The 44124-nt window shown below is 51.9% G+C and carries 56 protein-coding genes (1 of these 56 running past the window's edge); 18 read left to right on the forward strand and 38 right to left on the reverse strand.

Translation table 11 applies throughout. The features are described from left to right. The 10 genes from BM025_RS09730 to rplO form a co-directional block, all read right to left on the reverse strand. Nucleotides 1-884: the 5' portion of a replication-associated recombination protein A gene (locus BM025_RS09730; RefSeq protein WP_085848259.1), read on the reverse strand. The gene continues 430 nt to the left of window position 1, outside the view; 884 of the gene's 1314 nt are visible here — the first part of the coding sequence; the start codon lies at nucleotides 882-884; its stop codon lies off the left edge, out of view. 85 nt (nucleotides 885-969) lie between these two features. Then, nucleotides 970-1557 carry an acyl-homoserine-lactone synthase gene (locus tag BM025_RS09735; protein ID WP_085848258.1) on the reverse strand — a complete coding sequence of 196 codons (588 nt, stop codon included), beginning with the start codon at nucleotides 1555-1557 and terminating at the stop codon, nucleotides 970-972. Nucleotides 1558-1610: 53 nt separating this feature from the next. Then, on the reverse strand, nucleotides 1611-2222 hold the full coding sequence (locus BM025_RS09740) for an autoinducer binding domain-containing protein (RefSeq protein WP_085848257.1): 612 nt from the start codon (nucleotides 2220-2222) through the stop codon (nucleotides 1611-1613). Nucleotides 2223-2556: 334 nt separating this feature from the next. Beyond that, nucleotides 2557-2982 carry a 50S ribosomal protein L17 gene (rplQ, locus tag BM025_RS09745; protein ID WP_085848256.1) on the reverse strand — a complete coding sequence of 142 codons (426 nt, stop codon included), beginning with the start codon at nucleotides 2980-2982 and terminating at the stop codon, nucleotides 2557-2559. A gap of 153 nt (nucleotides 2983-3135) precedes the next feature. Beyond that, nucleotides 3136-4152, reverse strand: a complete 1017-nt coding sequence (locus BM025_RS09750) for a DNA-directed RNA polymerase subunit alpha (protein ID WP_085848255.1) — start codon at nucleotides 4150-4152, stop codon at nucleotides 3136-3138. A gap of 120 nt (nucleotides 4153-4272) precedes the next feature. Continuing rightward, on the reverse strand, nucleotides 4273-4662 hold the full coding sequence (gene rpsK / locus BM025_RS09755; protein ID WP_085848254.1) for a 30S ribosomal protein S11: 390 nt from the start codon (nucleotides 4660-4662) through the stop codon (nucleotides 4273-4275). Nucleotides 4663-4677: 15 nt separating this feature from the next. Continuing rightward, the gene (gene rpsM, locus BM025_RS09760; RefSeq protein WP_085848253.1) at nucleotides 4678-5046 is read right to left on the reverse strand and encodes a 30S ribosomal protein S13; all 369 of its coding nucleotides are present in this window, start codon (nucleotides 5044-5046) and stop codon (nucleotides 4678-4680) included. Nucleotides 5047-5392: 346 nt separating this feature from the next. Then, nucleotides 5393-6034: an adenylate kinase gene (locus BM025_RS09765; RefSeq protein WP_085848252.1), complete on the reverse strand. Its 642-nt coding sequence runs from the start codon at nucleotides 6032-6034 to the stop codon at nucleotides 5393-5395. Beyond that, complete coding sequence (secY, locus tag BM025_RS09770; protein ID WP_085848251.1) at nucleotides 6031-7389, reverse strand: preprotein translocase subunit SecY; 1359 nt, start codon at nucleotides 7387-7389, stop codon at nucleotides 6031-6033. The genes BM025_RS09765 and secY overlap by 4 nt, the downstream gene beginning before the upstream one ends. A 102-nt stretch (nucleotides 7390-7491) precedes the next feature. Continuing rightward, complete coding sequence (gene rplO / locus BM025_RS09775) at nucleotides 7492-7962, reverse strand: 50S ribosomal protein L15 (RefSeq protein ID WP_085848250.1); 471 nt, start codon at nucleotides 7960-7962, stop codon at nucleotides 7492-7494. A 333-nt stretch (nucleotides 7963-8295) separates the two neighbouring features. Here rplO and BM025_RS09780 point away from each other — a divergent pair, with 333 nt between their 5' ends. Beyond that, nucleotides 8296-9189, forward strand: a complete 894-nt coding sequence (locus BM025_RS09780) for a helix-turn-helix domain-containing protein (RefSeq protein ID WP_090875333.1) — start codon at nucleotides 8296-8298, stop codon at nucleotides 9187-9189. A 30-nt stretch (nucleotides 9190-9219) separates the two neighbouring features. Here the strand turns inward: BM025_RS09780 and BM025_RS09785 are convergent, their stop codons facing one another. Beyond that, nucleotides 9220-11331, reverse strand: a complete 2112-nt coding sequence (locus BM025_RS09785) for a TonB-dependent siderophore receptor (protein WP_244515586.1) — start codon at nucleotides 11329-11331, stop codon at nucleotides 9220-9222. Between the two features lie 303 nt (nucleotides 11332-11634). On the opposite strand from BM025_RS09785, the gene BM025_RS09790 reads away from it, so the two are divergent. The 14 genes from BM025_RS09790 to BM025_RS09855 all read left to right on the forward strand — a co-directional run bounded on the left by BM025_RS09790 (nucleotide 11635) and on the right by BM025_RS09855 (nucleotide 24450). After that, a complete protein-coding gene (locus tag BM025_RS09790; RefSeq protein ID WP_085848248.1) occupies nucleotides 11635-12645 on the forward strand; it encodes an ABC transporter substrate-binding protein in 1011 nt (336 codons plus the stop codon). Beyond that, entirely contained in the window at nucleotides 12645-13676 is a 1032-nt protein-coding gene (locus BM025_RS09795) for a FecCD family ABC transporter permease (RefSeq protein ID WP_085848247.1), read from the forward strand. Before BM025_RS09790 ends, BM025_RS09795 begins: the two co-directional genes overlap by 1 nt. Next, the gene (locus BM025_RS09800; RefSeq protein WP_085848246.1) at nucleotides 13673-14716 is read left to right on the forward strand and encodes a FecCD family ABC transporter permease; all 1044 of its coding nucleotides are present in this window, start codon (nucleotides 13673-13675) and stop codon (nucleotides 14714-14716) included. Before BM025_RS09795 ends, BM025_RS09800 begins: the two co-directional genes overlap by 4 nt. Beyond that, nucleotides 14713-15552: an ABC transporter ATP-binding protein gene (locus BM025_RS09805; protein ID WP_085848245.1), complete on the forward strand. Its 840-nt coding sequence runs from the start codon at nucleotides 14713-14715 to the stop codon at nucleotides 15550-15552. The genes BM025_RS09800 and BM025_RS09805 overlap by 4 nt, the downstream gene beginning before the upstream one ends. Next, nucleotides 15549-16613, forward strand: coding sequence for an SIP domain-containing protein (locus BM025_RS09810; RefSeq protein ID WP_085848244.1), 1065 nt, complete (start codon nucleotides 15549-15551; stop codon nucleotides 16611-16613). Before BM025_RS09805 ends, BM025_RS09810 begins: the two co-directional genes overlap by 4 nt. A gap of 355 nt (nucleotides 16614-16968) precedes the next feature. Further along, nucleotides 16969-17988, forward strand: coding sequence for a MotA/TolQ/ExbB proton channel family protein (locus BM025_RS09815; RefSeq protein WP_085848243.1), 1020 nt, complete (start codon nucleotides 16969-16971; stop codon nucleotides 17986-17988). Then, nucleotides 17985-18365, forward strand: coding sequence for an ExbD/TolR family protein (locus BM025_RS09820; protein WP_085848242.1), 381 nt, complete (start codon nucleotides 17985-17987; stop codon nucleotides 18363-18365). The genes BM025_RS09815 and BM025_RS09820 overlap by 4 nt, the downstream gene beginning before the upstream one ends. Before the next feature lie 2 nt (nucleotides 18366-18367). Beyond that, entirely contained in the window at nucleotides 18368-18760 is a 393-nt protein-coding gene (locus BM025_RS09825; RefSeq protein ID WP_085848241.1) for an ExbD/TolR family protein, read from the forward strand. Further along, nucleotides 18757-19587: an energy transducer TonB gene (locus tag BM025_RS09830; protein ID WP_085848240.1), complete on the forward strand. Its 831-nt coding sequence runs from the start codon at nucleotides 18757-18759 to the stop codon at nucleotides 19585-19587. The genes BM025_RS09825 and BM025_RS09830 overlap by 4 nt, the downstream gene beginning before the upstream one ends. Nucleotides 19588-19728: 141 nt before the next feature. After that, entirely contained in the window at nucleotides 19729-20637 is a 909-nt protein-coding gene (locus BM025_RS09835; protein WP_085848239.1) for a siderophore ABC transporter substrate-binding protein, read from the forward strand. A gap of 4 nt (nucleotides 20638-20641) precedes the next feature. Further along, nucleotides 20642-21610, forward strand: coding sequence for an ABC transporter permease (locus BM025_RS09840; protein WP_085848238.1), 969 nt, complete (start codon nucleotides 20642-20644; stop codon nucleotides 21608-21610). Next, the gene (locus BM025_RS09845; protein WP_085848237.1) at nucleotides 21600-22613 is read left to right on the forward strand and encodes an iron chelate uptake ABC transporter family permease subunit; all 1014 of its coding nucleotides are present in this window, start codon (nucleotides 21600-21602) and stop codon (nucleotides 22611-22613) included. Before BM025_RS09840 ends, BM025_RS09845 begins: the two co-directional genes overlap by 11 nt. Next, nucleotides 22610-23407 carry an iron ABC transporter ATP-binding protein gene (locus BM025_RS09850; protein ID WP_085848236.1) on the forward strand — a complete coding sequence of 266 codons (798 nt, stop codon included), beginning with the start codon at nucleotides 22610-22612 and terminating at the stop codon, nucleotides 23405-23407. The genes BM025_RS09845 and BM025_RS09850 overlap by 4 nt, the downstream gene beginning before the upstream one ends. Continuing rightward, nucleotides 23404-24450 (forward strand): siderophore-interacting protein, encoded by a 1047-nt coding sequence (locus BM025_RS09855; protein WP_085848235.1) that lies wholly within the window; start codon nucleotides 23404-23406, stop codon nucleotides 24448-24450. Before BM025_RS09850 ends, BM025_RS09855 begins: the two co-directional genes overlap by 4 nt. A gap of 92 nt (nucleotides 24451-24542) precedes the next feature. Here the strand turns inward: BM025_RS09855 and BM025_RS09860 are convergent, their stop codons facing one another. Both BM025_RS09860 and BM025_RS09865 read right to left on the reverse strand, forming a co-directional pair. Then, on the reverse strand, nucleotides 24543-26036 hold the full coding sequence (locus tag BM025_RS09860; protein ID WP_170842167.1) for an alpha/beta hydrolase: 1494 nt from the start codon (nucleotides 26034-26036) through the stop codon (nucleotides 24543-24545). Between the two features lie 125 nt (nucleotides 26037-26161). After that, nucleotides 26162-28303 (reverse strand): TonB-dependent siderophore receptor, encoded by a 2142-nt coding sequence (locus BM025_RS09865; RefSeq protein WP_170842168.1) that lies wholly within the window; start codon nucleotides 28301-28303, stop codon nucleotides 26162-26164. 170 nt (nucleotides 28304-28473) lie between these two features. Here BM025_RS09865 and BM025_RS09870 point away from each other — a divergent pair, with 170 nt between their 5' ends. Continuing rightward, nucleotides 28474-29322 carry a helix-turn-helix domain-containing protein gene (locus BM025_RS09870; RefSeq protein ID WP_085848232.1) on the forward strand — a complete coding sequence of 283 codons (849 nt, stop codon included), beginning with the start codon at nucleotides 28474-28476 and terminating at the stop codon, nucleotides 29320-29322. Nucleotides 29323-29458: 136 nt separating this feature from the next. Here BM025_RS09870 and BM025_RS09875 read toward each other — a convergent pair whose 3' ends face one another. The 13 genes from BM025_RS09875 to rpmC form a co-directional block, all read right to left on the reverse strand. Further along, the gene (locus BM025_RS09875; RefSeq protein ID WP_085848231.1) at nucleotides 29459-29671 is read right to left on the reverse strand and encodes a DUF1127 domain-containing protein; all 213 of its coding nucleotides are present in this window, start codon (nucleotides 29669-29671) and stop codon (nucleotides 29459-29461) included. Nucleotides 29672-29902: 231 nt separating this feature from the next. Next, nucleotides 29903-30667, reverse strand: coding sequence for an MBL fold metallo-hydrolase (locus BM025_RS09880; protein WP_085848230.1), 765 nt, complete (start codon nucleotides 30665-30667; stop codon nucleotides 29903-29905). 140 nt (nucleotides 30668-30807) lie between these two features. Next, nucleotides 30808-30999, reverse strand: a complete 192-nt coding sequence (gene rpmD, locus BM025_RS09885; protein WP_085848229.1) for a 50S ribosomal protein L30 — start codon at nucleotides 30997-30999, stop codon at nucleotides 30808-30810. A gap of 12 nt (nucleotides 31000-31011) precedes the next feature. Continuing rightward, nucleotides 31012-31584 (reverse strand): 30S ribosomal protein S5, encoded by a 573-nt coding sequence (rpsE, locus tag BM025_RS09890; protein ID WP_085848228.1) that lies wholly within the window; start codon nucleotides 31582-31584, stop codon nucleotides 31012-31014. Between the two features lie 133 nt (nucleotides 31585-31717). After that, nucleotides 31718-32077: a 50S ribosomal protein L18 gene (gene rplR / locus BM025_RS09895; protein WP_085848227.1), complete on the reverse strand. Its 360-nt coding sequence runs from the start codon at nucleotides 32075-32077 to the stop codon at nucleotides 31718-31720. 11 nt (nucleotides 32078-32088) lie between these two features. Then, on the reverse strand, nucleotides 32089-32622 hold the full coding sequence (rplF, locus tag BM025_RS09900; protein WP_085848226.1) for a 50S ribosomal protein L6: 534 nt from the start codon (nucleotides 32620-32622) through the stop codon (nucleotides 32089-32091). A 10-nt stretch (nucleotides 32623-32632) separates the two neighbouring features. Then, nucleotides 32633-33025 carry a 30S ribosomal protein S8 gene (gene rpsH / locus BM025_RS09905; RefSeq protein ID WP_085848225.1) on the reverse strand — a complete coding sequence of 131 codons (393 nt, stop codon included), beginning with the start codon at nucleotides 33023-33025 and terminating at the stop codon, nucleotides 32633-32635. A gap of 12 nt (nucleotides 33026-33037) precedes the next feature. Beyond that, nucleotides 33038-33343: a 30S ribosomal protein S14 gene (rpsN, locus tag BM025_RS09910; RefSeq protein WP_085848224.1), complete on the reverse strand. Its 306-nt coding sequence runs from the start codon at nucleotides 33341-33343 to the stop codon at nucleotides 33038-33040. Between the two features lie 19 nt (nucleotides 33344-33362). Then, nucleotides 33363-33926, reverse strand: coding sequence for a 50S ribosomal protein L5 (gene rplE / locus BM025_RS09915; protein ID WP_085848223.1), 564 nt, complete (start codon nucleotides 33924-33926; stop codon nucleotides 33363-33365). Then, nucleotides 33926-34231 (reverse strand): 50S ribosomal protein L24, encoded by a 306-nt coding sequence (gene rplX / locus BM025_RS09920; protein ID WP_085848222.1) that lies wholly within the window; start codon nucleotides 34229-34231, stop codon nucleotides 33926-33928. Before rplX ends, rplE begins: the two co-directional genes overlap by 1 nt. Beyond that, nucleotides 34231-34599: a 50S ribosomal protein L14 gene (gene rplN, locus BM025_RS09925; RefSeq protein ID WP_085848221.1), complete on the reverse strand. Its 369-nt coding sequence runs from the start codon at nucleotides 34597-34599 to the stop codon at nucleotides 34231-34233. Before rplN ends, rplX begins: the two co-directional genes overlap by 1 nt. A gap of 112 nt (nucleotides 34600-34711) precedes the next feature. Beyond that, nucleotides 34712-34939: a 30S ribosomal protein S17 gene (gene rpsQ / locus BM025_RS09930; protein WP_085848220.1), complete on the reverse strand. Its 228-nt coding sequence runs from the start codon at nucleotides 34937-34939 to the stop codon at nucleotides 34712-34714. Nucleotides 34940-34953: 14 nt separating this feature from the next. Then, nucleotides 34954-35154 carry a 50S ribosomal protein L29 gene (gene rpmC, locus BM025_RS09935; RefSeq protein ID WP_085848431.1) on the reverse strand — a complete coding sequence of 67 codons (201 nt, stop codon included), beginning with the start codon at nucleotides 35152-35154 and terminating at the stop codon, nucleotides 34954-34956. A gap of 226 nt (nucleotides 35155-35380) precedes the next feature. Between rpmC and BM025_RS09940 the strand changes: the two genes are divergently transcribed. Continuing rightward, nucleotides 35381-36001 carry a 2OG-Fe(II) oxygenase family protein gene (locus BM025_RS09940; protein WP_085848219.1) on the forward strand — a complete coding sequence of 207 codons (621 nt, stop codon included), beginning with the start codon at nucleotides 35381-35383 and terminating at the stop codon, nucleotides 35999-36001. A gap of 73 nt (nucleotides 36002-36074) precedes the next feature. Then, complete coding sequence (locus BM025_RS09945; protein ID WP_085848218.1) at nucleotides 36075-36587, forward strand: hypothetical protein; 513 nt, start codon at nucleotides 36075-36077, stop codon at nucleotides 36585-36587. Between the two features lie 39 nt (nucleotides 36588-36626). Here BM025_RS09945 and BM025_RS09950 read toward each other — a convergent pair whose 3' ends face one another. The 12 genes from BM025_RS09950 to rpsJ form a co-directional block, all read right to left on the reverse strand. Continuing rightward, nucleotides 36627-37388, reverse strand: coding sequence for an ion transporter (locus tag BM025_RS09950; RefSeq protein WP_085848217.1), 762 nt, complete (start codon nucleotides 37386-37388; stop codon nucleotides 36627-36629). Nucleotides 37389-37682: 294 nt separating this feature from the next. Then, a complete protein-coding gene (gene rplP, locus BM025_RS09955; protein WP_085848216.1) occupies nucleotides 37683-38096 on the reverse strand; it encodes a 50S ribosomal protein L16 in 414 nt (137 codons plus the stop codon). A gap of 13 nt (nucleotides 38097-38109) precedes the next feature. Next, nucleotides 38110-38817: a 30S ribosomal protein S3 gene (gene rpsC / locus BM025_RS09960; protein WP_085848215.1), complete on the reverse strand. Its 708-nt coding sequence runs from the start codon at nucleotides 38815-38817 to the stop codon at nucleotides 38110-38112. Next, on the reverse strand, nucleotides 38817-39197 hold the full coding sequence (gene rplV, locus BM025_RS09965) for a 50S ribosomal protein L22 (protein ID WP_085848214.1): 381 nt from the start codon (nucleotides 39195-39197) through the stop codon (nucleotides 38817-38819). Before rplV ends, rpsC begins: the two co-directional genes overlap by 1 nt. A gap of 3 nt (nucleotides 39198-39200) precedes the next feature. Next, nucleotides 39201-39479 carry a 30S ribosomal protein S19 gene (rpsS, locus tag BM025_RS09970; RefSeq protein ID WP_085848213.1) on the reverse strand — a complete coding sequence of 93 codons (279 nt, stop codon included), beginning with the start codon at nucleotides 39477-39479 and terminating at the stop codon, nucleotides 39201-39203. A 3-nt stretch (nucleotides 39480-39482) separates the two neighbouring features. Continuing rightward, on the reverse strand, nucleotides 39483-40322 hold the full coding sequence (gene rplB, locus BM025_RS09975) for a 50S ribosomal protein L2 (protein WP_085848212.1): 840 nt from the start codon (nucleotides 40320-40322) through the stop codon (nucleotides 39483-39485). 258 nt (nucleotides 40323-40580) lie between these two features. After that, the gene (locus BM025_RS09980) at nucleotides 40581-41294 is read right to left on the reverse strand and encodes a deiodinase-like protein (protein WP_085848211.1); all 714 of its coding nucleotides are present in this window, start codon (nucleotides 41292-41294) and stop codon (nucleotides 40581-40583) included. Next, nucleotides 41291-41755, reverse strand: coding sequence for a MarR family winged helix-turn-helix transcriptional regulator (locus tag BM025_RS09985; RefSeq protein WP_085848210.1), 465 nt, complete (start codon nucleotides 41753-41755; stop codon nucleotides 41291-41293). The genes BM025_RS09980 and BM025_RS09985 overlap by 4 nt, the downstream gene beginning before the upstream one ends. 137 nt (nucleotides 41756-41892) lie before the next feature. Further along, on the reverse strand, nucleotides 41893-42189 hold the full coding sequence (locus BM025_RS09990; protein ID WP_085848209.1) for a 50S ribosomal protein L23: 297 nt from the start codon (nucleotides 42187-42189) through the stop codon (nucleotides 41893-41895). Continuing rightward, nucleotides 42186-42806, reverse strand: a complete 621-nt coding sequence (gene rplD / locus BM025_RS09995) for a 50S ribosomal protein L4 (RefSeq protein WP_085848208.1) — start codon at nucleotides 42804-42806, stop codon at nucleotides 42186-42188. Before rplD ends, BM025_RS09990 begins: the two co-directional genes overlap by 4 nt. Beyond that, nucleotides 42803-43528: a 50S ribosomal protein L3 gene (rplC, locus tag BM025_RS10000; RefSeq protein WP_085848207.1), complete on the reverse strand. Its 726-nt coding sequence runs from the start codon at nucleotides 43526-43528 to the stop codon at nucleotides 42803-42805. Before rplC ends, rplD begins: the two co-directional genes overlap by 4 nt. 14 nt (nucleotides 43529-43542) lie before the next feature. Further along, the gene (gene rpsJ, locus BM025_RS10005; protein WP_085848206.1) at nucleotides 43543-43851 is read right to left on the reverse strand and encodes a 30S ribosomal protein S10; all 309 of its coding nucleotides are present in this window, start codon (nucleotides 43849-43851) and stop codon (nucleotides 43543-43545) included. Between the last annotated feature and the right edge of the window lie 273 nt (nucleotides 43852-44124).

A 44124-nucleotide genomic window follows, 5' to 3' on the forward strand; every position in this document is an offset into this window, starting at 1 on the left:
TCAACCGCCATGCGCAACAAACGCCGCGCAAGATAACGTGGGTCTTCGCCCCCTTCCAACATGCGCGCAAACCAATACAACGCCGCATCGGGATCGGACCCGCGCACCGATTTGTGCAATGCGGAAATCAGATTGTAATGCTCTTCGCCAGATTTGTCGTATTTCGCAGCACGCCGCATCAACCGCTTGCCAAGCTGGTCGGAATCCAGCGGGTCTTTGACCTTCCACGCCATAACCTGTTCAATCAGATTCAGCAGTGTGCGCCCGTCACCATCCGCCATCTCAAACAGAGTACTGCGGGCGCGAGCATCGAGCGGCATGGTGCGATCAAGGTCTTCTTCGGCGCGCGCCGCCATCTTTGACAGATCAGCAAGTGACAGCCGCTCCAAAATCATCACCTGACTGCGCGACATCACAGCAGCATTCAATTCAAAACTTGGATTCTCAGTCGTGGCCCCAACAAGCAAGATGGTGCCGTCTTCCATATGGGGTAAAAAGCTATCTTGCTGCGCTTTGTTAAAGCGGTGAATTTCATCCACAAACAGCAGGGTACCCTTGCCGTTCTGACGTCGTAATTTGGCAGAATCAAAGACCTTTCGCAGATCAGGGACACCCGTAAAGATCGCAGATATTTGTACAAAATGCAGATCCGTCTCATCAGCCAACAGACGTGCAATTGTGGTCTTACCAACCCCCGGTGGACCCCAAAAAATGATTGATGACAATGATCCAGACGCCAGCATGACACCTAGCGGTGCCTCGGGGCCGAGAACCTGAGATTGACCAATCACCTCTGACAAAGATTGCGGTCGCAACCTGTCTGCAAGCGGACGTGGGGCCAACGCTGTTTGAGGGGCTTCATCTGTATTAAAAAGATCTGACATACGCAGACATTACGCCGCAAAGCGTCGCCATAAAAGAGAAAACGGGGCCGATATGGCGCGTCTCGGCCCCGATCATAAATGCATACTAGTGCAATTTATTAGACAGATTTATTCGGATACAAGCGTTGTTGGTTCCGCCAATGTCCATAACGCGGCCAATCACATCTATATCCAAACCAACGCGACGCCCCCAACGCGGGCCTTTCTCGGGAATCAAACCGATCACAGAAGTTGCACCAAGTTCACGCGCAGACAATGTCATCTCGTTAATAAGATTCATCTGCACACGCATGCGGCTTTTCGCAGGCACACGATGGGATACAAAAATGCGACTCGATTCCCAGATATGCTGCGCCACCGGCGCTTCACTAAACAACAGGTCAGGCGGAATACTGTCCAAAAGACCCCGCTGTGCGTCGCGGATCATATAAGAATAGATGCCACAATTTGTTGTAGTTGGCGTCAACCTAATGCCGGCTAGAACCTCGCCGAAATCATGTACCGCAATCCAACGGGATGCAGGTGTGTCGTATTGATCGTATTCCATTCCATCTGCTTGCGGCAAATCCCATTTGGCTTGCTGAATAAAAGTTTCATGTCTAGCGCGAAGCATGTTCGCAAAAAGATCGCCATGGTTGTGCAGATTGGCAAAAGAAAGAGTGGTCGTTTGCATGATAGACTCCGGTGTTGGTTGATATTTTCAACGCAACGCAAGAGCGCTCACCATCACAACAGCTTGATCTCCTTGGCTTTTTGAATTGCCTCTGAAGTGGTCCGCGCCATTAGACGCTCTCGGGCCGAAACCAAACGCGCCTTAAGCGCGCTTTCGGATATCCCGAGTCTGGCCGCGGCAGCTGCGTGACGATCACCGCCCGCGATGCACCTGAGGGCCTGAAGTTGAGCCTGTGTCAAATCTGTTTGGGGTTCAGAAACTTCATGCAATGTCCGTACAATGGTGGCGATTTTTGCAATTTCAGCATCTGTAAACTCGCGGTCAGAGCGGGAACACCCGACAATTGATCGCGATTGAACCGGCCCACAGGACACAGCCATACCGTAGTTCAGGCCGAATTCTGCGGCCTGCCTCCAAATTTTAAATGGATCGGGGAGTTCTATTTCGCTCCACCTTGTTTGCCCTTCAGTGCTCAGGCCCCAAGCAATCATCGGATCGCGGAGCGCATATGCATTTAATGTGTAATGTTCCAACCACTTCGGATCATACGTCGATTGATAGACCAAGGGCGTCGCAAAACGAATATGCAAGCCGGCGGTGTAACCGACCGGCGCCGCGGCGCGGAGTTGGGCAAATAGACGATTAAGTTCGGAGGTACTGGACATCAAAATACATTCACTATCAAAGGGAACGACAACAACCCTAAGGCGATCATCTAATTTGACGCTAAACCAAAGGTTATAGTTTGAAAAGACTGGATTGGGCAAATTTGGAAGGTGAACCAAAGTGACCTAGCGGAACTTTTTCATCCGCGCTGATCGTAACGCTGATCGCTAAGGCGGCAACGTTCGAACCCGTCGCAACCATAACGCGAAAATTTGGAATCACACATTCATTTATTTGATGTTTTGAAGGAGTCGTATGAAAAAGCACTCAACTAAAATAAAGAGGCCCCGCTCAAAAGAGCGAGGCCTAAAAAAACCATCAGTTCACGACGACTTATGCGTCTGCGACTGTTCCGTCTTCCTCTGCAAGGCGCGCTTTGTCAGCAGCACCTTTAGCAGCGGCATCGCGCTCAACGAATTCGATGATCGCCATTGGCGCGTTGTCACCGTAACGGAAGCCAGCGCGTACGATACGCACGTAGCCACCTTGACGCTCAGCGTAGCGTGGGCCGAGGATGTCGAAAAGTTTCTGAGTGAATTGCTCTTGCTTCAACTGGGAAGCGGCTTGACGACGAGCGTGCAAGTCGCCGCGTTTGCCCAATGTGATCAATTTCTCGATGATTGGACGCAATTCTTTTGCTTTTGGCAAAGTCGTTTTGATTTGCTCATGTTCGATGAGCGAGCCGGCCATGTTCGCGAACATCGCTTTGCGGTGCTCGTGTGTACGGTTCAGGCGGCGGTAACCTCTAGCGTGACGCATTATATATCTCCTATAGCGTGTTTTATACTTTGTCTGGCAGCCGATGCGTGTCAGCTACTCTCCTTGGGGTCCGGTTTTAAAAATCGATACCCAGATAGTCCCCGCACCAAGCGGGCATTTATGGAGGGACACTCGCGCGTCCCTCCAAATTCTTTAGAACTGATCTTCGAATTTCTTAGCAAGATCTTCGATGTTCTCTGGTGGCCATTCTTCAACATCCATACCGAGGTGCAGCCCCATACCGGACAACACTTCTTTGATTTCGTTCAAAGACTTGCGGCCAAAGTTTGGTGTGCGGAGCATCTCAGCTTCGGTTTTCTGAATAAGGTCACCGATATATACGATGTTATCGTTCTTGAGGCAGTTCGCAGAACGCACTGACAATTCAAGCTCATCCACTTTCTTAAGCAGAAGTGGGTTGAACTCGAGACCATCGTCTTCTTCCTGACGGCTGGCAGACTCCGGCTCGTCGAAGTTGACGAAGATGCCCAACTGGTCTTGCAGAATGCGTGCAGCATAAGCCACAGCGTCTTCTGGTGTGACAGAACCATCAGTTTCGATTTTCAATGTGAGTTTGTCATAGTCGAGAACCTGACCTTCGCGGGTCGGTTGCACGTCATAAGACACTTTTTTCACAGGTGAATAGATCGCGTCGATGGCGATAAGGCCGATCGGTGCGTCTTCTGGTTTGTTTTTCTCAGCAGACACATAGCCTTTGCCAGTGTTTACTGTGAGTTCCATGAACAAATCAGCACCGTCATCGAGGTGACAGATCACGTGATCTTTGTTCAAAACTTCAATGCCAGCGGACTCAGAGATGTCACCAGCAGTGACAACCATCGGACCTTTTGCAGAGATGGAAAGGCGCTTAGGGCCCTCTACTTCCATGCGCAAAGCCACGCCTTTGAGGTTCAAGATGACGTCAGTGACATCTTCGCGAACACCAGCGACTGACGAAAATTCGTGCAATACGTTGTCGATCTGAACGGATGTGATCGCGGCACCTTGCAGTGACGACATCAAAATACGGCGCAGAGCGTTGCCGAGCGTAAGGCCAAAGCCACGCTCAAGTGGTTCAGCAATAATAGTCGCTTGACGTGCTGGCTCGTTGCCAGGCTTCACCTCAAGTTGCTGTGGTTTGATGAGCTCGGCCCAATTCTTGTGGATCATGCTGTAGCCTCCATTCTTGTCCCGAACCCATGTCCTAAAGTAGGGGACGCCCGAGGGGTCTTAAAAACGCAAAAACGGACCGCGAGCAAAATCGCCCGCGGCCCATAAATCGGTACGAAATTATACGCGGCGACGCTTTGGTGGGCGACAGCCGTTGTGTGCCATTGGCGTCACGTCACGGATAGATGTGATGTTCAGACCGATAGCGGCCAGAGCGCGCAAAGCGGACTCACGACCAGAACCTGGACCTTGAACTTCAACTTCCAAAGTTTTAACGCCATGCTCTTGTGCTTTTTTAGCAGCGTCTTCTGCGGCCATTTGAGCAGCATAAGGAGTCGATTTGCGCGATCCTTTAAAGCCCATTGTGCCAGCTGAAGACCAAGAGATTGCATTGCCCTGAACGTCAGAGATCAAAATCTTAGTGTTGTTGAACGTAGAGTTTACGTGAGCAACGCCTGTGGCGATGTTCTTGGAAACTTTTTTCTTAGTGCGACGGGTTTCACGTGCCATATCAATTAGCCTCCCTTACTTCTTCTTGCCAGCGATGGCTTTCGCAGGACCCTTGCGAGTACGTGCGTTGGTGTGTGTACGCTGACCGCGCACTGGGAGGTTGCGACGGTGACGCAGACCAATGTATGAACCGAGATCCATAGCGCGTTTGATGTTCATCTGCGTTTCACGGCGGAGGTCACCCTCAACTGTGTAGTTCGCGTCGATGTGCTCACGAATCGCAAGAACTTCTGCGTCTGACAGTTCGTTAACACGACGCGTTACGTCGATACCAACTGCCGCACAGATGTCCGCTGCGGATTTAGAGCCAATGCCCGTTACATAGGTCAAAGCGATAGGAAGACGCTTGCCTGTCGGGATGTTTACGCCGGCGATACGAGCCAATGTATATTCCTTTTTCGTTGCGGTTCCGTAGTACCGGAACCTTTTTTCACAACGGAAGCCCGCAAGTTTTCCACCTACGGGCGCCAGCTGAATTCGATGATCTTCGCATTGGGAGCGACCCTTTTGCGAATCTATAACCCCATACGGGATGGGCTTGCATAATGCCGTGCCAAGCGGTGGTCAAGCCCTTAGGCGCACCACGTTTCTATTTCATTTAAGCAATTGAGAAATATAGGTCAGATCAGCAACTTCAACCCATGCGTGTGGCTAAAAATCGCACCAACGCTATAGACACAAAAAAAAGCCGCGCCCAATAGGACACGGCTTTTTCTAACTGTTGTAGAACCTACGCAAGTGCTGCAGCTATATCGCTGGCAACTTTTTCAACATCCTGAAGACCATTTACAGAACGCAGATCACCGCGCGCATAGTAGTAGCCGATCAAAGGGGATGTCTTTTTGTAGTATTCCATAAGGCGAGTCTTGAGGGATTCCTCATTATCGTCAGCGCGGCGCTTAAGGTCTGTTGACCCACAAGCATCACAGACACCCGCAACTTTGGTTGGCTTGGTGTCATCATGATAAACTTCACCACAAGAGCCACAAGTGAAACGACCAGAGATACGTGCGACAAGCGCAGAATCATCGACCCGCATTTCAATCACGGCCTCAAGCTGGGCACCATTGCGAGACAACAGCTCGTTCAATGCATCAGCTTGCCCCAAAGTGCGCGGAAAGCCGTCAAAAATATATCCAGCAGCGTTGCCTTCGCGGATTTTTTCTTCGATCAAACCAATTACGATTTCATCTGTTACCAGCTGACCGGCGTCCATGACGGCTGCAACTTTCTGACCCATTTCTGTGCCAGACGTCCGCGCCTCACGAAGCATATCTCCGGTTGATAGCTGCACCATGCCACGCTCCTCCACGAGGCGGCGTGCTTGTGTTCCTTTACCCGCTCCGGGTGGTCCAAGCAGTATAATGTTCATCGTCTAGCGTTTCCTCTTTTGCTGCGTTTCTTACCGCGCAGTTGAGATTTCTCAATCAGACCTTCGTACTGGTGTGCAAGCAAGTGCGATTGAATTTGCTGGATTGTATCCATCGTCACAGAGACGACGATCAAAACAGAAGTGCCGCCAAAATAGAAAGGAATCGTAAATTGGCTACGCAAAATCTCAGGTAAGAGACAAACTGCCGCAAGGTAGGCAGAGCCAATCACCAAAATACGCGCAACAATATAGTCCAAATGCTCTTCGGTTTTCTTGCCTGGGCGAATACCCGGAATAAAGCCGTTTTGGTTTTTCAGGTTTTCGGCAACTTCGTCAGACTTAAACGCAACGTTCGCAGTGTAGAAGTATGCAAAGAAAACGATCATCGCTGTGAAGAACAGCAAGTAAAGCGGCTGACCAGGACCAAAGTAGGCCAAGAGTGTCGACATCACAGGCCCCAGATCGGACTGACCAGAAAATGTTGCGATGGTCGTTGGTAAGAGCAGCAATGACGATGCGAAAATCGCAGGGATAACACCAGCGGGGTTCACCTTGATCGGCAGATGGCTAGACTGTGCATCGAATACCTTCATGCCTTGTTGGCGACGTGGGTACTGAATGTGAACTTTGCGCAAAGCCCGTTCCATGAAGACCACAAAGGCGATCACCCCGACGATCATCGCCAAAACAATGACAATCACGAAAGGTGAAATCGCGCCAGAACGACCAGACGCAAGGAACTGTGCCAAGGCGCTTGGGATCTCGGCGACGATGCCAACAAAGATGATCAGCGAAATGCCGTTGCCAATGCCGCGGTTGGTGATTTGCTCACCCAGCCACATCAAGAACATGGTGCCGCCCACAAGCGTAATGATTACGCCAGCACGGAAATACCAGCCAGCTTCGTGGGCAAGATCGCCTGCTTCCAAAGACGCGGCCAATCCATAGGCTTGAAACAACGCCAAAGCGACGGTCCCAAAGCGCGTGTATTGGTTGATCTTTTTACGACCCTGCTCGCCCTCTTTCTTGAGTTGCTCAAGTTTGGGGACCATTGCGGTCATAAGCTGGATGATGATCGATGCAGAAATATAAGGCATGATGCCCAGTGCAAAGATGCCCATACGGCCCAAGGCACCACCCGTGAACATCGACAAGATGCCACCGATGCCGCCAGACGCCTGTTCCATAAAGTCACGGAGTGCATTGGCGTCGATACCGGGTACGGGAATAAACGTACCTAAACGATAGACGATCAACAGACCGAGGGTGAAAATTATACGCTGGCGAAGTTCTGTGGCTTTCCCGAGGGTGCCCCAGCTCAGATTCGCCGCCATTTGTTCTGCTGCAGATGCCATTAGGTCTCTCTTTCACGATAACGCCGCCGAACGGGTCTCCCGATCGGCGGCGCTTGGAAAACATGGAATTGATGTAAGGGGCTCAGCCCCCTATCACAACCCTTATTCGGCCGCTTGTGCCGTAACTGTGAGAGAGCCGCCAGCTTTTGCAACAGCTTCAACAGCTGCTTTAGACGCGCCAGTCACAGTGATGTTCAATTTGGAAGTCGCTTCGCCTTTGGCGAGAACGCGGATACCGTCGAGTTTGCGGCGGATCAAACCAGATGCAACAAGTGTATCTTCGGTGATCGCTGCTTTCGCGTCGATTTTACCTTCGGCAATGAATTTCTCGATAAGGCCAAGGTTCACAACTGCAAATTTCTTGCGGTTTGGTTTGCTGAAGCCACGCTTAGGCAAACGCATGTAAAGCGGCATTTGGCCACCTTCGTAGCCACCGATTGCAACACCTGAGCGGGATTTTTGACCTTTAATACCACGGCCACCCATTTTACCGGTGCCGGAACCAGGACCGCGACCTACGCGTTTGCGTGTTTTTGTGGCGCCTGGATTGTCGTGAAGTTCGTGCAGTTTCATGTCGCTTCTCCTTGCCGGAACTGATCCCCAGCGACGGAAGATCAAACACGGCTTAAATTTGTTGATTCTCTGTAATCCAAATGGATCACTGCGCGCATATACGAGACATTGACGCACGTTTCAAGCCTGCAATGACGCGCCAACATGAAAGACCCAGCGCATTACATCACGGCGTCTGCACAACCGTTTGCCCCCAAAAGCGCCCTTGAACACCAATCAAACCCTCTCCTATAATGCATTTGAAGCTCCCAAGGCGGCACTATAGGGCAATGTTTACTCTTTATTTGTGACGCGCATAGGCACGCATTTTCAGCACATTCAGGGAAATAAAACATGGGCTTTATGCACTCTATGACATGCGAGACCGAAGGCATTGCTTGCACAGCGCCTGTTGCTTGGCGTGCACTGGATGGCGTGTGCAGTATATTTTGGTCAGCGCAAGCGTCCAAAGGGGCCACGGGGTTTTATACGTCACCAGACCCTCGCATAATGTTGTTTTTCAACGATGTCTCAAGCCATATCCAAATCACAAACCGATCCAAAACATTCGAAACCAACGCGCGCCCCATGTTGCGAGCGATCTACGTGCCCGCCGGCATGCCCATGTGGACGCGGTTTTCGTCGGAACATCAGTTTTCACATCTGGATTTGCATTTGCACCGTGATTGGTTGCTGCGGCGATTGGCTCCAATACTCGGACGATCCATGGCGCAAACAACGATTCGAACATATGTAGAGTTGCAAGACGTCCAATCGCTGGAAGCCATCGCGCAAACATTGGTTGGTGAAATATCAAATCCAGCGCGCCACACACTTTTCGCCGAAAGCTTGGCAACCACGCTTGCCGTCGGCCTGTTGGATTTACCGCCTGAGACGCAGGAGCCTGTGTCAGGCGGGCTCACCCCCGCGCAAATGAACCACTTGCAAACACTTGTAGCCGCAAGCAATCGAAACAAGATCAGCATCGCAACGCTGTCTTCTGAAATTGGGCTATCGGAGAGTTGGTTTTGCCATGCCTTTAAAAAGACCAACGGCGTGACCCCACTGCAATGGGTGCAAGAACAACGTCTCGATCAGGTCAAAGAATTGTTGGACACAAGCACAATCACAATTGCAGGGGCAGCTGCCGCTGTCGGATTTTCCGATCAAGCCCATTTGACGCGCGTGTTCCGACAATTCGAGGGAACAACCCCAGCGGTCTGGCGCCGCGCAAACCGCCAAAAATAGGTCCACCCGCACGCGGATGGACCCGATATCTTACCAGCTGTGACGCAAAGTTGCGCTGATGTTGCGGCCAGGGTTGTAGAAATCCGCCCCAAACCCACCATAGGCAACGTGCTTTTCATCCAAAAGGTTGGTGACGTTCAATGCAATTTCGGTTGCATCCGAAACAGCATAGCTCACCGCCAAATCAAGGATCACTGCGTCATCTGATTTAGATGTATTGCCATCTGTCAGCCAATATTCCCCTGTGTATCGCGCGCCCAAGCCAAAAGTCGCATCACCACGACTTCCCTGCCCCGCAAGGGTGTAATCCAACCAAAGAGACGCCATGGTGTTGGGCACGAATTTAAGCTCATTGCCTTCATTGCCCCCTGTGCCATTTTCAATGATTTCGGACTCGAGATAGGAATAGGCTGCCGTTAGGCTTAGCGCCTCTGTCATTTCGGCTTTTGCCTCAAAATCAATCCCGCGCACCCGCGCCTTGCCGATAGTCTCTTCCACAAGCGTGACTGGGTTTGTGACTGTCATGTTGGTTTTCGATAGATCAAACACCGATGCCGTGAACAAAGCACGCATGCCGTCTGGACGGTATTTTGCACCCAATTCATATTGCTCGCCACGCTCAGGGTCCACACCGATACCAGCAGGCGTGACAGACTGCGCATAACTGCCATACACGGACAGATCATTGCGCACTTTATACGTCAGCCCGACACGACCCGTTGTTTCATTAAAGGATCCTGAATTGGATGTGCTCGTCAGCTTATTGACCTGAGTGACGTCGATCCAATCATGCCGCAGCCCAACATTGGCGATGAACCGGTCATTCACAGTCACGTCTTCTTGCAAGTAAATCGCTTTAGATGTCGTTTCGGTTGCATTGCTTAAATACGGCGTCAAAGTTGCAAGATCGATCCCGCCTGAATACGTCGGGTTGGTCCAATCAATGTTGTCCGCCAACGCCCAATAATTTGTGTTTTCCGCTGAACTATCACTGTAGGCAACCCCAACAAGAGTTCGACTGTCAAACATACCAAATTGGGTCTCGTACAAAAGATGAGCATCTACGGCCACCTCAGACGCAGAGCTGTCATTGGCAAAATAATACCGCGACGCAAGCGTATTTGGAAGCGATGCAATGCCCGCGACATAGGCGTAGCCAAAATCACTCTCGCTATCAGAATAGCGCGCGGTAGAGGCAATACTTAAACCGCTGCCAAAGTCATGATCGAACTTAACTGTGACCGTGTCTCGCTCAGTGCCGCGATAATTGAAATCAGGTTCACCAAAAAAGGTACTGCGATCAAAATCGATCCCATTGGGGTACCCGCCACTGCCCGGAACAGCATCGCGGTCCAGATGATCATAGACAACTGTCAGGCTGGTCGCATCGCTTGGACGCCACGTTAAACCACCCATCAAGAACACTTCGTTGTTTTGCGAGTGATTGGTTTCAGCGTCAGCGTCTTGCACCTTTCCAGTCAAACGCCAAGACAGCGTTCCCGCATCATCAAAGTGGTCACTCAAATCAAAGCCAACCTCTTTGTGATTGTTGGACCCGTAGGTCAAATACACTTTACGCAGGCGCTCATCCGTTGGAACCTTTGTGACATAGTTCACCGCGCCACCCGGATCTGATACCCCATAGTCAGCAGAATTAGCCCCTTTGAGAATCTCAATCCGCTCAAAGGCAAAAGGTTCTTCACGGACACCGCCAAAGGCAGCCCCAAGTGATAGACCATCGCGGTAGGTATAGGCATCAAAGCCGCGCACGAGGAAGTTATCAAAACGATCATCAGATCCGTAAAAATCTGTCGCGACCCCAGAGGTATACTGCAAAACCTGCTCAGTATTGACCGCACGACGCGTCTCGATTTCTTTTGATGTCACAACGGAAACCGTCGCAGCCGTATTCAAAATGTCAGCCTGTAACTTGCCACCGTTTGTGACCTGCACGGCAACAAAAGAACTTGAATCATTATCAGCTTCGGCACCTTCGACAACGATAGGGGCAAGTTCGATGTTCCTATCGTTGTCTTGCGCCAAAAGAGCGCTCGGGGCGCAGAGGCAAATAACGGCACAGCCAGACATAAGAGCCGCCAGACCGCGCTGAGGGCGGGTTGAATTTATATGTAAGAGGGACACGACGGTAAGCTCCTAAAAGTCGAGGTAGTCATTCTTGCTTTCCAAACCAGCAACTAGTCTGGTCAGGGATGGCTTATGATTTAACCGAGCCTTCTCGTGAGATGACTCAATTCGGCACGGTTCAGATTGAGGTGTGATTAGCGACATGTTCGGTAAGCGTCTTGAACAATCTTACTGTTTTTGTCGGAAATTGTTTAAAACCACTATTTTTCGAAAATTTTACCCCAAAGCGTCGCGCTGTACACTTGACGCACGCGCATAGAGATAGGTAGTCGATAAAAAAACTCAACTATCGAGGTCGTGATGCCAATCTCCAGTATATCCACACTTACACGTGCATTTTTTCGGATATCCCACGCTGGCCTCATCGCTTGTGTCTTAAGTGTCGCCCCCTTACAGGCACAAGAATATCCACTCGAGATCCAGCATGCCTTCGGAACAACCGTCATCACGCAAAAGCCCGTACGCGTAGCATCTGTTGCTTGGGCAAACCACGAAGTGCCGCTGGCCCTTGGCGTTGTGCCCGTCGGGTTCGCTGCTGCAAACTTTGGTGACGATGACAACAATGGCCTTTTGCCTTGGGTCGAAGCCGCTTTGAATGATCTCGGTGCCACAGCGCCCGCTTTGTTCGACGAAGGCGACGGGATTGATTTTGAAGCAGTCGCCCAGAGCGCCCCAGATGTCATTCTGGCTGCCTATTCCGGTCTTAGCCAATCGGATTATGACACGCTGAGTAAAATAGCGCCTGTTGTTGCTTATCCTGAAACCCCTTGGGCCACCGATTGGCGCGACATGATTTTACTGAACAGCACAGGTATGGGGATGGCCGCCGAAGGTGCCGCGCTGGTCGGCCAAATTGAAACTGAGATTGCTCAAACTGCAGCGCGTTTTCCTGAGCTCGCAGGAAAATCTGCGATGTTTGTCACCCACCTCAACCCAATGAATCTAAGCACCATCGGCTTTTACACGGACAATGACACCCGCGTGCAGTTGTTTCATGACCTCGGCCTCGTATCACCTGCCGTGATCAAAAATGCTTCCGAAAGCGGGCGGTTTTCAGGTCAAATCAGTGTGGAAAATGTCGACATGCTTCAAGATGCAGACATCCTAGTGACCTACGGCACGCCTGAGCTGCTAGAAAAAATGAGCGAAAACACTCTGACGGCGCGTCTGCCTGCCGTGTCACAAAAATCACTTGTGCTGCTGGGCAACAGCCCTCTGGGCACAGCGGCAAATCCAACTCCCCTGTCGATTTCATGGGTTCTTGAAGACTACGTGCGTCTGCTCGCCAATGCGGCACGAAACGTGAAATAATGGGTATCAACACCCTGCCAAAACCTACGATCCTCGCACAGCTTCGCGGCCCTACACTGTGGTTCGTCGCAATGGGGGCATTGCTGAGTGTCTCGTGCTTGCTTTCGGTTGCACTGGGTGCGCGACTTGTAGACATGCACGACGTTATCGGCGCCCTCAAAGGGCAAACCGCAACGATTGGGGAAGCCGCCGTGACGCACCGTATCCCGCGCACCGTGCTTGCTATCGTGGCAGGCGCGGCGTTGGGCATGTCGGGGGGCGCGATGCAAGGCGTCACACGCAATCCGCTAGCAGACCCAGGGATACTGGGCGTGAACGCAGGCGCGTCCTTGGCAATCGTGATCGCCATCGTTTGGGTCGGCACGGACAATGCACAGGTCTATATATGGACTGCTATTTTCGGCGCAGGCCTGTCTGCCATTGGAGTCTATTTTATCGCCAGTCGCGGGCGCGGCGGGGCAACGCCATTGAAGCTCGCCCTCGCAGGGGCAGCCACATCAGCGGCCCTGTCTTCGCTAACCACAGCCATCATCTTGCCACGCAGCGATATCGCAGGGCTTGTGCTGGCTTGGACCGTCGGCGGCGTTGGCGGTGCAACCTATGATCAAATCACGCCTGTTTTGCCCTTTTTGCTGGTTGGCACAGTCATCACTCTGCTTTCGGCACGCAAACTGAATATGCTTGCCCTTGGCGATGAGACGGCAGCGGGCCTTGGGGAACAGGTGGCGCGCGCCCGCGCATTTGCTGCGCTTGGGGCGATTTTACTGTGCGGCGGGACCACCGCCATGTGTGGCCCCATCGGTTTTGTAGGTCTGGTGGTGCCACATATTTGCAGACTGCTTATTGGGGTGGATTACAGACTTCTATTACCGCTCTGCGCGTTGGTCGGCGCCATACTTTTAACCCTCGCTGATATCACAGGCCGCTTGATCGCGCGCCCCGGCGAATTGGATGTCGGCATCGTCACAGCCTTTATCGGCGCGCCTGTATTTATCTGGATCGTGCGACGCAAAAGAGTGGCAGCGCTATGACCGACACATCCCAGCCCCTTCCACTGCAAATCGCCCATATGCGACGCAGACAACGCGCGCGCCAAACAGGTCTGAACCTGTTTTTACTGACGCTTGTTGCTGTTGGGTTTGTGCTCACACTAATGTCCGGCCATACGTTTGTACCGCTCGGCGATGTTATCCGCAGCCTTTTGGGCGAAACCATTGCAGGTGCATCTTTCACAGTGGTTGAATTGCGGTTCCCTCGCGCGGTTCTGTCTATTTTAACTGGTATGTGTTTTGGCATGGGGGGCGTTGCATTTCAGACCATGTTGCGCAATCCACTTGCCAGCCCAGACATCATCGGCATCAGCGCGGGAGCAAGCGCCAGCGCGGTGTTTGCGATTGTTGTGCTGTCCCTGAGCGGGCCAATGGTGTCGCTTATTGCCGTCATCGCGGGATTGGGCGTGGCCTTGGCAATCTATGCGCTATCGTGGCGCAACGGCGTGACAGCTGCGCGGCTTATTTTGGTCGGGATCGGCCTGTCGGCAATGTTGCAAAGTCTCATTTCATATCTGCTTTTACGTGCCCCAAGTTGGAGCCTACAAGAAGCGATGCGTTGGTTGATGGGCAGCGTCAACGGCGCACAATTGGATCAAGCCCTGCCCCTTTTCCTTGCCCTTTGCATTTGTGGCGGTCTGCTTTTGGCCCAAGCCAACAATCTTGAGGCCTTACGCATGGGCGATGAAACTGCTGCGGGGCTGGGCGTGTCGCTCACCCGCACCCGCATCACTGTAATTGTCAGCGCAGTGGGGTTGATTGCCTTTGCCGCCGCGGCTTCGGGCCCAATTGCCTTTGTGTCATTTCTGTCCGGCCCCATCGCGGCCCGCATTGCAGGACGCACTGGATCGCTGTTGATCCCTGCGGCCCTCGTTGGCGCAGCCTTGGTGTTGTTCAGCGATTACGCGGGGCAAGTTTTACTGCCCGCACGTTATCCCGTTGGCGTTGTGACCGGCGTTTTGGGTGCCCCTTACCTTATTTATCTTATCACGCGTGCGCACAAAACCGGAGGCGCCCTATGAGCCCCCCTTCCCTTGTTATCAATGATCTCGTTGCAGGCTACGGCGACACACAAATTTTAAACGGGATCACCTTTGAAATTCCGCCGGCGCAGATCACTGCGATTGTCGGGGCCAATGCCTGCGGCAAATCCACATTGTTGAAAACCATGTCTCGCCTGATCACGCCCGTGTCTGGCACTGTCACGCTTGATGGCACCGCGCTTCACCAGATCAAGCCCAAACACTTGGCACGCAAGTTAGGATTTTTGCCGCAATCGCCCATCGCGCCAGAGGGCATAAGTGTGCTTGATCTCGTCAGCCGTGGTCGCCATCCGCACCACGGAATATTTGCCCGTTGGACCAAACAAGATGAAGCTGCGGTCGTAGAAGCGTTAGACGCCACACGCACCAGCGATCTGGCTGAACGAATGATAAGCGACCTGTCAGGCGGCCAAAGACAACGAGTCTGGATCGCTATGGCATTAGCCCAAGACACCGATATTTTACTGCTTGATGAACCCACAACGTTTTTGGATATCAACCACCAAATAGAAGTGCTGGATCTGCTCACGGACCTGAACCAAAAGCGTGGCACCACCATCGTTATGGTCTTGCATGACCTAAATCTCGCGGCGCGGTATGCCGATTGTCTTGTCGCGATAGCACAGGGTCAAATTCACGCCAGTGGCGCGGCCAAAGATGTGCTGACAGCCGAAAATGTGCACAGCGTCTTTGGTCTAGATAGCCAGATTATCTCCGATCCAATTTCGGGCAAGCCTATGATGATCCCGCGCGGGCGACATGGGATTACCCACACCGCACAGCCACACATAATCCAAGGTGAAATTTCAGCATGACCGCACATTCAACTTTGGTATCGCCTCAGCTTTTTATAGCTTCCACATGGCTTGCTGCGCGCATCGATCACGCACTACCCGTTTTTCGACACATGGCCGAACAATGGGAACTCGCCGTGACCGAACCAAACGAAGCTTTGCAGATCGAATTGGAAAGCGGCGTGGTGATCGTGGCACAACAAGGTGATGGCACAAGCGTGCGGATCGAAGGGTTTGATGCCAGCGGTCTTCAAATGATCCGTGACTTACTCACCTCGCAATTTATCCTTCATGATCTCAATCCAATCTGGGATGGTGAGTTCAGCGGCCAAAGACCCGGCAATCAGTCGCTTGCGACAGTCGCAGATGTGCAGCGCATTTCCAGTTCTTACACCCGCATCACAGTCGAAGGGGCGGACCTTGCTCGCTTTGCCTCAGGCGGATTACATTTTCGATTGCTGTTTGGTCCCAAAGGTGCGCCTTGGCCAACGACAGATACCAATGGCGTCACCGTCTGGCCCGGTGGCGCGACAGCATGGCATCGCCCCGTTTATACCGTGCGCCGCATCACAAAACATGGTCTGCAACACCGCCTTGAATTCGATGTCTTCCTTCATGACGGTGGGCGCGTCACCACATGGACCCAGACCGCCAAGATGGGCGATGAAATCGCTTTGGTCGGACCGGGCGGCGACGCCAAGCCAAAACTTGCAGACTGGATGGGCTTCGTAGGGGATGAAACCGCGTTGCCTGCTTTAGCGCGCATGTTGGCAGATCTACCCACATCGACGCAGGGCGAAGCTGTGATTTTTGTGCCCAAAGAGGACGACATTCAACCGATGCCTCATCCCGCAGGCGTAAAGCTAAGATGGGAGCTACGCGACACGGGGCACACAATGATTGATGCGCTGACATCCCTTGTGATTCCACAAGTGGCAAGACGCGTCTTTTTTGCAGGAGAACTACAAGAGGCCCAAGCGGCACGCCAAGTTCTTTTGGACCGGGGGCTTTCGAAACGTGAATTCATGGCCGCAACGTATTGGACCCGCGACAAAGATCAAAACAGGACGCTGTCGGATTGAGCGAATCAAATGCTTAATAAGCAATCTGTATGAGATAAATCTGTCAAACTTCAGGTTTCGTGAAACACCATTCTGTCGCAATGCCCCCTAGCAACACAAAGCTGAGTAAAATACTATGATATGAGCTTGACCTTTGCGCGCAGCTTAAATTACAACGCCCATAGCCATCACGTTCGTGCGATTTTCGCATAGGGCGAGACAAGCCAATGTCTAAAGTTTGTCCAGCCAACACTTCTGGACGTGGCATGTCTCGTGCGCTTTGGCCCTCTCAATATACGTATCCGTAGTCTTTGAGAGAGACAAAACCAGACGCCCGACATGCTCACCTATTTCAGATCAAAGGATAGGGGCCCATATGAAACGTTCATTTTACACACAGCGTGCCTTGCAAGATTTCACTCTGGCACTCGGCGTTTGCATCTGGGCTACCGCAGGGACAGCATGGGCTCAGGACGGCGCGCCAGAAATTGGGGCCACCCCAAGTGCACCGAACTTTGAAGCCTCTAGCATTGATGCACCGTTGCCCGCCCAAACCACGCTCGCCCCCCTTGATGTTGATACTTTGGCGCCAAGCGATGATGCCATAGTATCTAGCGCCACGACACCGTCAGTAGAAACCAAGGTTGTCGCGCAACCTGCAACGCAAGTTGACGCCATCACGCCACAAAGTGTCGCGCCCCCCGAACATCCAATTGTTGTCGCGAAAGATCGCGCTGTTGAATTCTTGGTCCAAGGCGGACCTTCAATTTGGGCAATCGCAGCTTTGTCTGTTGCCACGCTGGCTCTGATTTTGTGGAAAACATGGCGCTATATTTTGATCGGCGCATGGTCACGCAAGACATCCAACCGCGCTGTGCAAATGTGGGAAAGCGGTCGCACCACGACAGCTCTTGAAATCGTATCACGTCGTCGCGGCTTTCGGTCCCGCCTGACAACAGCTGCGATGCGTGCCCGTTTGAATTTACCAGATGACAGCGCCCGCGAAGAAACGAGCCGCATTGCAAAACGGCTACTGGGCCAAGCTTCGGGCGGCCTGCGCGCGCTTGAATTGATTGCAACCATAGCGCCGCTTTTGGGTCTTTTGGGTACGGTACTCGGGATGATTTCCGCGTTTCAAGCACTGCAAGAAGCAGGCAGCAAAGCAGACCCAGCTCTTTTGGCTGGCGGCATTTGGGAAGCCCTGTTGACCACCGCAGCGGGCATGGCGGTCGCGATCCCAGCCTCAGCAGCGCTGACATGGTTCGAAGCAGTCATCGATGCATTACGTCAAGACCTTGAAGATTTGTCAGCACGCATTTTCATCGCCCCCTTGCCCCAAGAAACCCAGCGACCACAAGCAATGGCTCCTCAGCACGACCAAGTGGCAGCAGAATGATTGACCTCGGCCTTCCCCAAAGGTCGCGGCGCAAGCCAAGCCTGACCCCCATGATCGACGTGGTCTTTTTATTGCTGGTATTTTTCATGCTTGCATCGCGATTTGGTACAGATAACGTCATTCCCTTTCCGCTTGCCGGCGGTGGCGGGGCCTATACAGGTGCGCCACGCTTGGTTGATGTCACGCCCACTGAAGTACGTCTCAACAACACTCCGATGTCTTTGCCCGATGTGATTTCTGGACTGAACGACCTAATGGAATCCACCACTGATACGGTTATTCTACGCGGACGGGATGACGCAACTTTGCAGCATGTAATCTCAATCAATGGTGCTTTGGCCACTGCTGGATTCAACAATATTGTGCTGATCGAATGACTATGAACTTCTCTCCCCCACAGCGCAAACCTCGCACAGAATCCATTGTTCCGATGATCAATGTGGTGTTCTTGTTGCTGATCTTTTTCTTGATGACATCAACACTTAGCAAACCCGAACCTTTTGAGGTCACCCCCCCAGAGGCGACCAAAGGACAGGCCGCGGAAACGGCGCCGATCCTTTATCTTTCCAAAGATGGAACTCTTGGGTTTGAGGATGAAATCGGTGATGCCGCTGTAGCAGCATTCGCCGCATCTGCTGGTGGTGCAAACGTCACGCCTGCGCCGCAACTGCGCGCCGATGGCGGTGTGCCCGCCACGCGGGTTGCGGCAACTTTGAAAGCTTTGGCCACGGCGGGCCTGAGCAACGTTTCAGTTGTGGTCTCGGAAAAATGAAACGATTTTTTGAACTTTTGGTATTTTGCAGTTTTGCTCTCGCGATCCATTTGGGACTTTTGGTGCGCCCACCATCGGCGGGGGCCGAAGCTGCGGGAGATTCAGGTGCAGCCTTGATCAGTCTGCAAGCCGCCAGCGCGCAGATGGAACAGATCGTCGAAAACTGGGATAAACCTGTTGAGGTGATCGACACGGTTGAGACACCCCCTGAGCCGCAGCCTGTGATCGAAACGCCCCCCATGATCGAAACGCCACCTGATTTGGCTGTGATCAAAACGGCAGCTGTTGCACTGCCCGATATGGCAGTTCCAGACGTGACGCCCCCCTCTTTGGACGACATCGCGGCACCGCCCCCACCAAAAGAAAAGCCAAAACCAAAGCCTAAGAAAAAGGCACCCCCAAAGCCCACACCCAAAAAGAAGGTGGCGGATGAAGCCCGCCCCGCAATCGCGGGTCAAAATGCTCAAAAAGCATCCGGTAGTGGTGGTGGAGATTCTGCGGGTAAGACCGGCAGCGCCTCGGCTGCAAGTCTTAGCAAAGCAAAACAAACAAGCCTAACCCGCCAATGGGGTGCAAAAGTACGTGCGCGTGTCAGTCGCCAAAAACGCTACCCGAGAGGTGCATCAGGAACGGGGCGTGTCGTGCTTTCAATCACCGTCGCGCGCGGCGGAACAGTGACTGCAGCGCGGGTCGCAAGATCATCGGGCAATCCAGCGTTCGACCAAGCGGCCCTAACTGCGGTGTCACGTGCTGGGCGCATGCCGGCCGCACCCAGCGCTTTGACCAACGCAAGCTATAGTTTCAACTTGCCAATAGACTTTAACTAACCCGAACGATCTTGTTTAGGCTATATGCGTAATTCCGACAGAAAATGTAAGGTTACTCTTTCTGTCGGATACAATTTCCAGTAAACCCTTACTAGAATCTATTGGCCCTTTTGGGGTCTTCTTTGACTAGGAAGCACAGCTATGTCTCGACACCTTCTTAAATCGGCCATCCTCGCGGTAACCGTTGCAACGTCTGTACAAGCATCTGACGTGCAGTTGACAACTCCCTCTGGTGTGGTGTCCGTGCCGCAGCATCCTGAGCGCGTCTTGAGCTTTGATATCAGCGTTCTAGATACATTGACCGCCTTAGATGTCAGTGTCGTTGGTTTGGTTGACCCAATTTATATACCAGCCCTTGAGGGCCTAAATGACGGGACAAAACCGAATATCGGTACATTGTTCGAGCCTAATTTTGAACAGGTGTTCGCACTCAAACCCGATTTAATTATCACAGGCCCTCGCACGATGCAGCAGGTTGACGCGCTTGCAAAAATTGCACCAACCGTCGACATGAGCCCCTTTTCTGACGATATCGAAACTGTTGTCAAAACCCAGACCACTGAACTGGGTGCGCTGTTTGGAAAACAAGACAAAGCCGCAGAGCTAATTGACCAGTTGCACACATCTCTTGAAGAGTTGCGCGGGCTGACTGCTGGAGCGGGCAAAGGTCTGATCGTGATGACCAATGGGCCAAAAATTTCTGTGTTCGGCCCAGGGTCACGGTTTGGCTGGGTTCATGAAACATTTGGTGTTGAGCCCCTGTTCGAAGAAGTCGAAGCGCAAACCCATGGAGAAGCTATCAGTTTCGAGTTTTTGCACGACGCTAACCCCGACTGGATGATCATTTTCGACCGGACACGCGCCACACAAAGCGATGGTCCTATAGCGAATGAAACACTCGACAATGAACTGGTGGCCCAAACCACAGCAATGCAAAAAGGTCAGGTGATTTACGTTCATCCTGCTGATTTTTACATTGCAACCAATGGGGTGCGGTCTTTGCAAGACACCGTAGACCAATTCATCGCGGCCTATAGCGGCGCGCACTGACCGCATGAAGTCTCTCTCCTTGCATATGTTCGGCGCTCTGGCGTGCATCATCGCGATGGCCGTTTTGAGCACCACAGTCGGCGTGGCCGACATGTCATTCCAGTCTGTTCTGACTGGGCAGGGAGAGGATACTCTGATCTTACTTGTCAGCCGTATTCCACGGACTTTGGCGATTGTGTTGACGGGTGTTGCGATGGCCATCGCGGGTTTGATTTTTCAAATGCTGACCCGCAATAAGTTTGTCGAACCCTCGACAGCCGGCACAGCGGAAAGCGCCGGTCTTGGGCTCTTAGTTGCCGTGTTGTTGTTTCCTCTCGCGCCTTTGATGGTCAAAATGCTGATTGCGTCTGGTTTTGCGATTGCTGGCACCTTTTTGTTCCTGCGCATTCTTGATCGCTTGCCCGTCCACCAACCCCTGCTTGTGCCGCTGGTCGGGCTTATGCTCGGCGGTGTGATCGGGGCTTTAGCGACATTTTTTGCATATCAATTTGATTTGCTGCAATACCTTGGCATATGGACCACGGGCGAGTTTTCCGGCGTGCTGCGCGGGCGCTACGAAAGCCTATGGATCACAGGTATCCTTGCCGTGATTGGTTACATTTTTGCAGACCGATTTTCGATTATGGGTATGGGGCGCGACGTATCTGTCACGCTTGGGCTGAACTATCGCAGTGTCATGTGGTTGGGGCTTTTTATCGTCGCAGTGATCACCGCGCTTGTGATTGTGACTGTCGGGAACATCCCGTTTTTGGGTTTGATCGTCCCAAATATTGTCAGCCGATTTGTTGGTGATAATTTGCGCTTGGCCGTGCCTTGGGCTGCAAGTCTTGGCGCTGGACTTTTGTTGTTTTGCGACATTTTAGGCCGTGTGGTGCGCGCGCCCTATGAAATTCCAATTGGAACAATCTTCGGCATACTGGGGTCTGCTGTTTTTCTATTTTTGCTATTGAGGCGCAAACGATATGCCGCTTGAAAATATAGCCACGCCCCCCGCAGCAACTTCTAGCAAAGCGCCTCATCGATTGGACCGTGATACAAAACGGCTTTTGATACTGGGGGCTCTCGCAGTTATCTCGATGGTTTTGTTCATGACACTTGGCATTCCATCTGGAGCGCTGGCTTTTGCAATGTCTTTTCGGATTGGCAAGCTTGCGGCGCTTATTTTGGTGGCCTTTGCTATCGCGACCGCCACCCAGTTGTTCCATGTCGTCACGCGCAATCAAATTTTAACGCCTGCGATTATGGGCTTTGATGCGCTCTACTTGATGATTCAAACCGGATTGGTGTTTGGCATTGGTAGTGTCGCAACTCTGGCTCTTGATCCCGTCTCAAAGTTCGCGATCGAAGTGGTCGCGATGATGGTCTTTTCAACCGGTTTGTTCTTGTGGCTTTTCACCGCCCGCGCTCATGACCTGCATCTTTTGGTGTTGGTGGGCATCATATTTGGTGCGCTGTTTCGCAGCCTGTCAGGCTTTATTTCGCGCATGATTGATCCCAATGATTTTGTCGTCGTACAGGGCGCAATGTTTGCTCGATTCAATGCAGTCAATCTTGACCTACTATGGATTTCCATAGTGCTGTGTGGCGCCACGTTGCCGATAGTGTGGGCCCTACGCCATCAATTCGATGTATTGGCCTTGGGGCGTGATGTGGCGATCAATCTTGGGCTGCACTACAGGCGCGTGATGTTCATCACCTTTGCCACAGTAGGGTTGCTGGTCTCTGTTTCCACCGCCTTGGTGGGGCCTGTCACATTTTTCGGGCTTTTGGTAACGCATCTCGCATATCGGTTTTTGCCCGGCGCGCGATTTGGCCCCCTATTGATCGCAAATACACTGATCGCCATCACAACCCTTATTGGCGGGCAAGCGATCTTTGAGCATGTGCTTGGATACAAAGGTACTCTGTCGGTGGTGATCGACTTACTTGGCGGGTTGATGTTTCTTTACTTGCTGCTCAAAGGAGCCAGACGATGATCCGTATTTCCGATGTTAGTCATCAAATCAACAAGCAGCCGATCCTTTCAAATGTGACCCTAAACCTACCCAAAGGTGGCATCACAGCGCTGATCGGCCCCAATGGTGCTGGCAAATCTACATTGTTGTCACTCATGGCGCGCCTCACCCCATTACAAACAGGCACTATCTCATTTGATGGCGCTGACGTGACATCGACACCAACCCAAGAGCTTGCCAAACAGTTGTCCATTTTGCGCCAAGAAAACGTATTGTCATCACGCTTGACTGTCGAAGACTTGGTGACTTTTGGCCGCTATCCGCACCACAAAGGCCGCCCCAGTACAGCCGATCACGCGCACATCAAAAAGGCTATAGACGCAATGGCCCTAGCCGACTTACGGGGGCGTTTTTTAGATGAGCTGTCAGGCGGGCAACGTCAGCGCGCTCTTGTTGCAATGGTTTTGGCACAAGACACGGATTATGTCTTACTCGACGAGCCGCTGAACAATCTTGATATGAAGCACGCGCGCCGCATGATGATGCAACTCAAACAGGCGGCACAAGACACAGGCAAAAGCTTTGTGATCGTCATCCATGACATCAACTTTGCTGCCGTTTATGCCGATCACATTGTCGCGCTCAAAGACGGCAAGGTGCTTGTCACTGGCACACCTGCAGACATCGTCACACCAAAAACACTCCATGATATTTTCGATCTCGATATCGTCGTGGAAACCATCGCGGGCCTGCCCTTTGCAATTCACCAAATTGATCCCGCGCCATCATCCCCACTCACACGGAAAAGCGCATGACACATTCATTCTCTTGCACAGGCCGCGCTGCGGATTTTTTCACGTCAAGCCGCCTTGATCTTATTGCTCAGGCCCTGAGTGAGCATGGCGTTAAATTTCAATCGGAAGACACACGTCTAAGCGCCACCTCTGAAAGTAGTGAATTTGAAATTTCCCAAGACGGTGAGGATCTTGTTGCCACTCTTTCGGCCCCAGGTAAGCCTTTGCTTATGCGACTGCACGACCAAATTTTACACATCATCGAACATGCCGACACTACGCTTGTCACACGGATGAAATGGTCCGGCACACTGCCCGATCTTGGCACACCAGACAACTTTCGTCTCGCCCATGTGGTCGATGTCTCACGGCCTTTTGCGAACTTTTTCCGTGTCACAATGCGGGCACGGGATTTGACGCATTTCACCACAGGCGGTATGCACTTTCGCCTGCTTTTACCCCCTAAAGAGCGCACACCTATCTGGCCATTCGTAGACGAAACGGGTCGCACACGGTTTCCGGCAGGGGCAGATCAGCTGCACAATCCAGTCTATACTTTCGTTTCCATTGATGTGGCGCAAAACCTGTTCACGTTTGACGTTTTCATCCATGACGGCGGCCGCATAACCGAGTGGCTGCGTACAGCGAACATCGGCGACACCATTGGAATGATGGGCCCCGGTGGCGGCGCGATGCCCAAAGTGGATCAGATCGTTTTGGCGGGCGATGAGACAGCTCTACCTGCCATGCGCCGCATTCTTGCAGAAGCCAGTCCGACAACAACGGGCAGCGCTATGATCGAAGTTAACTCGCACGACGATATTCAACCTTTGGTCCATCCTGATGGTGTCGATGTGACGTGGTTGGTGCGCGGCACTGATCCGTGCCCTGTTGATATGGTTGTCGATGCTTATGCTAAAGTGACCCCGCAAACGGCCCCATTCTTATGGTGCGGCGCAGAAAAATCAAAAGTGCAACGCGCACGAAAGCACTTTCGTGACACCTGCGGGATCACTGCCGAGCAAAGCTACTTTTCAGGCTATTGGCGCAAAGCACAGGCTTAAACGTCAAAAGCCGAAATGCAAAAAGCCGCGATCTTCATGTCGAGGATCGCGGCTTTTATTTGTTTATGAGCACTTAAGCCATTTCCAGAGGCTCAATTGGTCCCGAATAGGTGCAAAAGCCCCTCAGCCAATGCACCGCGCCAAACCAAATAATCATGCCCGCCCGCGTATTCGCGGTAAGTGACATCTGCGACGCCCTTAAGCTGCATCACGTCACGCAAATGCCGTGTGGTTTCAAAGATAGAAACCAAACCCGGTGCGCGACCAGCCTCGTATAGACCTGCCGACATCCAAATGCGCACGTTTGGCGGCGTATAATCAGCCCAAAGCGCAGACATATAAGGCATGCCTTGGCCGTCATACCCCTCAGGCCCCCACCAAAAACTACCAGACAAAACAACGGCGTTTACGAATAGATCAGAATGGCGATGCACCATGCACGCCGATGCCAAGCCGCCATAGGACGACCCAGACACCACGCGCTGTGATGGGGCAAACGTCTTGCCAAACTCGGCTTCGATCTGAGGCAACCAATCATGGGCTAAGGTGTCCATGAACGCAGGGTTACAGGTCAAATCAACTCCACGCTGATCGCTATCAACCGGATCGATCAAAGCCACAACAACCTGTGGCAATTGTTTCGTCGCGATCAAGCGATCCAAAATAGCGGGCACAGGAGCCCGTTCGGTTTGGTAGGCGGGCCCATCAAACATAACAAGCAACACAGTATCAGGCCGAGAAGGGTCAAACCCAGCGGGGCGATAGTAATCCACATGCCGTTTGGGCTGTGTCTCAGAGATCAAAATCTTTGGCGTTATAGTTCCCTTAGGCACTTCATCTGCAGAATTTTCCGCACGGGTCATCCCAGGCTGTATTGGGGCATTTTCGCCTTCAAGCATCGAACGCTGCGCCCACTTATCCGTCGCGTCAGAATAGATCGGCGTTTTATTAAGCGGATCGGCCTGAAGCGTCGCCAGCAAAGCAACACGGTTTTCGCGCTCGCCGCCCTCAAACTGTGGCACGTCCGGCGCCATGCCATATGACATGCGCGCGGTGTCTGGCATCTCAAACGTGACGTACCACACATCGCTATCAGCAAGTTGTGTCATCCATGTATGATCTGACGCTGGTCCGCCCCACAAACGTACATTCTTGGTCGCGCCACGCCACAAGTAAGTGACCAACACTTGCCCCTCGGCCTTAGTGGGTTCGATCATTGGCGTGCCAGCTTTGGCGCGGGCTTCCCAAAACGCATCGGTGGTGCCGCCTTGCGCAAGCTCTTTAGCAAGTTTGGCAATTTCAGGGCTGGTATAGCTGAGTGTTTCCCCTGTCATTTCTGATGGTGTGACAATCCGCTCTATCTCAAGCTCGGGCGTAAACGCTACATCACTATTATTACGTACAACAAAAGTGATCGTGTCTGAGGGCGCGACAAAATGAAACTGTCCCGAACCCGTATTGTTGGTCAAAAGTTGACGTAGCTCAGGTGTCTGTGCGTCACCCATAACCAAATCGAACGTATGTCCAAGGCTGTCCAAACGCCCCCGCACATACGCTCCTTCTGCCACGCTCAAGGGCTGCGTCACACTTTGTCCTGCCGGAACAGACTCTGAAAAAATCAAGTGAGCACCGCCTTCCTCACAATATCCAATCCCAGCACTCAAAACGAGCGCTGGGACGGTGGCGCATAAGCGCCAAAGGGATATCATCTTTACCATTCGTATGTCAGAGACGCGCTCCAATTGCGCCCCTCCCCGAGCCAACAGTAGTTGTGAACACAAGATGTGACAAAGCGTTCATCAGTCAGGTTTTGCACAGCAAGTTTCGCGGTCACACCGCTTGCGTCAGACCAGAATTGGCCCAAATCCACTGACAAGCCAGCATCATAAAGCGTATAGGCAGGGACTTGGAAATCATTGCTAGAGTTATTCCAGCTCGTCCCGACATAGCGCGCACCGACCGAGGTATGCAGGCCTTCAAGCACATCGTATTTCAGCCACAAAGACGCGGTTTCTTCTGGAACAGCATAGAATGCGTTGCCCTTGTTGCTTCCAGTTTCATACTCGCCTTTGTTGTAGCCATAAGCTCCAACGACAGACAATCGATCGGTCACTTGACCTTGAGCTTCCAATTCAAAGCCTTTTGAGCTGACAGCACCGATTTGTTCCGTGGTTGTTACACCCGCCTCTGTCCTACTTTCGACGATGTTTTCTTTGCGGATATCAAAGATCGCAGCAGACACAAACAAGCTGTTGTCAGCAGAAGCCCATTTCGCACCGAGTTCCCATTGACGCGCCGTCGTAGGATCATAGCTTGGGTTATCATCGTCATCGAGTGCGTTCACAGGTTCGAATGAGGTAGAGTAGCTCAGGTAAGTCATTACACCATTGTCGAACTCATAGCTGAGCCCCAAGCGACCTGTGAGAGCTTCGGATTTGTACGTCTCAGATGTGCTGGTTTCAGCCCAGTCATAGCGCAGTCCCGCCAAAACGCCCCATTGTCCCAAGGCAAACTGATCTTGAACGTAGATACCCGTTTGAGTGGATGTGGTTGTAGATGCGCTGGTGTAGGCATTCAATTCGACAGCTTCGATATCAGCGACACTTGGCGTCGTGTTGTCCGCAAAGTTATATGTAAATACCGAACCGGATCTTGCATAGGCCGCTGTGTCTTCTACATGCTTTGTATCAACCCCTAGCGTCACATTGTGCGTCAAAGGCCCCGTTTCAATCGTACCCGCCAACGAAACATCACCGGTGAGCGACTTGACGTTGTTTTCATCCACAAAGACATAAAGTGGGTAGTTGCCTGAGCCATCGTCAGAAGACGACCAAAGGCCAAGCTGACTGTGTTCCATATCAACTTCCGACCAGCGCAATTTATGGTTCAACGTCCAGCCATTTGCCAACTTATGCTCAAGCTCATAACCCAAAGATTGTGTTTCGCGCTCTACATAATCATAGTCAGGCGCATAGGATTGAAAATCCTCATCGATCCAAACACCGTTATTCGTCGGAAGCAATGTTCCAAGTTTGGGTGTGAAACCACGTTGTCCTGCTTCTGGTTCATCTTGATACAATCCAGAAACGATCAAGGTAGTGTCGGGCGAGATTTCCCATTTCAGTGACGGCGCAATGACATAACGGCTTTGGTCAAACGCACCTTGCAAATTCTTTTGCCATGCAGACCCTACAACACGGTAGCTCAATGAGCCGTCCGCATTCAAATCGCCCTGAAAATCACCGTTCACGCGCTGATAGTTGTCAGAGCCAATAGCCACCTGTAACTCGTTGCCTTGGTCTTCGGTCGGGCGCTTGGATGTCATAGCGATCATCCCGCCAGGCGTCGCCTGTCCTGACACAACCGAATTAGGGCCCTTCACGGCCTCCACACGCTCTAGATAATACGGATCGAGTTGGGTGGCCGTACTGCCAAGTGCCATGCCATCCAGTGATTTTGGTACAAAGCTGCGATCCCCAAAACCGCGCATGACGATCTCGTCGCGCAGATTGGATGTGCCGCGGTATTCCCCGAAAACTCCAGATGTATACCGCAAGGCCTCTACGACTGAGGCTGCGCCTTGATCTTCCATTTGCTCGGAGCCTACGACAGAAACCGACACTGGTGTTTCTGAGCGCGCAAGCGCGCCAACTGTGGCGGCAGACGACGTGGACGCCACATATCCTTCGACCTGTCCGCCCTCCTCTTCCACGACGCCTTCAACCGAAATGGCATCCAGATCGATGACGTCCTGTGCATAGGCTGCACCGGACAACGCTGAGCTTGCCAAAAGGCCTAGCCAAACGCCTTGGAGTGCTTTTGATCTAAACGTTGTTGCTGAATTTCTATACATATGTCCCTCATTCTCAATAGAACGCATTGTTTGCGAATTTTCTTGAGTGTTTCTGTCGGGATTGATAATAGTCTCAAGCAGCCGCGTCCATACGTGTGCTTACTGCCTGCGCGACTCATCGCTTTGCGCAGGCGACAGTCAAACGATCGCGATGCACGGGGCTTATTTCCATGTCTGTAAATATCTTTCCTGGCGATCTGCGCATCGGGGTTATTGATGAGGTTCTGCATGCCAAACCTCGCCCATCGGCAGGCCCGATTGAGCCAAAATTTCAAGTGATGGTACTGATCAGTGGTCTTCAGCGGTTTTTCATTGATGATCAACAATTCTATCTTGATGCGACGCACACCCCAAAAGCAATCATCATGCGGCTGTCTCATCCTGCGCAATTGCAATATGATATCGCCTGCGGTGCCCCGTACCGTAAGGTCGCATTGGCCACCCCCCTAAAGTGGCTAGGGCAATTGTCCTCGCGCGGAAACAGCGCCATGACAAACCTAAATTCTTCGGATAGTAAAATCTCACATAAAATCTGGTCTCCAAATGCAGAGATCGTGCGACTCGCGACGCAAATCCTTGCACCGCCTCCCCAAAACAGTATCGCGCAAACTGAACTGTTTCGCATGTCCCGCGGATTAGAATTGCTACGTCGAGCCCTCACTATTCTTCCAGAAAGCCAAGCAGAGCCAACGCGTGATGCACACCCGATTTCCGAACGTATCCGGCTGTATGTCTTGGAAAACCTTGAGAATGACCTGTCCCTGCCGCAGATCGAAATGGATTTGGGAATGAACCGTAGATCCATTCAGCGTCATTTCAAAAATGGCACCGGCAGTACGTTGAGCGATTTCATCAGACATCAACGGCTCACACGGGCCCGCAGAGCACTGTCCGAAGACGGCATGTCGATTTCACAAGCAGCGTATCTTGCAGGGTATTCTTCACCAGAAAACTTTTCGGTGGCATTTCAACATGCCTTTGGGTTAGCGCCCCAGCGCCTGCGCAATGGATCTATATAACTTTACCACGAACACGCGGATTTTGCCTCGAGCTTCGCAGCACAAAAAATGCGGCTTCAGGATTTAACCTGAGCCGCTTTTTGTAGCTACGTGGCGGCCCAGTATATGTGGGCGCGCCAATCGTGTTTGCTAAAGCTTAGATGCTTTCGCGTGCGGCTTGGTAGATGCTGCCGCGGTTCAGGCCGATGTCTGCTAGTTCGTGATCAGACAGCGCAGAAAGCTGCGCGTATGTTTTATTGATAGCGCGCGTTTGGCGATATGCAGCGAGTGACACTTGAAAAAGCGTACCGATTTGCGCCAAAACGGAAGGACGGGAAGAAGCGTGGATGCTTGTGGATGCGTATGCCATTGGGCGAAACCTTTAACCGAGAGATTCTAAATCTGTCTAATGTTTGACGCTATATTCGCGTCCGATGCACATCAAATAGGCTGTTTAAAAACTTTTGAGTAGCGCTAGAATCCCAAACCCGACATGCGCGCTTTGCATAGCTTGATGAACACAACGTAAATGGCCCTCACTCATGTGGCGAGGGCCTCCCAATTTGGTTACCTATGTGCAGACTGTCCAAGCGCGCCTAAACTAGTACCACGCGCCCATTTTCACGTCGGACGCTTCCCCCACGAGTGACGCAAACATTTGCGGATCTTGGGTGCCGCCATCACGACCATGATAATGGTATGGATACACATAGCGCGGCTGGAAAACCTTCACCGCCTCAGCGGCTTGTTCGGCAGTTTGAGTGAAAGGCAAGTTCATGCACAAGAATGCAAGATCGATGTCTTTGAGCGCCAGCATCTCGGACGTGGGTTCAGTATCGCCTGAAATATAGGTGCGAAAACCCGCAACAGTGACGACATAGCCATTGTCACGACCAACAGGATGGAAATTCATCCGATCCTCAGTGGTGTTGTGCGCGGCAATTGCATCAATGGTGATGTCGCCCCACATTGCAGTTTCCCCATTGGACAAAGCTTGCGTGCCCACTTTTAGCGCATCAGGCAGCTTGTCAAACACTGCGGGGTTGGTGATCATCTGTGTCGCTTCGCCTTTAAGCGCGGTCAGGGTGTCGACATTGAAATGATCGCCGTGCTCGTGCGTCACCAGAATGTAATCGGCTTGCGGCATGTCGCTGTAGATTGCGGGATCGCCAACGGGATCGACATAGAAAACACCCGTTGGTGTTTCCATCACGAAAGAAGCGTGCGCAATCGGGTGCACTTTTATGGCCCCATCTGCGAAAACGTCGGACATATGGCCATCTGCGCGAGCCGCGAATGGCAAGACTGTGATCAAACCAACGGCTGCGCTGGTTTGGGTCAAAAAAGATCTACGTGTGTGTGTCATCTGAATTCCTCCGGGTTACACACCCAAGGTAGCGCAGATTCATGCGCCGACAATGTAACAACTGCGCGATCCACAAATGCAAAAACGCCCCGCAGTTTTCTACGGGGCGCTTTAAATGCTTTGGATCTTAGAAGATTGACTTAGTTGTCGCGTTCTTCGATGATTTCCACCATGTGGGAAATCTTGCGAACCATGCCGCGAACAGAAGGTGTGTCTTCCAGTTCACGTGTTTTATGCATTTTGTTGAGGCCAAGGCCAACCAACGTAGCACGTTGATCTTGTGGGCGACGGATCGGAGAACCGATCTGTTTTACAACGATAGTTTTAGCCATTGTGTCTACTCCTTACGCTTCTGCTGTTTCAGCAGGTGCAGCTGCAGGGGCGTCATCTTTTTTCAAGATGTCAGCCACTTTTTTGCCGCGACGCTGAGCGACGGACCGTGGAGAGGACTCTTTTTTGAGGCCTTCAACGGTAGCACGAATCATGTTGTACGGGTTCGAAGAACCGATGGACTTGGACACAACGTCCTGAACACCGAGCATTTCGAATACAGCACGCATAGGACCACCAGCGATGATACCAGTACCTTGTGGCGCAGTCCGCATAACCACTTTACCAGCGCCGTGACGGCCCTCGACATCGTGGTGCAACGTGCGGCCTTCTTTCAAAGGTACGCGGATCATTTGGCGTTTCGCTTGCTCGGTGGCTTTACGAATGGCCTCAGGGACCTCTTTCGCTTTACCTTTACCGAAGCCTACGCGGCCTTTTTGGTCGCCAACAACAACAAGAGCAGCAAAGCCAAAACGCTTACCACCTTTAACTGTTTTAGAGACGCGGTTGATCGCGACAAGGCGATCTGCAAATTCGGGGTTCTCATCGCGATCGCGACGGTTATTCCCGCGGTTGTTATCTGCCATTGGGCATTTCCTTTAATCGGTGGCGCGAGGCGCCAATGTTATCAATCCTAGTGGAAAAGCGCAGCCTAAGCTGCGCCTCCCTGGATCATCGGGAGGGCGCCAACCCAAAGGTCGAGCGCCCTCCACAAGTGTCTTAGAACTTCAAGCCACCTTCACGTGCAGCTTCGGCCAAGGCCTTAACTTTACCGTGAAACAGGAAGCCACCGCGGTCGAAGTAGCACTCTTCTACGCCAGCTTTTTTAGCACGCTCTGCGATCGCTGCACCGATTTTGGTCGCTGCTTCGACGTTGTTTTTGCCAACAAGCCCGAAATCTTTTTCGAGTGTGGAAGCAGACGCGAGAGTCACGCCATTTACGTCGTCGATCAACTGAACGCTGATGTTCTTGTTCGAACGATGGATAGACAGACGCGCACGTCCGTTTGCCATCTTGCGAAGTTTGTTCCGGACGCGCAGGCGGCGCTTCAAGAACAGGTCTCTTTTGCTGTTTGCCATGATCTACGTCCTTACTTCTTCTTACCTTCTTTGCGGAAGATATACTCGTCTTTGTATTTGATACCTTTGCCTTTGTAGGGCTCAGGTTTCCGCCATTCGCGAATATTTGCCGCGACTTGGCCAACGAGTTGTGCGTCTGTACCTTCAACAATGATTTCCGTTTGCTTCGGAGCTGTGACTGTTACGCCAGCAGGAACTTCGAAGAGAACGTCATGTGAATAACCCAAAGCCAGTTTGAGAGTGTTACCCTGCATAGTTGCGCGGTAACCAACACCGTTGATCTCAAGCTCTTTTTTGAAGCCTGTGGAAACACCAGTTACCAAGTTGGCGATCACAGTGCGGGACATGCCCCACTGTTGACGCGCACGCTTGGATTTACCACGTGGTGTGACCGTGATCACGTTGTCCTCAACTGTCAGATTAACATCATCAGTTGCAGTGAATGTGTGAGTTGCCTTAGGGCCCTTCACTTCGATGGTCTGACCTGAGACAGCAGCAGTTACGCCACTGGGCAGCTCGACCGGTTTTTTACCAATACGAGACATCAGACCCTCCTTAGAAGACTGTGCAAAGCACTTCGCCGCCAACATTGTTGGCACGAGCGTTTGCATCAGACATCACACCTTTAGGTGTAGAGACAATCGACAAGCCCAGGCCCTGACGGACAGTTGGGATGTCTTTGACACCGAGGTATACGCGACGACCAGGTTTTGAAACCCGTTTCACTTCGCGAATAACAGGAGTGCCTTCGAAGTATTTAAGGCTGATTTCGAGAGTTGGGTGACCAACTTCGTTTGTGCCTTTTTCGTAGCCACGAATGTAGCCCTCGTCGAGCAGTACGTCCAAGACCCATGCACGCAGCTTTGACGCTGGTGTAGAGACTACGGATTTACCGCGCATTTGAGAGTTGCGGATACGTGTGAGCATATCGCCGATAGGATCGTTCATATTATGCTCTCCTTACCAGCTTGATTTCACGAGACCGGGGATCTGGCCGAAAGAGCCAAGTTCCCGCAGCATGATACGGCTGACCTTAAGCTTACGGTAGTAAGCGTGTGGACGGCCTGTCAGCTGACAGCGGTTGTGAAGACGGACAGCCGAGCTATTGCGCGGCAATTCAGCAAGCTTCATGGTCGCGCGGAAACGCTCTTCCATGGGCTTCTCTTGGTCATAAATGATCTCTTTGAGAGCGGCGCGTTTGGCAGCGTATTTTGCTACCAATTTTTCGCGTTTGTGCTCACGTGCGATCATGGATTTCTTAGCCATGTTCTCTAACTCCTCGCGATCAGCTGTTGAAAGGCATGTTGAAAGCTTTCAACAAGGCCTTAGCTTCTGCGTCAGTTTTCGCAGTGGTTGCGATTACGATGTCCATACCCCAGTTTTCATCAACTTTATCAAAGTCGATTTCAGGGAAGACGATGTGCTCTTTAAGGCCCATGGCGTAGTTGCCACGACCATCAAAGGATTTGCCAGATACGCCGCGGAAATCGCGAATACGTGGCATAGCAATCGTGATAAGACGATCGAGGAATTCGTACATCTTCTCGCCACGAAGAGTAACCTTCGTACCAAGAGGCATATCTTCACGAACGCGGAAACCAGCGATTGATTTCTTAGCGATCGTTGTCAAAGCCTTTTGGCCAGCGATGAGTGTGAGATCTTCCTGAGCAGATTTTGCTTTTTTGGAATCACGCACAGCTGCAGCGCCACAACCGATGTTGAGAACGATTTTGTCCAGACGTGGGATCTGCATGTCGTTCTTGTAGGCAAACTCTTCTTTAAGAGCCGGCCGAACGGCGTCAGTGTACACGGTCTTGAGACGTGGTGTGTAAGTTGCAGTATCAAGCATTAGATCACGTCTCCTGTGGACTTAGCGAAGCGCACTTTTTTGTCATCTTCCACGCGGAAGCCAACACGTGTCGCTTTGCCGTTTGCGTCGAGGATCGCAAGGTTTGACAAATCAATCGGCATGGAAACCGGTTTCTTGCCGCCTTGGTCGCCCTGAGACGCTTTTGTGTGACGCAATGAAACGTTAACGCCTTCGATTACGGCTTTGCCTTTGGACGGGTTCACAGAAGCGATTTCGCCCTGTTTGCCTTTGTCTTTACCGGCAAGAACGATGACCTTGTCACCTTTGCGGAGTTTAGCAGCCATTACAGCACCTCCGGCGCGAGTGAGATGATCTTCATAAAGTTTTTCGCACGCAATTCGCGAACAACTGGCCCAAAGATACGTGTACCTACTGGCTCATTGTTGTTGTTCAAAATAACAGCAGCGTTGCTGTCAAATTTGATTGCTGTGCCGTCTTCACGACGAACTTGTTTTGCTGTGCGAACGACAACGGCTTTACGCACGTCACCCTTCTTAACACGGCCGCGTGGAATGGCTTCTTTCACCGATACGACGATGACATCACCCACTGACGCGTAACGACGGTGTGAACCGCCGAGAACCTTGATGCACTGAACACGGCGAGCGCCGCTGTTGTCAGCAACATCCAGATTGGTCTGCATCTGAATCATGTGGTTTCTCCCGACCTTTGGGGCTGCCTGCAGTGGCGTCTTTCCCCAGGGTTTCGATTATGCTGAGTTATTCTGGCAGAATCGATTTCAACTAGATGTTAAAATCGAATGATTATGCGAGAACTTCCCAACGCTTGGTTTTCGACTTTGGTGCACATTCCTGAATACGGACTGCATCACCAACGTTGAATTGGTTGTTCTCATCGTGAGCCCGGTATTTTTTGGACTTACGGATGGTCTTTTTCATAACTGGGTGCTTGAAGCGACGCTCAACGGAAACAGTTACTGTTTGCTCGTTTTGGTTAGACGTCACGACACCTGTAAGGATACGTTTTGGCATAGTCTCAGCTCCTCTTACTCAGCCGCAGCTGCGGCTTTTTCGTTCAAAATCGTTTTTACACGTGCTGCTGTGCGGCGCGCTTTACGGATTTGAACGGTGTTTTCGAGCTGACCAGTTGCTTGTTGAAAGCGCAGGTTGAAAGACTCTTTTTTCATGTTTGCCAGCTCTTCGCGGAGCTGATCCGGCGTCTTAGCGCGGAGTTCTTCGGCGTTCATAGCCATATCCTTTTCCTATGCACCAGTGGGCCCCCGTTAGGGTCACCCATGATCTGGTGGGTAATATCAAAACACACGAATCCCCTGACGGGGTTCGAGTGATGTGCCTCTATAGGAGAGACGCGACCATAGAGCAAGTCTTTGTTGCCCCTTTTTTCTATGGTGTTTTCGCTGCATAACAGCACTAGAAATCAGATCAACCCCCCACCACAGGAAAGCCACGCCCATGCCCAACATCACATCCCTCTTCGTGACCCGCCTGTACCGCGCGGGCCTGTCAGAGTTCGGCGCGTCTGTTGATGCAGATGAATTGGAAAACTCCTGCCTGTCGATTGCCGAAGATGATGAAGCAGGCCAAGAGTGGTGCGATGCGAATGACTTTCCCGGCTACACCAGTTACGCTTCCCTCACCGACCTTGCGTGGCGTTTTCCGATTTTCAAAGACATCGTGGACAGCCTTGATCAACATGTCGCCAGCTTTGCCAAAGATTTAGACTTTGATCTGGACGGTCGTAAATTGGTGCTTGAAGACATTTGGATCAATATCCTACCCGAGGGCGGCTATCATTCCGCGCATATCCACCCGCACTCTGTTATCTCTGGCACGACATATGTGGCGATGCCCGAAGGCGCATCGGCCCTGAAACTCGAAGACCCCCGCCACGCCATGATGATGGCCGCCCCACCCCGTACCAAAGATGCGCGCGAAGAGATGAAAAGCTTTGTCTACGTCAAACCAGTCGTCGGAGACGTTCTGCTGTGGGAAAGCTGGCTGCGCCACGAAGTGCCGATGAACATGTCCGAAGAGCACCGCATTTCTGTGAGCTTTAATTATCGGTGGGAGTGAGTAACCGTTCGCTGCAGGAAGATCGCCACAGGAACTGACAATTCCGAAAATAGTTAAAACTCGAAAGCGTCCAATGACACTTGAAAGACCAATTCCGTCCGAACGCGATTTCGCCGCTCTAGGCATGGCTGTTACCGCGTGCGCAGGTCTTGAGAATACTTTGCGCTACACCTACGTCTTGACCAAGCTCAATGGCAAAGCAGTAGACGTAGACCATCAACCGATCCTTTTCGGCGCCCATAAATCAGGCCTCCCCAATCTAATCCGACATATAAATATCAAGGTAGAAAGCTCGCAAGAGCTAACCCAACCAGAAAAAAACTACTTGAACACAATCTTCAAAGGCCAAGACGGCTCCTCAATAGATTGTAATTTTGTCGTTTGGCGCAACGTGCTCTGTCACGCACCTATGGCAGCCATTGATGGCGGAAAATTATACTTTCGGTTCTCAGACCAAGCCGTATTTCTCAGCTTGCCTGGCTCGAATCCTTATGAAAAAGAAACATCCCACGAGGAGCTTCGCATTGTCGCTAAAAGCTTTTCTGAAGCCAGCAGGCTGTTGAGGCTGGCATTCGTAGAGCGCTAAATCATTAATGCACATCCATTAAGCTAAAGTAGAAATTGATCATTTTCCCAAAGCCCGCTCAATCCTGTCCAGACGCGCCATTAGCTCGTCTCGGTGATCTTGGGTCGAGGCATTGGCTTCTTCGGCGTGGGCGTCTTGCATCGAGTTGACGATCAGACCCACGACCAAGTTCATCACCGCAAAGGCCGTGACCAAGATGAATGGGATAAAGAACAACCATGCGTTGGGGTGGGTCTCCATAACAGGGCGCACTATGCCCATGGACCAGCTCTCCAGCGTCATGACTTGGAACAGTGAATACAGCGACCCGCCCAAGGTGCCGAACCACTCAGGAAATGTGTCGCCATAGAGTTTGGTCGCGATCACGGCACCGATATAGAAAATGATCCCCGTGAGGAAGAACACAGACGCCATGCCCGGCAAAGCCATGATAAAGGCCTCGACCACTCGGCGCAGCGATGGCACGACGGATACGACGCGTAGCAAACGCAAGATGCGCAGTGCGCGCAGGACTGACAGCCCCGCACCTGCTGGGGAATAAGACATGCCGATGATCACGAAATCAAACAGGCCCCAGCCTGATTTGAAAAACGCAAATCCGCGGGCGTAAATTTTGACGACAATTTCAGCCGTGAAGATCGCCAGACACAGCGTGTCTAATGCCGAGATCACCCCCCCTGCCCGCGCCATGACCACATCAGAGGTCTCTAACCCCAAAATGATCGCGTTGAACAAGATCACGCCCATGATGATGTTTCGAGTGAGGGGAAGGTCCAATAGTCGGGCCAATGTCGTGCGCATCTGTGAGGGTCTCCTGCTGCCTGCCTTGTGCATATGACAACTGTTCCGCAGGGGATCAAGTCCGGCTCTTGCTGAGCCCGAGCAAAACAGTGCGCAAGGTTCAGACTGCGGGATAAATAGTCAGATCACCATACGGCGGTTTTGTTTAAAACATGTAAAGTGATATGGCGCGAAGCCTTGCAAACATTCAAAATAACGCGGAGTTCGGCCATAGAAAAACCCCCGCCGAGTGAACGACAGGGGTTTTTGATCTTTTAGACTTAGTCGATGCCCGCCCCGAAAGACGGTCAAAGATTACCAGTCTTCGCGCACCACTGTGCGGGTTTTGACAGGCAATTTCATTGCTGCAAGGCGCAAGGCCTCACGTGCAACGTCTTCACCAACGCCATCGATTTCGAACATTACACGGCCAGGTTTGACCTTGCATGCCCAGTAATCAACGGAGCCTTTACCTTTACCCATACGAACTTCGGTCGGTTTGGATGTTACCGGTACATCTGGGAAGATGCGGATCCAAACGCGGCCTTGGCGTTTCATGTGGCGTGTCATTGCACGACGAGCAGCTTCGATCTGACGCGCTGTTACACGCTCTGGTTCAACGGCTTTAAGACCGAATGTACCAAAGTTCAGATCAGACCCGCCTTTGGCGAGACCTTTGATGCTGCCTTTGTGCATCTTGCGAAATTTTGTACGCTTTGGCTGAAGCATTTATCAGATCTCCTTAGCGACGGCCGCGGTCGCCACGGGGCGCCGGACCTTGTTGGGCTTCTTCGAGACGACGGTCACGAGCCTGAGGATCGTGTTCCATGATCTCGCCTTTGAAGATCCATACTTTGATGCCGATGATGCCGTAAGCAGTCGCAGCTTCAAAGTGTGCATAGTCGATGTCTGCACGCAAAGTGTGCAAAGGAACGCGACCTTCGCGGTACCATTCAGTCCGCGCGATTTCAGCGCCGCCAAGACGGCCAGCAACGTTCACGCGGATACCCAAAGCACCTTGGCGCATAGAGTTTTGAACCGCACGCTTCATAGCGCGACGGAAAGACACACGACGCTCAAGTTGCTGAGCGATGCCTTCGGCAACGAGAGCAGCATCAAGATCTGGCTTGCGAACTTCAACGATGTTGAGGTGCAATTCAGAAGCAGTCATCGCAGCGATCTTCTTGCGAAGAGTTTCGATGTCAGCGCCTTTTTTGCCGATAATCACACCAGGACGTGCAGTGTGAATTGTCACACGGCATTTCTTGTGTGGACGTTCGATGATCACGCGAGAGATGCCAGCTTGCTTGCACTCTTCTTTGATGAATTCGCGGATTTTGATGTCTTCAAGAAGAAGATTACCGAAATCTTTGGATTCTGCGTACCAGCGGCTGTCCCATGTGCGGTTGATCTGCAGACGCATACCGATCGGGTTAACTTTATGACCCATTAGTTTTGCTCCTCAATCTGGCGCACCAAGATGGTGATTTCAGCAAATGGCTTCAGAATTTTGCCAAACCGACCACGAGCACGTGGACGACCACGTTTCATAGTCAGGTTTTTACCAACCCAAGCTTCGGCAACGATGAGTTCATCGACGTCGAGATTGTGGTTGTTTTCGGCGTTGGCAATTGCGGACTGAAGACATTTCTTCACATCTGCTGCGATACGCTTGTTGGAGAAAGTAAGGTCTGTGAGGGCCTTATCTACTTTCTTGCCGCGGATCATCTGAGCAACGAGGTTGAGCTTTTGCGGAGACGTCCGAAGCATGCGAGTTTTCGCCATTGCTTCATTGTCAGCCACGCGACGGGAATTAGATACCTTACCCATGACTTATTTCCGTTTCGCTTTTTTGTCAGCAGAGTGACCATAGTAGGTACGAGTTGGTGAGTACTCACCGAACTTTTGACCAATCATGTCTTCTGAGACGTTAACAGTGATGTGCTTCTGACCGTTGTAAACACCAAAGGTGAGACCAACGAACTGAGGCAAAATAGTTGAGCGGCGTGACCAGATCTTAATGACCTCGTTACGACCGGACTCACGAGCTTTCTCGGCTTTCTTGAGGACGTACGCGTCCACAAATGGGCCTTTCCAGACAGAACGTGCCATATTCTAGCGACCCTTCTTCCGAGCATGACGCGAACGAATAATGTATTTATCCGACGCTTTGTTTTTACGCGTTTTCGCGCCTTTTGTTGGCTTACCCCAAGGTGTCACTGGGTGACGACCACCAGACGTACGACCTTCACCACCACCGTGCGGGTGATCGATCGGGTTCATAACAACACCACGCACAGATGGGCGGATGCCCTTGTGGCGGTTACGACCAGCTTTACCAAAGTTTTGGTTGGAGTTGTCAGGGTTGGACACAGCGCCAACAGTTGCCATGCATTCTTGACGAACCATGCGCAGCTCGCCAGAAGAAAGGCGGATCTGAGCGTAGCCACCGTCACGACCAACGAACTGAGCGTAAGTCCCAGCAGCACGAGCGATTTGACCGCCTTTGCCTGGCTTCATCTCAACGTTGTGGACAATAGTACCGATTGGCAGACCAGAGAACGGCATAGCGTTACCAGGCTTCACGTCAGCTTTTGCAGATGCGATGACTTTGTCACCAACTGCAAGACGCTGAGGAGCGATGATGTAAGCTTGCTCACCGTCTTCATATTTGATCAGTGCGATGAATGCGGTGCGGTTCGGGTCATATTCGATCCGTTCTACAGTCGCAGGGACATCAAATTTATTACGCTTGAAATCGACGATGCGGTAAAGACGCTTTGCGCCCCCGCCGATGCGACGCATCGTGATCCGTCCGGTGTTGTTCCGGCCGCCCTTTTTAGTCAAACCCTCAGTAAGAGTTTTAACTGGACGTCCTTTCCAAAGCTCCGAACGGTCGATCAGAACCAGCCCGCGCTGGCCAGGCGTCGTTGGTTTATACGACTTTAGTGCCATAGTTTCTGTCTTCCGTTTGCTTTGTGACCTTATGTTCAGGTTGCCCTGAAGGTCTGTGTGTAGGCCCCCGTAGGTGCCCAAATTCAAATATCAACAGGCCACAGAACGAATCTGTAGCCATAAGATTTGTGGGGAGTATCAGAGGGGGTATGGGGTGTCTAGTGGGATTGGCTCTCAAGCAAGCCAAAAAGACCGGCGGCACGCCAATGAAGTGACCACCACCAAGTGCTCATGTCGCGCCTGCCCCCTCATTACAAGTTAGCAGACTGTATGCCCAGACCCTGTAACGCTCTTGCCGAACAGCAGACGCAGGTTGCGTTTGACAAGATTGGCCCAAATCAAGGAAGGCAAGCCTTTGAAAAAATCAGCTGCCGACCCGTTCCCCGCACGCCCTAGGGTTTTGAAAACGGTAGCTGGGGTCACAGGGCGAAAGTAGCTTTTGGCCGAGACCTTGCGGCCTGCCAGAAGGGCGACCAAGGCTTTTCGCGTCGCCGAAGGGTTGTTCCATTCTGATCGAAACACGACACAACCGTTTTTGTTGATAATGAACACAGCATTGGGCATGCCCCCGAAGGCCGCGTGCGCCGAGCCGTCAAAATCATCGATAAAGACGGTTCGGGTTTCTTTGCCCTCCACCTTAAGACGTGTTGCGCAGGCTTGCTTATCTTCGAAGGATTTGTGACTGGGAATATTCTTCCCCGGATGCGCTTCGCGCACATAGAGCACCGCGTTGCTGACATTGTCCAAACGATCAAGAGACTCCATGATCTTGCGACGCCCTTGGAACAAAGGACAGGTGATACTGCCCATCTCAAGCACCAGAAAATCGCCCTCAAAATCGAGCAACGCCCGTGTCGTGCCTCCAACAGTTTCCAATTCAAAGTTCGGGGCTTTGTCCGCCACAACAGGTCCGCTCACAGTGTCGAAATCATAATCTTCGGTTGAAAACTCATCATAGTTGTACGTGCTCATTTGCCGATGTCCTTTGTGTTACGAGGCTGCGCCTCAAGTATATTCTCGGTCATTTTTTGCAGCGTGCGCTGCGTCACCGCGAGATCTTCAGGTGAAATGCCCGCACTTGCACGCGTGATGAGACCTTGAGCGATGGGAACAAGTGCGCCCTGAAGGGAGTGACCATACTCCGTCAAAGCCACAACACTGCGGCGGCGATCCGTGCTGTCCTCAGCTCGGTTCACCATTTCTTTGCGCACCATGCCGTCGATCAACCGCGTCACAGTGGTCCTGTCTTTGATGGTGACATCAGCAAGTGCGCTATGGGATTGCGGGCCCTTGCGCCACAGCACGAGCAGAATGGCCCATTCCTCAGCGCTGATGGCATACTCAGTCGCTCGAAACGCAGACGTCAGTTCCTTGCGCACAAGAAAGCCAAGTCGGTTCACCCAATGGAAGGGAATTTTTTCATAATCAAACATAGGTGTACTATACAACTATTGCTATATGCACTGTCAAGCCTCTGCATGCCCAAGCAAGAGACTGAGCCCACATGCAAAAAGCCCCCCGCAAATGCGAGGGGCTTTCTGATTTCTAACCAGCTCAAATCCGAAAGGATTTAGAGACCAGTGGACACGTCGATGGAGTTGCCTTCTTCGAGTGTCACGTAGGCTTTTTTAACGTCTTTACGTTTGCCAAGCATTCCGCGGAAGCGTTTTGCTTTACCTTTTGTGATCGATGTGTTCACGGCTTTAACTTTCACACCAAAGAGCGTTTCAACGGCTTCTTTGATTTGTGGTTTGTTAGAGTCGATCGCAACTTCGAAAACAACCGCACCATTTTCAGAAGCCATAGTGGCTTTTTCAGTGATGATAGGCTTACGAATTACGTCGTACATATCTGCTTTAGTGGTCATTTGAGGCGAGCCTCCAGAGCTTCGACAGCTGATTTCGTAAGCACGAGTGTGTCACGTTTCAGGATGTCGTATACGTTGGCGCCCATAGTTGGCAAGATATCAACACCAGTCAAGTTCGCAGCTGCGGCTTTGAGGTTTGTGTCGATGTCAGCACCATCAATGATGAGGACGCGTTTCCAGCCCTGCTCTTTGACAGCTTTCGCAAGCATTGCAGTCTTCGCACCAGCCAATTTGGCGTCGTCGAGGATCACAAGATTACCTGCTCCTGCTTTCGCGGAGAGCGCGTGCTTAAGGCCAAGTTTACGGAATTTCTTCGTAAGCTCGTGACCGTGAGACCGCGGTGTAGGACCCTTGTAGATACCACCTTTGCGGAAGATCGGTGCCTTGCGAGACCCGTGACGAGCGCCACCGGTGCCTTTTTGGCGGTAGATCTTCTTCGTGGAGTAGCTAACTTCTGAGCGTGTCTTTACCTTGTGTGTACCAGCTTGCGCTTTGTTGCGCTGCCAGCGAACCACACGGTGAAGAATGTCTGCACGTGGCTCAAGACCGAAGAGTGCTTCGTCGAGATCCAATGTGCCAGCTTTTTCGCCGTCAAGTTTGATTACGTCAAGTTTCATGCTTCACCTCCTTCAACAGGTGCTTCAGCCGGAGCTGCTGCAGCCGCAGATTTCAAGGCAGCTGGAAGTGGCGCGTTCTCAGGGAACGGCTTTTTCACAGCGTCTTTGACAGTGACCCAACCACCCTTGGAGCCAGGAACAGCACCTTTGACCATGATCAAGCCACGGTCAGCGTCTGTACGGACAACCTGAAGGTTTTGTGTCGTGACACGAGCAGCGCCCATGTGACCAGCCATTTTCTTACCTTTGAAAACTTTACCTGGATCTTGACACTGACCAGTCGAACCATGCGAACGGTGAGAGATAGACACACCGTGTGTCGCACGCAAACCGCCAAAGTTGTGACGCTTCATCGCACCTTGGAAGCCCTTACCGATAGATGTACCGGCAACGTCAACGTATTGGCCTTCGAAGTAATGCTCAGCTGAGATTTCTTCACCAACAGCGATGAGGTTCGCTTCGTCTACGCGGAATTCTGCGATTTTGCGTTTTGGCGCAACATTCGCAGCGGCGAAAACGCCACGCATAGCTTGTGATGTGCGTTTAGCTTTTGCATTGCCACAACCAAGTTGAACAGCTGTGTAGCCGTGCTTCTCAGATGTACGCTGTGCAACAACTTGCAAGCTTTCGAGTTGAAGAACAGTAACAGGAATCTGTTTGCCGTCTTCCATGAACAAGCGGGTCATGCCCACTTTTTTCGCGATAATACCAGAGCGCAACATATTCAATTGCCCCCTTATACTTTGATTTCGACGTCAACGCCAGCAGCGAGGTCGAGCTTCATCAGCGCGTCCACAGTCTGTGGTGTTGGGTCTACGATGTCGAGAAGACGCTTGTGCGTACGGATCTCAAACTGATCGCGAGATTTCTTGTCAACGTGTGGGCCACGCAAGACAGTGAATTTTTCGATTTTGTTTGGCAGTGGGATCGGGCCACGTACTTGAGCGCCGGTGCGCTTAGCAGTGTTCACGATTTCCTGTGTAGATGCGTCAAGAACGCGGAAATCAAATGCCTTCAACCGAATGCGGATGTTTTGGCTTTGCATTGCAATGCCTCCGTTTAGGCTTTGGAGTTGAGAGGTCGAGGCACCTTATTGCACCCCCACATCGAACCCAAAATAGGCGAGACGAATCTCACCCGCAGTATTCGTTTGGTACGAATTGATGCCCAATACAGCGCGAATCTGTTTGAGGCAATACCCTTATGTTAAAAAGGGCGTTTCGTGCAAAAAGGGCGCCACTTTAGTGACGCCCTTTCCGTAGCTTCATAAGCTGTTAAGCTTACTCTACGATTTTAGATACAACACCGGAACCAACTG

The organism is Pacificibacter marinus (assembly GCF_900109555.1).
GTDB classification, from domain to species: Bacteria; Pseudomonadota; Alphaproteobacteria; order Rhodobacterales; family Rhodobacteraceae; genus Celeribacter; species Celeribacter marinus_C.

Excerpts from the sequence above, each read along its gene's own strand:
- rplQ (WP_085848256.1), bottom strand. The coding sequence starts at position 2,982 with ATGCGTCACGCTAGAGGTTACCGCCGCCTGAACCGTACACACGAGCAC.
- rplD (WP_085848208.1), bottom strand. The coding sequence starts at position 42,806 with ATGAAACTTGACGTAATCAAACTTGACGGCGAAAAAGCTGGCACATTG.
- BM025_RS09945 (WP_085848218.1), top strand. The coding sequence starts at position 36,075 with ATGACACTTGAAAGACCAATTCCGTCCGAACGCGATTTCGCCGCTCTA.
- rplP (WP_085848216.1), bottom strand. The coding sequence starts at position 38,096 with ATGCTTCAGCCAAAGCGTACAAAATTTCGCAAGATGCACAAAGGCAGC.
- rpmC (WP_085848431.1), bottom strand. The coding sequence starts at position 35,154 with ATGAACGCCGAAGAACTCCGCGCTAAGACGCCGGATCAGCTCCGCGAA.
- rplN (WP_085848221.1), bottom strand. The coding sequence starts at position 34,599 with ATGATTCAGATGCAGACCAATCTGGATGTTGCTGACAACAGCGGCGCT.
- BM025_RS09855 (WP_085848235.1), top strand. The coding sequence starts at position 23,404 with ATGACACATTCATTCTCTTGCACAGGCCGCGCTGCGGATTTTTTCACG.
- rpmD (WP_085848229.1), bottom strand. The coding sequence starts at position 30,999 with ATGGCTAAAACTATCGTTGTAAAACAGATCGGTTCTCCGATCCGTCGC.
- rplF (WP_085848226.1), bottom strand. The coding sequence starts at position 32,622 with ATGTCTCGTATTGGTAAAAAACCGGTCGAGCTGCCCAGTGGCGTAACT.
- BM025_RS09820 (WP_085848242.1), top strand. The coding sequence starts at position 17,985 with ATGATTGACCTCGGCCTTCCCCAAAGGTCGCGGCGCAAGCCAAGCCTG.
- rpsH (WP_085848225.1), bottom strand. The coding sequence starts at position 33,025 with ATGAACGATCCTATCGGCGATATGCTCACACGTATCCGCAACTCTCAA.
- rpsJ (WP_085848206.1), bottom strand. The coding sequence starts at position 43,851 with ATGCAAAGCCAAAACATCCGCATTCGGTTGAAGGCATTTGATTTCCGC.
- BM025_RS09845 (WP_085848237.1), top strand. The coding sequence starts at position 21,600 with ATGCCGCTTGAAAATATAGCCACGCCCCCCGCAGCAACTTCTAGCAAA.
- BM025_RS09810 (WP_085848244.1), top strand. The coding sequence starts at position 15,549 with ATGACCGCACATTCAACTTTGGTATCGCCTCAGCTTTTTATAGCTTCC.
- BM025_RS09875 (WP_085848231.1), bottom strand. The coding sequence starts at position 29,671 with ATGGCATACGCATCCACAAGCATCCACGCTTCTTCCCGTCCTTCCGTT.
- BM025_RS09815 (WP_085848243.1), top strand. The coding sequence starts at position 16,969 with ATGAAACGTTCATTTTACACACAGCGTGCCTTGCAAGATTTCACTCTG.
- BM025_RS09990 (WP_085848209.1), bottom strand. The coding sequence starts at position 42,189 with ATGACCACTAAAGCAGATATGTACGACGTAATTCGTAAGCCTATCATC.
- BM025_RS09865 (WP_170842168.1), bottom strand. The coding sequence starts at position 28,303 with ATGTATAGAAATTCAGCAACAACGTTTAGATCAAAAGCACTCCAAGGC.
- BM025_RS09740 (WP_085848257.1), bottom strand. The coding sequence starts at position 2,222 with ATGTCCAGTACCTCCGAACTTAATCGTCTATTTGCCCAACTCCGCGCC.
- rplX (WP_085848222.1), bottom strand. The coding sequence starts at position 34,231 with ATGGCTGCTAAACTCCGCAAAGGTGACAAGGTCATCGTTCTTGCCGGT.
- BM025_RS09830 (WP_085848240.1), top strand. The coding sequence starts at position 18,757 with ATGAAACGATTTTTTGAACTTTTGGTATTTTGCAGTTTTGCTCTCGCG.
- rpsS (WP_085848213.1), bottom strand. The coding sequence starts at position 39,479 with ATGGCACGTTCTGTCTGGAAAGGCCCATTTGTGGACGCGTACGTCCTC.
- BM025_RS09950 (WP_085848217.1), bottom strand. The coding sequence starts at position 37,388 with ATGCGCACGACATTGGCCCGACTATTGGACCTTCCCCTCACTCGAAAC.
- rplO (WP_085848250.1), bottom strand. The coding sequence starts at position 7,962 with ATGAAACTGCACGAACTTCACGACAATCCAGGCGCCACAAAAACACGC.
- BM025_RS09880 (WP_085848230.1), bottom strand. The coding sequence starts at position 30,667 with ATGACACACACACGTAGATCTTTTTTGACCCAAACCAGCGCAGCCGTT.
- BM025_RS09780 (WP_090875333.1), top strand. The coding sequence starts at position 8,296 with ATGGGCTTTATGCACTCTATGACATGCGAGACCGAAGGCATTGCTTGC.
- BM025_RS09735 (WP_085848258.1), bottom strand. The coding sequence starts at position 1,557 with ATGCAAACGACCACTCTTTCTTTTGCCAATCTGCACAACCATGGCGAT.
- BM025_RS09805 (WP_085848245.1), top strand. The coding sequence starts at position 14,713 with ATGAGCCCCCCTTCCCTTGTTATCAATGATCTCGTTGCAGGCTACGGC.
- BM025_RS09940 (WP_085848219.1), top strand. The coding sequence starts at position 35,381 with ATGCCCAACATCACATCCCTCTTCGTGACCCGCCTGTACCGCGCGGGC.
- BM025_RS09800 (WP_085848246.1), top strand. The coding sequence starts at position 13,673 with ATGACCGACACATCCCAGCCCCTTCCACTGCAAATCGCCCATATGCGA.
- rpsE (WP_085848228.1), bottom strand. The coding sequence starts at position 31,584 with ATGGCAGATAACAACCGCGGGAATAACCGTCGCGATCGCGATGAGAAC.
- rplE (WP_085848223.1), bottom strand. The coding sequence starts at position 33,926 with ATGCTTGATACTGCAACTTACACACCACGTCTCAAGACCGTGTACACT.
- BM025_RS09985 (WP_085848210.1), bottom strand. The coding sequence starts at position 41,755 with ATGTTTGATTATGAAAAAATTCCCTTCCATTGGGTGAACCGACTTGGC.
- BM025_RS09980 (WP_085848211.1), bottom strand. The coding sequence starts at position 41,294 with ATGAGCACGTACAACTATGATGAGTTTTCAACCGAAGATTATGATTTC.
- BM025_RS09850 (WP_085848236.1), top strand. The coding sequence starts at position 22,610 with ATGATCCGTATTTCCGATGTTAGTCATCAAATCAACAAGCAGCCGATC.
- rpsQ (WP_085848220.1), bottom strand. The coding sequence starts at position 34,939 with ATGCCAAAACGTATCCTTACAGGTGTCGTGACGTCTAACCAAAACGAG.
- rpsC (WP_085848215.1), bottom strand. The coding sequence starts at position 38,817 with ATGGGTCATAAAGTTAACCCGATCGGTATGCGTCTGCAGATCAACCGC.
- rpsK (WP_085848254.1), bottom strand. The coding sequence starts at position 4,662 with ATGGCACGTGAAACCCGTCGCACTAAGAAAAAAGTTTCCAAGAACATC.
- rpsN (WP_085848224.1), bottom strand. The coding sequence starts at position 33,343 with ATGGCTAAGAAATCCATGATCGCACGTGAGCACAAACGCGAAAAATTG.
- rplR (WP_085848227.1), bottom strand. The coding sequence starts at position 32,077 with ATGGCAAACAGCAAAAGAGACCTGTTCTTGAAGCGCCGCCTGCGCGTC.
- BM025_RS09870 (WP_085848232.1), top strand. The coding sequence starts at position 28,474 with ATGTCTGTAAATATCTTTCCTGGCGATCTGCGCATCGGGGTTATTGAT.
- secY (WP_085848251.1), bottom strand. The coding sequence starts at position 7,389 with ATGGCATCTGCAGCAGAACAAATGGCGGCGAATCTGAGCTGGGGCACC.
- BM025_RS09840 (WP_085848238.1), top strand. The coding sequence starts at position 20,642 with ATGAAGTCTCTCTCCTTGCATATGTTCGGCGCTCTGGCGTGCATCATC.
- rplC (WP_085848207.1), bottom strand. The coding sequence starts at position 43,528 with ATGTTGCGCTCTGGTATTATCGCGAAAAAAGTGGGCATGACCCGCTTG.
- rplB (WP_085848212.1), bottom strand. The coding sequence starts at position 40,322 with ATGGCACTAAAGTCGTATAAACCAACGACGCCTGGCCAGCGCGGGCTG.
- BM025_RS09795 (WP_085848247.1), top strand. The coding sequence starts at position 12,645 with ATGGGTATCAACACCCTGCCAAAACCTACGATCCTCGCACAGCTTCGC.
- BM025_RS09750 (WP_085848255.1), bottom strand. The coding sequence starts at position 4,152 with ATGATCCACAAGAATTGGGCCGAGCTCATCAAACCACAGCAACTTGAG.
- BM025_RS09765 (WP_085848252.1), bottom strand. The coding sequence starts at position 6,034 with ATGAACATTATACTGCTTGGACCACCCGGAGCGGGTAAAGGAACACAA.
- BM025_RS09835 (WP_085848239.1), top strand. The coding sequence starts at position 19,729 with ATGTCTCGACACCTTCTTAAATCGGCCATCCTCGCGGTAACCGTTGCA.
- BM025_RS09790 (WP_085848248.1), top strand. The coding sequence starts at position 11,635 with ATGCCAATCTCCAGTATATCCACACTTACACGTGCATTTTTTCGGATA.
- BM025_RS09825 (WP_085848241.1), top strand. The coding sequence starts at position 18,368 with ATGAACTTCTCTCCCCCACAGCGCAAACCTCGCACAGAATCCATTGTT.
- rplV (WP_085848214.1), bottom strand. The coding sequence starts at position 39,197 with ATGGGTAAGGTATCTAATTCCCGTCGCGTGGCTGACAATGAAGCAATG.